This is a genomic window from Cognatishimia activa, assembly GCF_026016445.1.
In the GTDB taxonomy this organism is placed as follows: Bacteria; Pseudomonadota; Alphaproteobacteria; order Rhodobacterales; family Rhodobacteraceae; genus Cognatishimia; species Cognatishimia activa_B.
Genome location: NZ_CP096147.1, coordinates 3,083,767 through 3,140,052 on the forward strand (window position 1 = coordinate 3,083,767; position 56,286 = coordinate 3,140,052).

The following is a 56,286-nucleotide window of genomic DNA, read 5'->3' on the forward strand; positions in this document are numbered from 1 at the left end:
AAGTCCTTTGGTGAACCAGAGTATGTTGGTGGTGTGGTCGAAGGCCCGGCAGATGAGAAAGCTGGCAATATCGATGCTGTTTTGGGTCTTGGAGGCAATACCAATGGTGAAGACGCGCTCTATGATCAGGCGGTGGCCATTGTGATCAAAGATCGTAAGTGCTCGACTTCCTATATCCAACGCAAACTCTCTATAGGCTACAACAAAGCTGCGAAGCTGGTTGAACAGATGGAAGACGAAGGTGTCGTCTCTTCAGCAAACCATGTTGGCAAACGCGAGATTTTGGTGCCTGAACAATAACCGGCGAAATTCTACCGACACACAGATTTCTGATATAGGGCGGGCTGGTACCGCTCTTTTTTCATGCCTACATTAAAGATATGAAACACTTACGCTTTCTGATTGCCCCAAGCCTTGCGCTTGCGATGGCAGGCCCCGCGATGGCTGATAAGCTGTCGCTTGATGAAATTTCAGCCTATCTTCGGGGCATTGGCTCCGCGCAAACCAGTTTTACGCAGGTCAATGACGACAATTCGATTTCAACCGGGACGTTGATGATCAAACGCCCAGGGCGCGCGCGCTTTGAATATGATCCTCCCGCTGCGGCTTTGGTCATGGCTGGTGGAGGTCAGATCGCGATCTTTGATCTGAAGTCGAACGAACCACCCGAAAACTACCCTTTGCGTCGCACGCCGCTGTGGCTGATTCTTGAGCGAAATGTGAACTTAAAAGAACGCGATATGGTGGTCGGGCATTCCTATGATGGCAAAGTCACAATTGTGACGGCGCAGGATCCCAAAAATCCAGAGAGAGGAGCCATTCAGCTGCATTTCTCTGATAATCCCGTAAAGCTGAAACAGTGGGTCATTCAAGATGAATACGGTACCGAGACGACCGTGGCCTTGGGCGAGTTGAACCGGAATGTGAAACTTGAAAATAAGCTTTTTAATATCACACGTCTCACCAATCAATTGGTACCGGAGCGAGACGACGACTAAAGGAAAAGGGGGCCTCGGCCCCCTTTTTGACTATCTGAAACGGCGGCAGCTCGCGAGCTGCCCCTGATAGGTATCTGCCCGCGAGGCAACCTCTCCTGAAACACGCAGCAGCCAGCTTTTGCTTTTGTAGCTTCCACGCGCGTAGCCAGTGTGGCCTTCGTGATAGGCGAGATACTGATTCCGTGCATCACGCAAAGAAATACCGTTTCGTTCACGCGTTTCATTCATGTACCAACCCATGAAGTCTGTTGCGTCGAAGATATCATCCCGATCTGCACCCCAGCGGCCTGTCGCACGGCGATAGCCATCCCATGTCGCGTCCAGCGCCTGTGCGTAGCCATAGGCCGAGCTTTGGCGACCCATTGGAAGCACACCCAGCACATAGCGATATGGTGTGCGGGCATTGGCGATAAATTTGCTCTCTTGGTAAATGACAGCCATCTGCACGTGCGCGGGTACGCCCCAACGGCGTTCTGTCGCCTTAAAGGCACGGGCAAATTTTGGGCGTTGGTTCAGAATAGAACACGCGTCATTCAAATTTCTTGGCGCCGAATTGTTCCCGCCACTGCATGCAGCGACCAGCAATAGGACAATCAGGGCGCGAAAGTGTCTGCTCATGGGCCTCTCGCATTTGTTTATTTATTTTGGACAATCATACGGAATTTTGACGATTTTTGAAATCACATTCGCGCTGGTTGTATCTAAAATTGGCAAAGCTCTGCCATTGTTTGCAAAAGTGAGTGCAATATTCATGTTCACAGACTGTTTCCAATAAATTGAGCCTCTCAAAATAGACAAAATGGCCTTGAAAGCGGTAGGCTGGAACGGTAGGGGCTTTTAGTTATGAATATGAATACGGCGTACGCTAAATATCACCTTGGCCAAGTGGTCCGTCACCGCAAGCATCCGTTTCGCGGAGTGGTGTTTGATGTGGACCCAGAGTTCTCCAATACTGAGGAGTGGTACGACGCGATTCCTGAGGACAGCCGTCCGATTAAGGATCAGCCTTTTTACCACCTTCTGGCGGAAAACGACCAAAGCTACTATGTGGCCTATGTGTCCGAGCAGAACTTGATTGCGGACTATTCTGGTGAGCCCGTTGATCACCCAGATATCGGTGATCTCTTTGGCCCGTTCGAAGACGGTCAATACCCTCTTCATTTCAATATGAACTAAGTCATTAGGGTTAATACCCTAATGCGCAGCCGTCTTTTCGAGGGTCTGATCCACCTTCGAGGACCCCATTTTCATGCATAATAATTGCCTGAGCCCCACCGATTGCCGTTGGAGGCGCGGTGACTTTGTGACCCATATCAGCAAGCTCTTGCATAACTTCAGGTGCAAATGTGTTCTCAAGCTGCAATTCGCCTTCCGTTGCAAAGGCGCGCGGCGCGTCAATCGCGGTTTGAATATCCATATTGAAGTCAATCAAGTTGGTTAACAGGCGTGCGTGACCAGTAGACTGATATTGTCCGCCCATAACTCCGAATGGCATAATCGGTTGGCCATCTTTCGCAAGCATCCCAGGGATAATTGTGTGCATCGGCCTTTTGCCCGGACCAAGCTCGTTCGGATGCCCTTCTTTTAGGGAAAATCCCGCGCCTCGATTGTGCAAAAGAACACCAAATTTCTCACTCGCGATACCCGATCCAAAACTATGAAAGATCGAGTAAATCAGTGAAACTGACATGCGGTCCTTATCCACCACGGTGATATAAACCGTATCTTTGTGAACCTCCTCGCTGATGGAGGTCGCATTTGGCGTGGCACGGTTTGGATCGATCAGCTGTGCAAGTTTGGCTGCGGTCTCTGGTGATAACATGTGATCCAATCGCGCCATGTAGTTCGGGTCTGCCATGAAGCGATTGCGTGTGTCGTAGGCGAGTTTGGTGGCCTCGGCCTCGATATGTGTGCGTTTGGCTCCGAAAGGGTCCATCGTGCTGAGGTCAAAATGTGAAAGAATGTTCAGCAATAGGTTTGCAGTGGCGCCCTGTCCGTTTGGGGGATGCTCAAAAAGCGTACGCCCATTGTAGTCCCCCTGAATGGGTTTGGTTTCAAATGCTTTTGCTTCCGCGAAGTCATTCGCTGTGTGGGTGCCTCCGAATGCTTCCAATGCCGCAATCATGTCATCAGCCACTTCGCCTTGATAGAAAGCGTCACGACCATTTTTTGCGATCCGCCGCAAAACCTCTGCCTGACCGGGGGAGCGGAATACATCCCCGCTTTTGAGCGGATGCCCCTGCGATAGATAATGTGCTTTCCCATGCGCCTGCAGGTTATTTGCGCCAGAAATCCAGTCAGCTGCCACGCGGGGGGCAACGGGAACCCCTTCCTCAGCATAGTGGATGGCGGGTGCCAAAAGGGTTTCAATACCGAGCCTTCCCCATCTTTCGGACATCTGGCAAAAGCCGTCGATGGCGGTCGGTATAGTGACTGCGTCGCTGCTATAGGGCGCAATCACAGATTGACCCGCCCCCCGTAAGGCCTGGGCATTTACACCAGCTGGTGCGTGCCCGCTTCCGTTCATCGCCAGAATATCATTGCTGCCAGCAGGAGAGAGGAGCACGAAACAGTCCCCGCCAATCCCCGTCATCTGAGGTTCACAAATGCCTAAAACCAACGCTCCGGCTATTGCGGCGTCCATAGCGTTGCCACCGCGTTTTAGAATGTCCAACGACACTTGAGCAGCCAAAGGGTGTGATGTCGCGCACATTCCACTTTGGGCGAAAACGGCAGATCGGCCCGGCCTGTGAAAATCTCTCATGATGCTCCCCAACAATCTCAACAGATCGTAGTCAGCAGAAACCAAAAATCAACGGCTTAGCGCTTGGAGGAGCTCACTAAATTGAAGCTGACAAGATTAATGTTTTGAACGCGTACGTAACTCAGGTTCGTAGAGAGTGTGCGGACCAAAGACCAGCCCCAGCCACCCTCGGGCAAATCATCTTTTGGCTGATCTACATTGGGCAGCGGGCCGCCGGGTGGCGTCCCTCCGGGCATCGGAGCGCCATTGTCTCGACAAGTAAAATGCAGCCCACTGGCAACGAAGGAACATTGAATTTCAAACCAGCCCTCTTCCATATCGCGCTGCGCATGTTTCACGATGTTGTTCAGAATCTCGGCGACTACAATTTCGACGCAGGAGATATCGAGCTGGGCTATCTCTGCTTCAAGCAAAGCTGCTTTCAGAGTTTTCATAGCATCGCGCACATCAAAGAGCGTGGCACCGACATTGGATCGATAAGTAAACCTTTCCGCGGTCTGAATTGTCTTGGGTGCGATCGAGTTCAAGGATCACCCCCATTCATCGCCGTTTCTACATCAGGGTAGATGGAAAAAATCGTGTCCATGCGTGTCAGCTGAAACACCTTGGCCACGGTGGGTGTCAGACCCGAAAGATCTAGAGATTTATTCGAGGGCAGCTGCTTCATTGCACCGACAATGGCACCTAGGCCGCTGGAATCAACGAAATCCACGTTACGGAGATCCAGAACGATACGTTCCGCATTGTTGTTGGTTGCCTGCCGCATAGCTTCCTTGAACTGCAAAGCCACCGCAGCGTCTATTCGATTGTCTGGCACCGTGACGATCAGAATGTCTTTAGTAAAGTCGCTCTGCACATCCATTAACGCATCCCCGGATAGCTATAATGGTGCAAATTAGGGGTAAAACCTTACCAAATTCTAAGCGACGCCGCGTCGTTTCGCCGAAAGGTTCCCTCAGCCGATCTGATCGCCTAGGTGAATGGCGAAGACCATTAAACGTTGTTTGATGGTTGGTTGGAGTTGAAGGAGGATACTATGAAATCTGTTGTGATTGCTGGCGCATCGCGCACACCAATGGGCGGTTTTCAGGGCGACTTTGATGGTGTGCCTGCTGCTGAACTTGGAGGTGCTGCTATCAAAGGGGCACTTGCCGATGCTAAAGCGGAAACAGTCGATGAGGTGCTGATGGGGTGCGTGCTTCCTGCGGGTCAAGGTCAGGCTCCCGCGCGGCAAGCAGGTTTCGCTGGCGGTCTTGGGGAAGAGGTTCCAGCTACCACTCTGAACAAAATGTGCGGGTCTGGCATGAAAGCTGCCATGGTCAGCTTTGATCAGATCGCGCTGGGCCATGCAGATGTGATACTGGCAGGCGGTATGGAAAGCATGACCAATGCGCCTTATGTGCTGCCAAAGATGCGCGGCGGTGCGCGGATCGGCCATCAGCAGGTTGTCGACCACATGTTTCTTGATGGTCTGGAAGACGCCTATGACAAAGGCCGTCTAATGGGCACCTTCGCAGAGGACTGCGCGGAAAGCTTTCAGTTCACCCGTGAAGCTCAGGATGAATATGCTCTGAAGTCGCTCTCCAATGCGCTAGAAGCTCAAAAAAGCGGAGCATTTAATGGTGAGATCGCACCGGTCACCTTGAAGACCCGAAAGGGGGAGTTGGTGATTTCAGAAGACGAGCAACCTGGGAATGCGCGTCCTGACAAGATACCTCATTTGAAACCGGCCTTCCGAAAGGATGGTACGGTAACCCCTGCGAACTCGTCGTCTATCTCAGATGGCGCAGCGGCTTTGGTTCTGGCATCGGAAGACGCGGCCAAAGCGCGTGGATTGAATATCCGTGCACGGATTGTGGGCCATGCGTCCCATGCGCAGGCGCCAAATCTTTTCACCACTGCCCCGGTTCCTGCCGCTCAGAAACTGCTCGAAAACATAGGGTGGAGCAAAGAAGACGTCGATCTTTGGGAGGTCAATGAAGCCTTTGCGGTTGTGCCGATGGCGTTCATGCATGAATTGGGTCTCAGTCGAGATGTAGTCAATGTGAACGGTGGCGCCTGTGCGCTGGGTCACCCGATAGGCGCATCTGGTGCGCGCATTATGGTAACTTTGCTGAATGCGCTTGAAAAACGCGGTCTCAAACGTGGCGTAGCTGCGATCTGTATCGGCGGCGGTGAAGGCACTGCAATTGCGATTGAGCGCGCCTAACGACTGGCGATAAATTGACCCCGGAAGCAAAGGCGATATAAATCGACTTCTGGCTTCTGGGGGCATCCTAATGACTGTGAACTATTCAGACCTCGCGCAATCCGTTTCCGCTCTGACGGAGGGTGAAACTGATGTTGTCACTTTGATGGCGACTGTGGCCTGCGAAGTTCACCATTCAGACGATCGTTTTGACTGGACAGGGTTCTATCGTGTTGTAGGTCCTGAACTTTTGAAAGTTGGTCCATACCAAGGCGGTCATGGCTGCCTTGTGATCCCCTTTTCTCGCGGCGTCTGCGGGGCGGCGGCCTCAACACGAGAAATCCAATTGGTGGATGATGTTGATTCTTTCAGCGATCACATTGCCTGCTCGACATCAACAAAGTCAGAGCTGGTTTTGCCTGTCGAGAACGAGGCCGGTGAACTGCTTGGGGTATTCGATATCGACAGCGATCAACCCGGCGCTTTCACCGAAAATGATGCAAATCAGTTGAGTCTGATTCTCAAAAATACCTTCAAAAACGCCAATCGCTGAAATTGATCTGACTTCGGGTCAGCAATTTCCGTCACCAAAAATCGAGTTTACGCAAAGACTTGGCTCGGCGTGAAAAAGAGCTTTGATTTTTCACAAAACTGTCGCACGATGAAAATCTGATCGAATTTTTCATGGATACGACATGTTGCAAAGCCCGAACTCATTCGCGAAATCCCTTGGCGCTGATTTGAGAGCGCTGCGAAAGGCGCGCGGGCTCACCTTGATTGATATGGCTGAGCGACTTGGCCGATCTGTTGGCTGGCTGAGCCAAGTAGAGCGTGACAAATCCGACCCGTCCATCACGGACCTGCAAGCCATCGCGAAATGCCTCGATGTTCCGATGTCGATGTTGTTTGGCCAAAATGACATGCCCGCGGAAGAACATGGGTATGTGGTGCGCGCTGAATCCCGACGCCCAATAGGGTCAAAGGATGAGGGGCTTGTTGAAGAGCTGCTATCGCCAGATCTGACCGATGATTTTGAGATGGTGCACTCCACGTTTCAACCGCATTCGCGGCTGAAAGAACGTATTTCTCGTCCCACGCAAGAGGTGGGTTACCTGATTTCCGGTCAACTCGAAATCACCGTTGGGAAACGTACTTTCTTGATCAAGGCAGGCGACAGTTTCCGCATTCGGGGCGAAGCCTATCTTTGGGCGAACCCATTTGATGAACCCGCCGCCGCGATCTGGGTGATCGCGCCACCTGTCTACTAAATCGGGCATGCGGAGAGGGCTTCATATCGTTTCTGAACTTGTCGACGAACTAATCGCCGACAAGTTCCAAATGCAAAACTTTGTCATTGGCAAAGTCGAAACTTCGAAAACAGGGACCACGTCCCTCAGTCTAAATGAGAGAATATAATGGCTGATTTCCCAAAAACGGCACGTGTGGTCATCATCGGCGGCGGCGTCGTCGGTGTTTCCACACTTTATCACCTGGCAAAGGCTGGCTGGACTGACTGTGTGCTGATCGAAAAGAACGAGCTGACAGCTGGTTCTACATGGCACGCCGCGGGCAACACCCCGAACTTTGCGGGGTCTTGGGCGGTTATGAACATGCAGCGTTACTCGCTGGAAATGTACCGCACGCTGGCAGAGGATGTTGATTACCCTATCAACTACCACGTGACTGGCGCGATCCGTCTGGGCCACACCAAAGAGCGTATGCAGGAATTCGAGCGCGTTGCGTCCATGGGCCGTTACCAAGGTCTGCAGATGGACATGCTGGAGCCGCATCAGATCCAAGATTACTACCCGTTCATGGAAACCCATGATCTGGAAGGTGCTCTTTGGGATCCATTGGACGGTGACATCGACCCAGCTCAGCTGACGCAAGCGATGGCCAAGGGTGCACGTGATCTGGGTGCCAACATCCAGCGTTTCTGCCCGGCAACTGGCGTAAGCCAAGACGGTAACGGTTGGATTGTTCACACTGAAAAAGGTGACATCAGCTGTGATATCGTAATGAACGCAGCGGGTTACTACGCGGCACGCGTTGGCGAATGGTTCAAACCATACGGCGGTCGCGATGTGCCTTTGACAGTGATGTCTCACCAGTACTTTCTGACCGAAGAGATCCCAGAGATCAAAGAGTGGACCATCGCGAACGGTGGCGGCCACCTGCCAATGATCCGCGATGTGGACACCTCTTACTACCTGCGTCAGGACAACTACGGTCTGAACCTCGGCCCATACGAGCGTAACTGTAAAGCGCACTGGATCACCGAAGACGATCCAATGCCGCACGACTTCTCATTCCAGCTGTACCCAGACGATCTGGACCGACTGGAGTGGTATATCGAAGACGCGATGGCGCGTGTGCCTCTGCTGGGCACCCAGGGTGTTGGTCGCGTGATCAACGGCCCAATCCCTTACGCACCTGATGGTCTGCCTGTGATGGGTCCAATGCCAGGCGTTAAGAATGCCTTTGAAGCACACAGCTTCACCTTCGGTATCGCGCAAGGCGGTGGCGCAGGTAAAACCATGGCAGAGTGGATCATGCACGGCGAGACTGAGTGGGACATGTGGGCGGTTGATGGCCGTCGCTACACAGACCACGCTGACACTGACTTCAGCATTAAGAAAGCGCTGGAAACCTATGGCCACGAATATGCGATGCACTTCCCGCATCACGAATGGCCTGCGGCACGTGACAAGAAACTGTCTCCAAACCACGAGCGTCTGGTGGCTGATGGCGGCCAAATGGGTGCCTACAACGGTTGGGAACGTGCAAACTGGTTCGCAAAAGACGGCGACGATACTTCTGAAGAAGGTACAGAAACTTGGGCACGTGAAGGCTCTTGGACTGCACGTGTGAAAGAAGAAGTTGAAGCAGTGCGTGATGGCACAGGCGTCATCGATATGTGTGGCTTCTCTCGCTACACATTGAAGGGCGAAGGTGCTGCGGAATGGCTGCGTCGCACAGTTGCAGGCGCGCTGCCAAAAGTTGGCCGCATGAACCTGGTTTACTTCTCTGACACCCGTGGTCGTATCCTGACAGAGATGTCCTGTATCCGTCACGGCGATGATGACTTCACCCTGATGACAGCCGCTGTAGCGCAATGGCACGACCTTGATCTGCTGCGCAACAACCTGCCATCCGGTCTGGAGCTGACTGACGTGTCTAAAGAGTTCACCACAATGTTGGTCACTGGCCCAACATCGCGTGATGTTCTGTCCGGCCTGACCGACGCAGACCTGACCACCGGCTGGCTGAGCCTGAACTCCGGCAAAGTAGCCGGTCACGACGCTCTGCTGGCACGCGTCAGCTTTGTCGGTGAACTGGGCTGGGAAGTTCACGTTGCAACCAAGAATGCGGCAGAAGTCTACACCGCAATCCGCGATGCAGGCGCAACACCATTCGGTATGTTTGCCCTCGATTCCATGCGGATCGAAAAAGGCTACCGTACTTGGAAAGGCGATCTGTCCACCGACTACACCATGTTCGAAGGTGGTCTGGGCCGCTTTGTGCGCCTGAACAAAGAGCAGGACTTCCCCGGCAAGTCAGCACTCGCTGCTGAGGCAGAAACAGGCTCTAAGAAGGGCTTTGTTACTTTGGTTGTGGATGCACCATTTGCGGATGCACCTTACATGTCCACCGTTTGGAAAGATGGTGAAGTTGTGGGTGAAACAACATCCGGTAACTTCGGTTACCGTGTGAACAAGTCCATTGCTTTGGGTGTTGTGCGCTCTGAATTGACTGAAGCGGGTACCGAACTTGAGGTCGAAATCTATGGCGAACGCTGCAAGGCGGTTGTCCAACCAGATCAACCTCTGTGGGATCCAGAAAACGAACGTCTACGCGCATGAATGGGCAAGAGCATATCACGGTCGTGGACATCGTCGTCGCAGACGGCTTTGTCCTCACTGAACTCGCGGGCGTCGTGGACACACTACGCCTTGCGAACCGCGTGAGTGCTCTGCCTGTTTTTGAATGGAAATACCGGTCCGCCAATGGCGGTCCGGTGACCTCCAGCAGTGAGGCGATGGTTCAATCAGAACCCTTTGAAGATCGCCCTGATGCGGAGTATTTGTTTGTGATCGGTAATGCTGATCCTGATTGCCCGGCTCTGGCGCTGAAAAAGGTCGTCGACCGTTACACCAACCGCCAGGCTACTGTTTTCCTGCTTGCGGAAGCTGCCAGTCGCTACATCAAAGATGGTGGCGAGAAAATGGCTGCCCACACCACGCATTGGGAAAACACCGAACTTCTGAAAGAACGCGGAAGCCTGATCGATACCGGGCATGCGATTGCCGCACAGGATGGCGGCATCGTCACCTGCGCTGGCATGGGCACTACGTACGACGTGACGCTCGCAATGATCGGCCAGCATGTGTCCCCAGCTACGAAAATGGCCGTGGCCAATATTCTGCTGCACGACAAAATCCGTGATTTTTCAACCATGCAGCCGTTCTCTGGTGCCAAAGGCACGGTGACGGGTGACCGCGAACTCGATCAATGCATTGAAATTATGCAGGCCAATATCGAAGACCCGCTTCCGATTGGCGAACTGGTGAAAGTGCTGAACCTTTCCAACCGTTCGCTTGAACGGAAATTCCGCCTACACCTGAACACGACGCCGAACCGCTTCTATCGCGAACTCCGTTTGACCAAAGCCAACAACCTGCTTTTGAACACCACAATGTCGGTGCGTGACGTCGGTTTGGCCTGCGGATTCAGCAACGGATTTTCTGGCCTTTATAAGAGCTTTTACGGCATCACACCGGCGGTTCTCCGCAAACAAAGGCGGGGCTCGCACAATCTGTGATGAATTGGGGGAATTTCCGTCAATTCAGCCGGAAATGACACATTTTCAACACCGAACTCGTGGCAGCAACGTTTCAAGAATTCAAAGGATCACGAGTCATGAGCGATATACCAGCAAAAGCACGTGTTGTCATTGTCGGCGGCGGCGTAATTGGCTGTTCAGTAGCCTATCACTTGGCGAAAAAAGGGTGGAACGACATCGTTCTGCTAGAACGAAAACAGCTGACCTCCGGCACAACTTGGCACGCGGCTGGTCTGATTGCGCAGCTTCGCGCGACCAAAAATATGACGAAGCTCGCGAAATACTCGCAAGAGCTTTATGGCACGCTGGAAGAGGAAACCGGTGTTGCCACCGGTTTTAAGCGCAACGGATCGATCACTGTTGCTCTGACAGAAGAACGCAAAGAAGAGATCTACCGCCAGGCCGCCATGGCGCGCGCCTTTGGTGTTGAGGTCGAAGAAATCTCCAACGAGCGCGTGAAAGAGCTTTACCCTCACATCAACCTCGAAGGCATCAAAGGCGCGGTTTACCTGCCTTTGGACGGTCAAGGGGACCCAGCCAACATCGCGCTAGCATTGGCAAAGGGCGCCAAGCAAAACGGCGCGCTGGTGAAAGAGCGCACCAAAGTGACCGGCTTCATCAAAGATGGCCGCAAGGTCACTGGCGTTGAGTGGGAATCTGATGATGGGTCCGCGTCCGGTACCATCGAATGCGACATGGTCGTGAACTGTGGCGGTATGTGGGGCCGCGAAGTCGGCAAGATGGCTGGCGTGAACGTGCCCCTGCAGGCCTGTGAGCACTTCTACATCGTGACCGAAAACATCGAAGGTATGACACAGCTGCCAGTGCTGCGTGTACCGGATGAATACGCCTACTACAAAGAAGACGCAGGCAAGATGCTGCTGGGTGCCTTTGAACCAGAAGCCAAGCCTTGGGCCGTGGATGGCATCCCATCTGATTTTGAATTCGACCAGCTGCCAGAAGACTTCGATCACTTTGAGCCGATCCTTGAAATGGCTGTTGAGCGTCTACCTCTGCTGGGCGAAGCAGGTATCCATACCTTCTTCAATGGTCCAGAATCCTTCACACCGGATGATGCTTACCACCTCGGTCTCGCGCCAGAGATAGACAACTTCTGGGTTGCGGCGGGCTTTAACTCCATCGGTATCCAATCCGCAGGCGGTGCAGGCATGGCGCTGGCAGAGTGGATGGACGCAGGCGAGCGCCCGTTTGACCTCGGCGATGTAGACATCGCGCGGATGCAGCCGTTCCAGGGCAACACGAAGTATCTGGAAGAGCGCTCTCGCGAAACTCTGGGCCTCCTGTTTAAAGACCACTTCCCGTTCAAGCAGAAAGACACAGCGCGCGGTGTACGTCGTTCTCCTCTGCATCACGAATTGCTGCAAAACGGTGCGGTCATGGGTGAATTCGCGGGCTGGGAACGCGCCAACTGGATTGCAGATGCGGGCCAGAAAGCGGAATACGAATACAGCTGGAAGCGTCAGAACTTCTTTGACAACGTGGCGCGCGAGCACAAAGCAATCCGCGAAAACGTTGGCATGTATGACATGTCTTCCTTCGGTAAAATCCGTGTGGAAGGCCCTGATGCGACAGCCTTCATGAACTATGTGGGCGGCGGTCAGTACGACGTGCCGGTGGGCAAGATTGTCTACACCCAGTTCCTGAACCGCACAGGTGGTATCGAGGCTGACGTCACTGTGACCCGCATCTCTGAAACCGCTTATCTGGTGGTGACACCGGCGGCGACACGACTGGCGGACCAAACTTGGATGATGCGCAACAAGCGTGACTTCAACGTGGTGATCACCGACGTGACAGCTGGCGAAGCGGTTCTGGCGGTGATGGGTCCAAATTCTCGCAAATTGCTGGAGAAAGTGTCTCCGAACGATTTCACAAACGCCACAAACCCATTTGGTACAGCGCAAGAGATCGAACTGGGCATGGGTCTGGCACGTGTACACCGTGTGACCTATGTGGGTGAGCTGGGCTGGGAGGTCTATGTCTCCTCTGACATGGCTGGCCACGCCTTTGAAACCCTGTGGGAAGCCGGTCAGGATCTGGATCTGAAACTTTGCGGTATGCATATGATGGATACCTGCCGGATCGAAAAAGGCTATCGCCACTTCGGCCACGACATCACCTGTGAAGACCACGTGGTCGACGCTGGTCTGGGTTTTGCCGTGAAAACAGACAAGCCTGACTTCATCGGCCGCGAGGCAGTTCTGGAGCGTAAGGAAACTGGTCCTCAGAACCGTCTGCTACAGTTCAAACTGACCGATCCAGAGCCACTGCTCTACCACAACGAGCCGGTTCTGCGTGACGGCGAAGTGGTTGGTTACCTTTGCTCTGGCGCTTACGGCCACCACCTCGGTGGCGCGATCGGTCTGGGCTACGTGCCTTCTGCGGGCGAGAAAGCAGCCGACGTTCTGGCATCGACCTACGAGATCGACGTGATGGGCACACGCGTGAAGGCAGAAGCCTCACTGAAGCCAATGTACGATCCAAAATCCGAACGCGTGAAAGTGTAAGGATTAAGATCGCCGCATCGGCCCCTCGGGTCGGTAGCGGTCCATAACATCGTCTAGCAGGCGGTTGGAAATCTCTGGATTTGCCGCCTGCAGACACGGCAACAGTACAGCTTTGTTGGCTTTCTGTTTCGCCCCGCTCGGATTGTGATTGCGGTCGGGGCGTACATTGCTGAAGCATTCAATGAAAACTTCCTCAGAAATGTTCAGATCCGCGGCTATCTTATCCGTAGGGCGTTTCCCACGATCCAGTGTCTCAGAGGTTGCGACCGTGGCGAGGCTCAATCCGCCCATCAAGAATATTGCTGCAAAAGTCAAAACCCGCATGTTGCTCTCCGTTCCAATCCCTTGAGGTATTCAAAGAGTTGAACGGAGCCATCACAAATTTCCGTCGCGGGCATCACGAAATTTCATCGATTGGATAGATGACGCGTGCACAGATTGCGGATTAGGTAGAGGATGTATTTCAGTGGACATCGAAATGACCCAACAAGATCAAGACACGCCAAGCGGGCTGGTACTGGCAATTACGGCCTATGTCCTCTGGGGCTTCCTACCGCTTTACATGAAACTGCTCGCGCATGTGCCTGCAGTTGAAGTTGTGGCCCATCGAGTGATCTGGTCGATCCCTATTGCCGGAGCTGTTCTCCTGATCCTACGCCGGACCAGGGATTTGCGCGAAGCCATCCGGAACCCACGCATGCTTGCCATGGGCTGCGTGACTGCTGCGCTGATCTCGGTGAACTGGGGCATCTATGTCTATGCGATTTCCATCGATCGCGCAGCGGACGCCGCATTGGGCTACTACATCAACCCGCTCTTTTCGATGTTTTTGGCCATCGTGCTCTTGGGTGAACGACCCAGTAAAATGCAGCTCGTTTCAATCCTCATTGCGGCGGCAGCTGTGGTTGTCCTGTTTGTCGCTGCACCCGCGCCCCCTTGGATCCCGCTAGGATTGACCCTCAGTTGGGGGTTCTATGCATACTGCAAGAAGTCGCTCCCCATCGGCCCGAACCAAGGGTTTCTGCTAGAAGTTCTGATCCTGTCAGTGCCTGCTGTTGGTTATCTGATTTATCTCGGAGCATCCGGGAAAGGCGCTTTCCTCACGAATGCAAGCGACACTTGGATTTTGTTGGCCGCAGGCGTTGTCACCGCAGTGCCACTGATGATCTATGCCAATGGCGCCAAACTGATCCGCCTTTCGACAGCAGGTATCCTGCAATACATCGCACCCAGTATGATCTTCATCATCGCAGTCTTCCTGTTTGATGAAGAATTGGATCCAAGCCGCCTGATTGCATTCCCAATGATCTGGAGCGCCTTGGTGATCTATTCGATCAGCATGGTCCGTCAAATGCGCCGCGCGTGATCTTGTTCAATCGAGCAGGGGAGGCTATCCCCAGCGCATGACTGAGATCACGCCATATAATCCACCACAAGACCCGCTCGAAGTCCTTCACGAGGATGGCCACATCGTGGCTGTGAACAAACCCAGCGGCCTGTTGTCAGTGCCAGGTAAGGGGGACCATCTGGCGGATTGCCTGATGGTCCGCGTGCAGGCCGTGTTCCCAGATGCATTGCTGGTGCACCGTTTGGACCGGGATACATCAGGTGTGATTGTCTTTGCCCTGACAGCCCATGCGCAGCGCAGCCTGTCGATGCAGTTTGAAAAGCGTACAACCAAAAAGACCTATGTGGCGCGGGTTCAAGGCCAAGTCGCCGAGAAGACCGGGACGGTGGACCTTCCACTGATCGTGGATTGGCCAAACCGCCCGCTGCAGAAAGTCTGCCACGAAACCGGCAAGCCAGCCGTGACCGATTGGCGGGTGTTGAAGCAAACCGAAGACGAAACCCGCGTACGCCTGTTCCCCAGGACCGGGCGAAGCCATCAGCTGCGCGTGCATATGCTGGCTCTGGGGCATCCAATCCTTGGCGATCCGCTATATGCACCTGAAACCGTCGATGCTCATCCACGCCTGATGCTTCATTCCGAAGAATTACGCATCAATCATCCTGAGAGCGGCAAGGGTTTGAGTTTCCGCGCAAAGGCGCCGTTTTAGAAACTCCATGTGAAATCTCGATTTGACCCTTGCACCCGGCCTTCGGCAGGCACAGGTTATAGACGAAACCAACGTAGGGGAGGCCAACATGGCGCTTAGAATTAACGACGTCGTTCCAGATTTCACAGCAGAGACTGATCAGGGACAGATTTCCTTCCACGATTGGATCGGTGACGACTGGGCCATTCTGTTCTCACACCCTAAAGACTTCACACCTGTCTGCACCACGGAATTCTCGGCAGTTGCGCAGCTTTCTGATGAATGGGCTGCACGTGGTACCAAAGTCATTGGCGTGTCTGTGGATGGTGTCGAAGACCACAAGAAGTGGAAGGGCGATATTGAAACCTATGGCAACGCGGCCGCGGGATTCCCGATTATTGCTGATGAAGGCCTGAAAGTTTCGAAGCTGTTCGACATGTTGCCAGCTGAAGCCTACCTGCCTGACGGTCGTACGCCTGCTGACAGTGCGACAGTCCGTTCGGTCTTTATCATTGGGCCAGACAAGCAGCTGAAGCTCTCTATGACTTACCCAATGACCGTGGGGCGCAACTTCGCAGAAATCCTGCGCGCTCTGGACGGTCTGCAAATGTCATCCAAAGGCGTTGCGACGCCTGCGAACTGGGTGCCAGGAGAAGATGTGATCATCCCGCCAGCCGTGTCTAACGAGGACGCAAAGGCGAAGTTTGGTGAGTTTGAAACCATTTTCCCATACCTGCGCAAGACCAAAGCGCCAGAGTAACAAACCTCTCGCTGCCAACAAAAAAGCCCCGCATGTGCGGGGCTTTTCTATTTCTAGAAAGAAACGACTTAGTCTTCTTTCTTTTCTTTCTTCTCAGGAACGACTTCTTCGCCGGTTTCCTGATCAACCACTTTCATGGAGAGGCGAACTTTACCGCGATCATCAAAGCCCAGCAGTTTCACCTTCACTTCCTGACCTTCTTTCAGAACGTCAGATGGGTGGTTCAGGCGGCGGTTTTCGATCTGGGACACGTGCACCAGACCATCGCGTTTGCCAAAGAAGTTCACGAAAGCACCGAAGTCGACGATCTTCACAACTTTACCGGTGTAGATCGCGCCTTCTTCTGGCTCTGCCACGATCGCGTGGATCATGTCGTAAGCTTTCTGGATGGACTCACCGTTCGGGGAAGCGATCTTGATCACACCTTCGTCGTTGATATCGACCTTCGCGCCGGACACTTCCACGATCTCACGGATCACCTTACCGCCAGAGCCGATCACTTCACGGATCTTGTCGGTTGGGATGTTCATGGTTTCGATGCGTGGAGCGTGGACGGAGAACTCAGACGCGCCAGACAGCGCTTTGTTCATCTCACCCAGGATGTGCATCCGGCCGTCTTTCGCCTGCGCCAGTGCCTTTTCCATGATTTCAGGTGTGATGCCTGCAACCTTGATGTCCATCTGCAAAGAGGTGATGCCGTTTTCGGTACCTGCCACTTTGAAGTCCATGTCGCCAAGGTGGTCTTCGTCACCCAGGATGTCGGTCAAGATCGCGTAGGAGCCATCGTCTTCCAAGATCAGACCCATCGCAACGCCAGCCACCGCAGATTTCAGCGGTACGCCCGCGTCCATCATGGAGAGGGAGCCACCACAAACGGATGCCATAGAGGACGAACCGTTGGATTCGGTGATCTCAGACACAACGCGGATGGTGTATGGGAAGTCAGTTGCCGCTGGCAGAACCGCCTGCAGCGCGCGCCATGCCAGTTTACCGTGACCGATTTCACGACGACCTGGGGAACCAACGCGGCCAACTTCACCAACAGAGTATGGAGGGAAGTTATAGTGCAGCAGGAAGTTGCTGCGGAAGTTGCCGTGTAGCGCGTCGATGATTTGCTCATCGTCGCCAGTGCCCAGAGTGGTCACAACCAGACCTTGGGTTTCACCACGCGTAAACAGCGCAGAACCGTGGGTCCGTGGCAACAGGCCAACTTGGCTTTCGATTGCGCGAACGGTTGTTGTGTCACGACCGTCGATACGTTTGCCGCCTTTGACAACGTCACCACGCAGGATGCCCGCTTCGAGCTTCTTCATCGCGGAACCAAGGTTCGCGTCTTCCAGTTGCTCTTCGGTCAGAGCTGCTTTGATCGCTTCACGTGCTGCTGCAACGGCAGCTGTACGCTCTTGCTTGTCGGTGATCGCGAAGGCTGCGCGCATCTGCTCTTCACCGGCTGCGGAAACCGCTGCGGAGAGTTCAGAGAACTCTGGTGGTTGGAAGTCAAACGGCTCTTTGGCGCATTCTTCTGCCAGGTCGATGATCAGATCGATGACCGGCTGGATCGCTTCGTGTGCAAACTTCACCGCACCCAGCATCTCTGCTTCGGTCAGTTCGTATGCTTCGGATTCCACCATCATAACGGCATCTTTGGTACCCGCGACAACCAGATCCAGACGCTGGTCTGGGTTGTTACGCAGGTCCTGCATGTCGTCGACTTGTGGGTTCAGGATGTATTCGCCGTCTTCAAAGCCAACGCGTGCCGCACCAATTGGGCCCATGAATGGCGCGCCAGAGATTGTCAGCGCTGCGGAAGCCGCGATCATTGCCACCATGTCTGGGTCGTTGACCAGATCGTGTGACAGAACGGTACACATAACGAGAACTTCGTTTTTGAAGCCGTCAACGAACAGCGGGCGGATCGGACGGTCGATCAGACGGGCTGTCAGTGTTTCTTTTTCGGTTGGGCGCGCTTCGCGCTTGAAGAAGCCGCCTGGTACTTTACCGGCCGCGTAGTATTTTTCTTGGTAGTGCACGGTCAGTGGGAAAAAGTCCTGACCTGGTTTTGGTGCCTTTGCGAAGGTCACGTTGGCCATAACGCTTGTTTCGCCCAAAGTGGCGATCACTGTGCCATCTGCCTGACGGGCAACTTTACCCGTTTCCAGCGTGAGGGTTTCTTCCCCCCACTGCATCGATTTCTTTGTTTCTGTGAACATCATCGTATCCTAATTGGGAGCACTCCCGGCCCTCCGGGTCTCCCGTTTACATGGTGGCCCCATTGCCACCGACCTCATCTATCTTTCTTTCGCGTGCCGAGGCCTCTGCACTCGTCTCAGATAACAAGCGCCATACAGTAGAATTGGCTGAATGGGAAGGGATATAGGGGTCGCCCTATGGGGAGCGATATGAGGCCTCGGCGAAAACCTCGCCGATGGTGGAAAGGGCTGTTGCCCTGATTTTATAGAAGACCCAGTTTTTGATTTTCTTGGAACTGACCAGCCCCGCTGATTCCAAGGTACGCATGTGACTTGTCACCGTAGGCTGGCTAAGGCCCGTCTTGTCGGTGATAAAACCAACGCAGACTCCGTCATCAACCAGATCGCCGTCGCGTTGAGGGGGGAAATGCGCGGTTGGGTCCAGAAGCCATTCGATAATCTGGGCGCGATGTGGATTCGACACGGCGCGCAGCATCGGCAAGGCATCTGAGATTGTCTTTGTCATATAGGGAATTTCCTATATAGATTGTTTTCAATATAGATTCGCTATTGGGACAATGCCATGAATGAACTCGATTTGCTACAGGAAGCAGACCGTCTCGCGCGCGCCTACACAGCAAGTATTGAAGAAAGGGACGCCTTTCCAAACGAAGAAGCAATTGCGACATTATCAGACCTTGATGAGCCTCTAAGCGATTCTGGTCAGTCTGCCCTCAGCACGTTGAACGTGATGAATGCTGTTGCTGGGGAGGCCACTGCTGCTTCTAACGGGCCGCGCTACTTCGGCTTTGTGCTCGGAGCGAGCCTGCCGGTGGCCGCAGCCGCCGATCGCTTGGCATTGGCATGGGACCAATGCGCCTCAAGTTCAGACAGCGCGCCGGGCGTGCACGCACTGGAGCAACAGGCCGCTCGTTGGGTGTTGGATATACTTCAATTGCCCCAACAATCCGCAGTGGCTTTTGGAACATCCGCAACCGCTTGTGGCCTGAGCTGTATCGCAGCAGCACGGGCGGAGCTTTTGGCGCGCAAAGGGTGGAGTCTCGTTGAAAATGGCTTGAACGGCGCACCAAATATTCGTGTTGTGGTGTCCGAAGTTACCCATGTGACGGTTAAGAAATCGCTGCAAATACTGGGGTTTGGCTGGAGCAATGTTGAGAAAGCCGAAACCGATCCACAAGGGCGCATCATTCCCGAGAAACTGCCGAAGCTGGACGACCAGACGATCCTGATCCTGCAAGCGGGTGAAGTGAATACCGGTGAATTTGATCCCTTCGTTCCATTAGTCCAAATGGCGCGCGACGCTGGCGCGTGGGTGCATGTTGATGGGGCCTTTGGTCTTTGGGCGCGCAGTACACCCCAATTGGGGCATCTGACGGATGGTATTGACGGTGCTGACAGCTGGACAACAGATGGCCACAAGTGGCTAAACACGCCATATGACAGTGCCATGGCCATCTGCCGTGATCCGCAAGCTTTGGCGCGGGTAATGAATAGCGACGCAGTCTATTCCAACGCTTCGGCGGATTCGCAAAAGAACCTGACGCTTGAGTTTTCACGCAAAGCACGTGGCGTGTCTGTTTGGGCGGCTCTCAGAACTCTAGGACGCGATGGTGTTGCCAAGATGGTTGAAAAACATCACGAGCAGGCGAACCAAGTCGCAGAACGCCTTCGCGCTCTGGGCTTTGATGTCTTAAATCGGGTCGTTTTGAACCAAGTGCTTGTGCGTGGAAAGGATGATGAAGCGACAAAACGCGTTGTTCAGACTGCGCAGGCTTCAGGCCGGGTTTGGTTTGGCGCCACAGTCTGGGAGGGAAGACCGGCTTTTCGCATAAGCCTCTCGAGCTTCAGAACCGAAGAGCGCCATATTGAAGAGTTGATTGACGTGCTTGCCCAAATTGGACCGACGGGCTGATTTAGGCTTCACCCACTCCAAGCTCAGCGAGCCGGGCGCGGAGTTGTTCGTTTTCCTTTTGCAGATCGTCTAATCCGCGTGCCAGTAAGGTTTCAACAACCGGTTTGGTGAACATCTGTGGGATGTATTTTGGGCAATTCCAATCCATTGCGACGACATCAATGACCAAAAGGCGTTCCGCCGGTTTGCCCGTTGGATCGAGCTGTTTCACTAAGGCTGGATCAGCCTCTTCCAGTGACTTCAGCGTCGCGTGACCTTGCAGTTTCAATCTAGCCCTTTGCATATAGTCCATCAAAAACAGAGAGACGCGATCATCTGTCTTGAGGTGACCCATTGTGATGAACTGCCGATTTCCTTTGTAGTCGAGACAGGCAATTTGGCTGGGTCCTGTGACATTCAAAAACCCCTGTGGCCCACCGCGATGTTGCACATATGGCCAGCCGTCGGGGCTAGTGCTGGCAATGTAGAAACTCTCGCGTGACTGAATGAATGCCACATCTTGTGGCTCAAACCCGTCTTGGGTCCGATGCCGATAGCCGGCCTGATATTTGTCGTAGCTACCGTCTTTCTTTTGAAGGTCAGAAACGGCTTCTGAAAACATCATTTCAGCATAGTTTTTCATGATCGCACTCGCTTGCCTTGGGTTCCCTAATAAAATCATCGAAGGCGCCCAATGCAATGGTCTCACAGCAATGTGTAACTAAGCTCTGACCGCTCGGCCATCTGTGAGGAAAAGTAGCGCGCCGGAGAGCACTGCAATGACCGCCCCGATCCAAGCCGTCCCCTGGTAGTCGGTGATTACCCCTGCGGCAGCAAAGGTTGCCGACGCGATTAAAATGCCGCCGAAATGCGTGACTGCGACAAGCGATGATCCCGCTCCGGGGCGATCTGTGACCAAATCTTGCACATATCCAACTGTCACTGAAAGCAAGATGCCCGCGCCGAACCCGGCAGGAAGAATAAGCCACCAAGCCGCGGACATTCCGGTCTGCAGTGGCAACATGAACAGAAAACTTGCGTAGATCACACAGCCGAAGAGCAAAACCGCGCTGCGTGTGAAGTGTTTCAAGATCAAAGCAATTCCAATCATCACAGGGGCCTCGACCAAAGCAACACCTCCGGCAAACCAGCCAACATCGGCTTCAGTTCCATTGATATTATTGAGGATCAAAAGCCCAAGCAGAATGTTGTTTAAACCGTTTACGCCGATGATGAATGCGGTCAGCGTCACTCGGATCAAAATCGATTGCCGCGTCAACTCACGCAGGGCTTCAAAGAAGCTGATGCCAGACTTTTCTTCCAAGGATGACTGATCCCTGGGCCAAAGGCGAACCACCAATAGAAGGACAATTGAATTGATCACCATTGCGACACCATACACGGCGATAAGCTCCATCCCTGCAGACACAGCCACGGCGAGCAGGGGCGGTGTCAGCCCAAAGGCACCCGCAAACGAAGCGCGCACCATGGAGAGGCTGACATCTTTGTTTAGCCTTTCATTATTTTTAGCCGCGAGACTGGCCATCGCGAAATATTGCGTGAACGTGGTCGAGGAAATTGGAAAGAGCACCATATGGGCCAGCATGAACGTGGCCTTTGCGGGCAAGAAAAAGACACTGGCGGCGGCGAAGACGCCAACGACATTGCAAATGGCAAGGATGTCTCTGTAGCGCCCGGTTTGGTCGGTGTATATCCCTACAGCGACCGAGGCTGAAACGCTGATCAATGCCCCGATGCTGGTAATCAGCGCATAGGTGCCTTTGGAATATCCAAGGTATTCAATCCCAATCACGGATTGAAACGGGACGATCGAAGCAACCGCGATCCCCATGAGGGTGATACACATGAAAGACAGCCGCAGAAGCGGGTCGCGCAGAGATTCTGTAATCGTTTTCATCGCGTTCCAACCCTAGGGCGCGCGGCGCTTTTTGACCACCGAGGAATGACCGGTCGACGCATCTGTTTATTGAAAAGGCAGATACACAACAAAAAACACCCGCTCGATTGAGCGGGTGTTTCTTTGTGTCGGAATGTGAATTCCTTAGCGACGCAGGCCCAGACGCTTGATCAGGTCAGCGTAACGCGCTTCGTCTTTGCCCTTCAGGTAGTCCAGCAGCTTACGGCGCTGAGCAACCATTTTCAGAAGACCACGGCGGCCGTGGTTGTCTTTTTTGTGGGTTTTGAAGTGCTCTGTCAGGGTCGCAATGCGGGAAGACAGGATCGCAACTTGAACCTCAGGGGAACCAGTGTCGCCCTCCTTGGTTGCGAATTCTTTCATCACGCGGTTTTTTTCTTCAACAGTAATCGACATCGGGGTCTCCTAGTCTAAAGGGTTACGGGCACAAGCCGGGATGTCGTCCAGCAGGGTCCATGGAGTACCCGTGATTCCACTCGGTTCCACAGGCAGATGCGGGCGTATAAGCATAAATTTATTGGATTGAAAGCAAATTTTCGATTTCGCTGTTGTCTGCTTCCAAGATTGTCAGCGCATCGATACCTAATGACCCCGCATTATGAACAGAAGCCAGTGTGATGCCGTCCACCTGCACCAATCCAACCGAAGGATCCTCTTCATCGGTCACGAGATCAACCACACCTTCGTGTGTGTCAGGCAGGATAACAACGATATCATCGGAAGCAGGATCAAAGTCGAGCCATTCTGGTGGGTGATCCCCAATGGACCATAGGCCAAAGACACCGATGTCAGCGCCTTCTCCACCTGTCAGAATATCACCATTTCCAGCGATCATGACGTCATCTCCGGTACCCCCATTGAGGAAGTCCGCACTGTCTTGATCGGCCCCGCTATCATCCAAAACAGTACCATCGAGGATATCATCGCCTTCGAAGCCAGAAAGCGTATCTGCGCCCAAGCCGCCTTTTAGGCTATCGGCCCCATGCCTTCCGGCGAGCCAGTCTGCACCTGTACCCCCATCGAGAGTATCGTCTCCGGTGCCACCAATAAGACTGTCTTTCCCATCGCCTCCGCTAAGATAATCATCTCCCAATCCTCCTGCCAGCATATCGCTACCTTCCTGGCCTAAAAGGATATCTTGTCCATCGCCACCTTCTAGTGTGTCTGCGCCCTGTCCACCTGCCAAGGTGTCTTCACCATCTTCCCCCAATATCCAGTCATTCCCATCGCCACCATCAATGCTATCATCGCCGCCATAGCCATTGATCTGGTCGTCGTCACTTCCTCCCAAAAGCAAGTCATCATCAGGTGATCCTGACGTGATCTGCCCCGTGGGTTCTACGTCGTCATCGTCCTCTTCGTCAGATCCAAGCCCGACGAATGCAGCCCCCAAAGCCATCACGCTCAGTATACTTGCGATTACCCACATACCACTCTCCCAAAGCCGAAAGATCGCAGTAGGCTAGGGGGAATGCGTAAAAGAACTCTCGTAGAAGAAGTTAATGCGGTCGTATTTATTGCGACAATTCGATTTGTTTTGCGATCTGTGCTGCCCAATCACCGACGATGGGTAAGAATTCGAATTGGCTGACCCACCAGGCCAACAGCGACACTAGGAGAGTCGCGCCGAACACCGATCCAAGACCAAAAGCCAAGCCGCGCAGAAATTGAAATGTGATCAGCCGCCAAAAGGAGTTCTGAACGCGGATAAACCGGTGCTGGTTCAATCGCTCAACTTCGGTGGTTAGCTTTTGCAATGCCAGTTCGGTTTCCGTATTCATTTCAATCTCCTTACCTTTGCCAAAGCTCCGGTTTTTGCGCGTACGCCACATAAAGGGGATGCCGAGGGTGGCCGTCTTTTGTCAATCCAAATTGGTATAGCGTATGGCCGGATTGCCAGAGTCTATCTCGGATCATCGGTCCTTGATTGCGATGTGCACCATGCACGCCCCACGCAGCGAGAATTTGATCCGCCCAGTTGCAGGCGGCTAGCAAAACGGATGCGTTGCATGATCCCTCTGGCTCTGGATGCTTGCGCATTGCGTGAGGGTCGGTTTCGCGTAGTGCAAAGATATTTGTGGCCCGAAAGGCGCCAAACCCCAAAGCGCGAGCGCGCCTTTCGCAGCGTTCGATTGTTGGGTCGTTCTGTTCTTCCGTAGCCTTTGATGGGTTCAACATGATGAACAAAAGCTTAGGTCTTTGCTCGTCCCAAACGCGGGTCAAGGCGTAGCGGTAGGTTTCGCACTCCGAGTAAACGGCTTCAGAGGCTGCATCGCCCTTTTGAAACCTGCGCGTAATCATTGCGTGGCCGGAAGCACAAACACGCGGCTAGGGTGTAGTTCGCCCGCCTTGAAGGTTCCGATAGCCACTGGCCGCCCCTCAAAGCTTGCCCAGCATGTGTCGCCGTAGTCTAGGTCTGTCGCGATCACCATTCCTGGATTGCCGTTTCGCAATTTTGTGGCTGTTTCGGCAGAACAGGTCACCTCTGGGATATCATTCAGTCCAACAGTCAACGGGCGCAGAAGCACATCGATCTCAGGCGTCTTCGCCAGATCATCGATTTGGTCAAGTGTAATCGCATCAGCAATATCAAACGGCCCAGACCAGATCCGGCGTAGCTCGCGCACATGACCAAAGCAGCCGAGACTTTCCCCAAGATCGCGTGCAATTGAGCGCACGTAGCCACCCTTGCCACAGGTGAGCTCTAGGAAAACGTGATCTTCGTCTTCGCGGTTCAGCATGATCAGGCTTTCCACCCACAAAGGACGTGCGGCAATTTCGATGTCTTCTCCGTCACGTGCCAACTTATATGCGCGCTGACCGTCAATTTTCACAGCTGAAAACTTGGGTGGAACTTGCTGTATGTCACCCACAAACTGTCCCAGCGCGGCTTTGATCTCATCATCTGAAGGACGCTGATCTGATTGGGCGATCACTTCACCTTCAGCGTCATCCGTGTTGGTTGCCTGCCCCAGGCGCGCGGTGAATTCATAACACTTCAAAGCGTCCGTGATGAATGGGATGGTCTTTGTCGCTTCGCCCAACGCCACCGCGAGAACGCCCGTCGCTTCAGGGTCCAGCGTACCCGCGTGTCCTGCTTTTTTGGCGCCAAAGGCCCAACGGACTTTGTTGACCACCGCAGTTGAGGTGATCCCAGCTGGTTTATCAATAATCAGCCAGCCCGAAATGTCGCGACCTTTACGTGAGCGCCCCATGCAGTCCTCTTGAGTTCTCAAAGCTTCGAGTTGCGCGGCCTATACAATGCCAAGGCTCAGGTCAATTGGCCAAAGAAAACCTACGAGGCGATTCCGTCCGATCCTTGGATCAGACCGTGCCGGCGCATCCGCAAATGGTGCATGGGCGCGTGCATGCGCTACTCTACAACGCCAATGATGGGACCCAACCAGAACCCAGGATCGGATCTGTTGAATTTAGGGGCGTGAAGCCGGCTGACTTTGCCATCTAGAAACAAAGCCTGATCGAGCTTGAGAACATCGCGAAAGTAGCGCGCGAACTCATGAAAGTTCACGCTGTTTTCGGATTTCACAAACACAGCACGTGCGCCGTCCGTGGATGTGCCCACACCATTGCGGATGAATTTGGATGTGCTGGTTTCTAAGAACCGCGGATGCAACGCGCCGTCAATCACCAACATTGGGCCAGATTGGGTTGCGAAGATGCAAGACGTGTTGTCCGCTTGGAACTGCTTTGACTCAATGACATTTGCTCGGCCAGCGCGGATGCAGAAGACGCCATTTGGAACCAGCCCGAAATTGCCGGGTCCGGCATTGGGATAGAGGTGTTGGCTCTGAACGCCATTTTCGACGTAATATCCCACCGGACGTCGATCCGGATGATACATGCCGCCGTTTATCGCGAAGGATAGGGTCTTATCTTCGGGTAGGTCGGCTTCGATTGCATCGAATTGACCGTAAATCTTGCCGCTGGAATCGCGCAAAAAGAGTCGCAACTCTTCCTGCTGCGCATTCACTTCACAGACGGTGTAGCGATTACCCTCAAAGGTTTCATCACTGCAGGTGACAGCGCTGGCAGCGATTGGCCAGGCAACGAATGCTGCAATCAGGCCAAGGAATGCTTTCACGCGTCACCCTCGTTGGGAGTATCGACATCGCGACGTACGCGTTCATCGCCAAGAATGCGACGTGTTTCATCCATCTGATCAAAAGTCTGATCCAGCTGGAACCGCAGTTCAGGCGTATGTTTCAGGCCGAGCTTTTTACCAATCATTCGGCGTAGCTCGTGCTTGTTATTGGAAAGCAACTTCAGAACCTGATCTTTGCCTTTGCCGCCAAGGGGTAAAACATAGGCGGTTGCAATCCGAAGGTCTGGAGATGTGCGGACCTCGCCAACGGTGATCGACATGCGGTTCAGATCAGGGTCGTGGATGTCGCCCCGCATCAGAATCTCAGACAGACCACGGCGAATGGTTTCGCCGACGCGTAATTGACGCTGAGAAGGTCCCGCGTCGCCATGAAAGTTATTCTTAGCCATAGCCATCCCTTATGCGCTTTCGGCCCCTTTGCCAAGCGCGCCAGATTGCAGTAAAGGCAGGGTCATACCGAATAGGAGAGTAAGATGGAAGACCTGCCGGGTATCGTAATCACAGGCGCCTCAGGCCGCATGGGACAGATGCTGATTAAGACCGTTGTCGAAAGCGACAAGGCCAAACTGGTCGGGGCGGTTGAGCGGACCGGTAACGACTGGGTGGGGCAGGATGTTGGCGTCGCCATGGGCGGTTCTGCTATTGGCGTGACAGTTACCGATAAACCACTGGAAGCCTTTGCGAAAGCGCAGGCGGTCATCGATTTCACCGCTCCTGCTGCGACATTAGAATTCTCCAAACTGGCAGCCCAGGCGCGCGCTGTGCATGTGATCGGTACAACTGGTATGAGCGATGACGAAATCGCTCAGCTTAAGCCAGCGTCTTACCATTCAGTCATTGTGCGTGCAGGCAATATGAGCCTTGGCGTGAATTTGCTCACGCAGCTGACAAAGAAAGTGGCGGCTGCACTGGATGAAGACTTTGATATCGAAGTCATCGAAGCGCATCACCACCACAAGGTTGATGCACCATCAGGCACGGCATTGATGCTTGGTGAAGCGGCCGCCGAAGGTCGTGGCGTCGAACTGAATGATGTCGCGGATCGTGGCCGTGATGGCATCACCGGTGCCCGCAAAAAGGGGAACATCGGATTCACGGCAATTCGTGGCGGAGATATCGTCGGCGAGCATGATGTGCTCTTTGCAGCAGCCGGCGAACGCATTGTTCTACGCCATGTCGCTACAGATCGCGCTATCTTTGCGCGCGGCGCTCTGAAAGCTGCACTCTGGGGGCAGGACAAAATGCCCGGTCACTATGATATGGTGGATGTGCTGGGGCTTTGACCCCAGCCAGTCACTTAGCGCTTGTCAAATCCATGCATGCGCTTGGCCCATTGGTAAGCCACAATCATACCCTTAAAGCGCGGTAGCGCGAGCAAAGAAATGACAAGGGCGATCGCACTGATCACCAAAGCCATGGTCAGTGGATCAGGGCGCCAGAATTCCCACATCATTGTCAGCGCGAGAATCATAACTTTGCCGACGAGAAGGATGGTTAGGTATGCTGGTCCGTCATCCGCACGGTGGTGATGCAATTCCTCGTGGCACACTGGGCATTCGTCATGCACCTTCAGATAGCTGTGCAGGACATCGCCTTCACCACATTTTGGGCATTTTAATGCCAATCCATTGCGGATAGCTGGCATCAATGGGCGATCCATTGTTAATTCGGTCATAGCGCGTTCCATCTGTTCACACAGGATACGTAAGTTCCCATATCAACAAGTTCAAATTTGAGACCTGCGACTTAGGCGCACGGTTGCTCTGAGAGCATAACGCAGATGCAAATGCCGCGTCAGAAATCGACCGCGATACCTTTCTTTTCCCAGTCCCCGAAACGTACGGGTTCAGGGCCATCGCGACCACCGAGCTCAGGTGCCAGTTCCAGTTCCTTGGCTTTCTTGCGACGCTCTTCAGCTTCGGCAAGGGCGCGCTGGGCCGCCGGAGGCAGGTTCGCAATATCTCTGTCAGATTCGCTCATTGTGCGCCTTTCTTTCCAAACTGCCCCTTGATATACGCCCCCATCCCGTCTGGACAAGAGTGGGATGGGATACTGATTAGAGGGTTGTGACAATGGCGCAAACAGGCGTTCAAGCGCGGCGAACTGCCGTTTACCTGTTGGATCAGGTGATTGGTGAAGGGCGCTTGCTGTCTGAGTGTATTGCTGCCGGGGTGTTGGATCGCCTACAGCCAGCCGAACGGGCGACTGCTCAACGTTTGGCGCTCGATACTCTACGCGGCATGGAACGGGCCGACCGCATGCTGCAAAAACATCTGCAAAAGTACCCGCCATTGACTGTGCGCAATGCGCTACGTGTTGCGACGGTTGAGCTTTGCCAAGGTGGTGCCGCACATGGGATTGTGAATAGCGCCGTTACCATTGTCGGAGCGAACAAACGCACTGCTTCCATGAAGGGACTCGTGAATGCGGTGCTGCGCAAAGTTGCGGCGGCAGGACCAGATGCTTGGAACGCTCTGCGTATACCGCGTTTGCCCAAATGGCTGCGTGATCCGATGGTTATGGCTTATGGCGGCGATACCGTGCAGGCGATGGAAAAAGCGCATTTCGATGGTGCCCCGCTTGATCTGACTGCGAAAGGCGACAAAGGCGCGTTGCAACGCTCTCTAGGTGGTGAATTGCTTGAGACGGGTTCTGTACGTCTGGAAGACGCGGGGCAGGTCTCCACGATGCCGGGATTTAAGAAAGGCAGTTGGTGGGTTCAGGACGCTGCAGCAGCGCTTCCGGTGCAAGTGTTGGCTCCGAAGGAAGGCGAAGTCGTTTTAGAGCTCTGCGCTGCCCCCGGAGGTAAGACCATGCAAATTGCTGCTACCGGAGCCAGGGTCCGGGCGGTTGATAACAGCAAAAACCGCATGGAACGCGTGCGTGAGAACTTGAAGCGCACCAAACTGGATGCGGAACTGGTTGTTGGCGACGCGCTGGAAGAAACCGGTAAATATGATGCGATCCTATTGGATGCGCCCTGTTCCGCGACAGGGACCATCCGCCGTCATCCAGATTTGCCCTTCGCCAAGGACGGCAGCGATTTTGGCGAATTGATTGCTTTGCAAGCCACCATGTTGGATCACGCGATTGATATGCTGAACCCCGGTGGTCGTTTGGTGTATTGCACCTGCTCGTTGCTGCCAGATGAAGGTGAGTGCCAGGTGGAGGACGCTTTGGCGCGTCATCCCGGAATAGCTACTAATCGCGACGCATTGAGAATCGCCGGTGTGGAAGAAAGCTGGTTCACGGAAGAGGGCGGGTTGCGTCTGCGTCCAGACTATTGGGCTGAAAAAGGTGGGATGGATGGGTTCTATATCGCCTGCCTTGTTAAAAAATAGGCATAATTGACGCTTCTGTCGCGGCGATTTCATGCGCAATTTTATGCCTGTGATTGAATCGGTGACTTTGAAAAAAATGCCAAGTAGACTGCGTTCAAACGCCACAAGAGCGTAAGAGGCAGAAGCATATGCTCAATCCGAATGGCCTGGGTTCGCGATATACGCGCGCCATGCACCGCGTGCATGCACGGCTGAGTACATTGGCGCGGCCTGCGACGTTGTTTACGTCCATGCCAGAGCCCCGCACAATTGGCGTTTTCGCCAAAGGTCGCCAGCTTTTGGCGGGCAATTTCCTATTTGCTGGTCACTTGATCGTCTCACCTGATACGTCGATCTGGGATATCGAAGCCCCGGATGTTGAGTTTGATCAGGATTTGCACGGATTCGCCTGGCTGGATGACTTGGCGGCAGTTGGTGATCAGGCCACGCGCGTTAAAGCCCAAGCTTGGGTTTGGCGCTGGATCGATCGGTATGGACGGGGCCGCGGCTCTGGCTGGACACCGGAACTCACCGGGCGACGTCTGATCCGCTGGATCAACCACGCTATCTTCCTTTTGCAGGGTCAGGACCGAGAACTCACGGACGCATTTTATCGATCCCTTGGACAGCAGGTGATTTTCCTAAGTCGACGGTGGCATGCGACGGCACCGGGATTGCCAAGGTTCGAGGCTCTGACCGGTTTGATTTACGCTGGCCTTGCACTGGAAGGTATGGCTGAGCATGTCGATCCTGCTCTGAAAGCACTTTCAAAGGAATGCAAGCGTCAGGTCGATGATCAGGGTGGTCTCGCGACGCGCAATCCTGAAGAGCTACTGGAAGTTTTGACGCTTTTGACCTGGGCGCGAGTCGCTCTCGAAAACGCCGAACGCCAGCCAAGCGACCCCCTCATGCACGCCATTCAGAGAATTGCACCAACGCTGCGCACGCTTCGCCATTCCGATGGTGGTCTTGCACGGTTTCACGGAGGCGGGCGTGGCATGGAAGGTCGGTTGGATGCAGCCTTAGCCGCTTGCGAGGTGAAGGAGCGTCAGGCTGACGGATTGGCCATGGGCTTTGCGCGTCTTTCATCAGGGCGCACCAGTATTGTGCTTGATGGCAGCGCGCCACCTTCCGGGGAAAACTCTTTGAATGCGCATGCCTCAACGCTTGCTTTCGAAATGACCAGCGGTCGGCGGCCTGTGGTTGTGAACTGCGGTGCGGGTGCTTCTTTCGGAGAGGACTGGCGTCGAGCAGGACGGGCCACACCTTCCCACAGCACGTTGTCGCTGGATGGGTTCTCGTCAGCACGATTGGGTGAAACAGCCAAAGGCTGGCGACAAGAGCAATTGATTGATGCGCCCAGTGACGTGCCAATTCAATTGAGCCAGGCCCCCGATGGCATTCGCCTGGAGGGTGGTCACAATGGCTATGTTTCGACCCATGGGCTGACCCATGCACGCACGTTGGAACTGACATTTGATGGGCGCGGGCTTGCCGGTGAGGACTTATTGCTGGCCCTTGATGATACTGCCAAACGCCAATTTGACCGGGTTATGGATGCCAAAAGCCTGCAAGGCGTGCCATTTCAGATCCGATTCCATTTGCATCCTGACGTGGATGCGGCAGTCGATTTGGGCGGCGCTGCGGTGTCGATTGCGCTTAAAAGCGGAGAGATTTGGGTCTTCAGGCACAATTCCGGCGCGAATCTGGCCCTAACATCGTCTGTTTATCTAGAAAAAGGGCGATTAAAGCCCCGTGCGGCCAAACAGGTCGTTTTATCCGGGGTCGCAATGGAGTATGCGACGCGCATCCGGTGGTCATTGGCAAAGGCGCAAGATACGTCGATTGCCATTCGTGACTTGAACCGGGATGAGCTGGACCTGACACACTGATTGGACTTCGACCTGATGACCGACCTGACTCCTATTCGCCGCGCATTGCTTTCTGTTTCTGACAAAACCGGCTTGATCGAGCTGGGCCAAGCGCTAGCTGCGCGTGGCGTGGAATTGCTCTCAACCGGTGGCTCCGCCAAGGCGCTGCGTGATGCGGGGCTGACCGTGGTGGATGTGGCAGATGTCACTGGCTTCCCAGAGATGATGGACGGCCGTGTTAAGACCCTGCACCCAAAAGTGCACGGCGGCCTGCTTGCGCTGCGCTCTAACCCAGAGCATGTCGCGGCCATGGATGAGCACGGTATCGGTGGTATAGATCTGCTGGTTGTGAACCTTTATCCGTTTGAGGCCACTGTGGCTGCGGGTGGCGACTACGCGACCTGTATCGAAAACATCGATATTGGTGGCCCGGCAATGATCCGTGCGGCGTCCAAGAACCATGATGATGTCGCGGTGATCGTGGATGTGCAGGATTATGATGGCTTGCTGGCTGAAATCGAAGCCAACGACGGTCAGACAAGCTACGCTTTCCGCCGCAAACAAGCGCAGATCGCCTATGCGCGCACAGCAGCTTATGACGCAGCGGTCTCCAACTGGATGGCATCTGCGATTGGTGAGGAATCACCTCGTCGCCGTGCGGTTGCGGGCGAGTTGGTACAGACCCTGCGTTATGGTGAAAACAGCCACCAACAGGCAGCTTTCTATACCGATGGTTCCGGTCGCCAGGGTGTGGCAACAGCCACTCAGCTTCAGGGCAAAGAATTGTCCTACAACAATATCAACGACACAGATGCCGCGTTTGAACTGGTTGCAGAATTCGATCCTTCCACCTGCCCGGCGGTTGCGATCATCAAACACGCGAACCCATGTGGTGTCGCCATGGGTGACACTCTCGTAGAAGCTTACCAGAAAGCTTTTGACTGCGACCGCACCTCGGCATTTGGTGGCATCGTGGCGCTGAACCAGCCTTTGGACGCAGAGACAGCAACTAAGATCACTGAAATCTTCACCGAAGTTGTGATTGCGCCGGGTGCATCTGATGAGGCGAAAGAAATCTTCGCCGCCAAGAAAAACCTACGCCTTTTGCTGACCGACGGTCTGCCAGATCCACGCAAGCCGATCATGGCCTGTAAGCAAGTTGCTGGCGGTATGCTGGTGCAAGACAAGGACGTTGGCTCGGTTGCTGCCGAAGAGCTGAAAGTTGTGACCAAGAAAGCGCCAACTGACGCACAGATGGCCGACCTGCAGTTTGCATGGAAAGTTGCCAAACATGTGAAATCCAACGCGATCGTTTACGTTAAGAATGGTGCGACTGTTGGTGTTGGTGCAGGTCAGATGTCGCGTCTGGACAGCGCCAATGTAGCTGCGGCGAAAGCACAGCGCATGGCAACTGAACTGGGGCTGGATGAAAGCCTTGCGAAAGGTTCCGCAGTAGCGTCTGACGCCTTTTTCCCATTCGCCGACGGTCTACTGGAAGCAGCGGCGGCGGGCGGCACATGCGTGATCCAGCCAGGCGGTTCCATGCGCGATGACGAAGTGATCAAAGCGGCAGATGAGGCCGGATTGGCAATGGTCTTTACAGGCATGCGCCATTTCCGCCATTAAGATATATTAACAGCGGCCCGTCCGGAGACGGTCGGGCCATATGGCTCCCAGCAGAGGTGAAAAGCCCAGCCAGGGGTAGCGGAAAGACCGCGTTCCACGTCGGGGTGGAGTTTGGAAAGGACACGAGTGATGAAACTCGTATTTTGGGCAGGATTTTGGGCGTTCCTCGTAGATCAGGCGAGTAAGTACCTTGTGGTGCATATGCTTGAGCTGCGTGAGGTGGGTAAGATCGAAGTCCTGCCGCCGCTGCTGAATTTCCACATGGCATGGAATCAGGGCATCAACTTTGGCTTATTGGCCGACAGTTCCAATCTGGCGAAATGGATTTTGATTGTTGTTGCTCTGCTGATCAGCGGATTTGTCTACTATTGGGTGGCCAAGGACCGTCCGGGTAAGGTCGGTCTGATCGCAGCAGGTCTTTTGATTGGTGGCGCGTTAGGGAATGTCGTAGATCGCCTACTTTACGGCGCGGTCGCTGATTTCTTGAACATGTCATGCTGTGGGTTTGTGAACCCATACGCCTTCAATGTCGCGGATATTTCGATATTCGCAGGTGCGCTGGGCCTTGCCTTTTGGGGCGGTGCAAAAAAGCAGGCGTGACGTCGGGCCAGTGATGCGCTAAAGCTGTGCGAAACGGCAGGAGTTTTTCAATGCGCGTGTCGCGAGTGGTCATTTTCGGTTTAGCCCTTTTGGTCTCTGCCTGCGCCAACGAGCGCGGCATTCGCGTGTTGTCCTCAGACGACTCTGGTCCCGATGAATTTGCGATCATCCCCTCCAAGCCTTTGAGCCAGCCTGAAAACTACTCGTCATTACCGACGCCTACGCCAGGTGGCAGCAATCTGACGGATCAGGATCCTCTAAATGATGTGAATGTCGCCCTCGGTGGTCGCGCGCAGCCAGCGCCGGAAGCTGGAACATTCGCCTCTGCTGACAATGCACTTGTATCCTACGCTGCCCGCAATGGCAGCGGCGCAGGCATTCGGGATCAACTTGCGACAGATGATGATGCGGTGCGCGGACGATTCTCTCGCTTTACAGGTTGGCGATTGGCCAACCCGGATCGCTACAATGAAGTCTATCGCTTCTATCACCTGAACGCCTACGCCGAATTGGCGCGCTGGCGCCGTGCGGGTGTAGAAACGCCGACGGCACCACCTCCAAATTGATTTCGGCGATATGCCTGACGCTGCCCTCACAAAGATGTTTGTGGGGTTGAAGCGTGCTGCGCGGGGCGTAACTATCTAGACAAGCGGACCAAGGAGACACTGATGCAGCGATTGCTGATGCTGGCGAGTGCCTTTGCACTCACCACTCTGCCCCTAAAGGCGCAGGAAATGGTGACGGATTTCATGCTGGACAACGGCATGCAGGTTGTCGTTGTCGAGGACCACAGAGCGCCCGTTGCAATGCATATGGTCTGGTATAAGGCCGGGTCTGCGGATGAGGATCCGGGCGTCTCCGGGATTGCGCATTTCCTTGAGCACCTGATGTTCAAAGGCACAGACACATTGGGTGTCGGCGAATTTTCCAAGATCGTGGCTGAGAATGGCGGGCGCGATAACGCCTTCACAAGCTACGACTACACGGCCTATCACCAGCGCGTTGCTGCAGACCGCTTAGAATTGATGATGCAGATGGAGAGCGACCGGATGGTCAATCTTCGTCTGACGGAAGAAGACATTCTCACCGAGCGCGATGTTATCATCGAAGAACGCAACCAGCGCACCGAGAATAGCGCAGGGGCGCTCTTCCGCGAGCAACGTCAGGCGGCGCAATATATCAACCATCGTTACGGTATCCCGATTATTGGTTGGCGCCATGAGATGGAAAAGCTCGACATGCAGGACGCGCTTGATTTCTATAAAAATTTCTATGCGCCTAATAATGCCATTTTGGTTGTGGCAGGTGACGTTGACCCGGATGAGGTAAAGAAACTCGCAGAGACCTATTACGGGGTCATTCCCGCAAATCCTGATCTGGTTGAGCGCGATAGACCGCAAGAACCGCCCCAGACCTCCGCTCGCCGCTTGACCTTTTTTGACGAGCGCGTTGCTCAGGAATATGTGACCCGCTCCTATCTCGCGCCAGAACGGGATGCTGGCGATCAGCAAGAAGCAGCCGCTCTGACCTTGCTTGCTCAGGTACTTGGAACGGGTCCGAACTCTGTTTTGGCCCAGAAGTTGCAATTCGGCACGCAGCAGGCCGTCTATGTGACATCCTTCTATGGCGGCATGTCGCTGGACGATACCACCTTCAACTTGGTGATCGTGCCGTCGCAGGGTGTGTCGCTTGAAGATGCCGAGGCGGCGCTGGATGCCACGGTTAAAGAGTTCATTGAAACTGGCGTTGATGCGGATCACTTGGCGCGCATTAAAATGCAGCTCCGTGCGGAGCAGATTTATGCCCGCGATTCCGCTGATAGCGTTGGCAACCGCTACGGTCGCGCTTTGACCACTGGATTGACTGTGGAAGATGTGCGTGCATGGCCTGAGATTTTGCAGGCGGTTACAGAAGAGGACATCATCGCGGCTGCGAAACGCGTTTTTGACATCGATAAATCAGTCACCGGTTGGCTGATGCGCCCTGTAGACGAGACTGAATCCAATGAGGTGAGCCAATGATCCGTACTATTCTGGCCGCCGTTATCGCAGTTGCTGCAATTCCCGCAAATGCAGAGGTTGATATTCAAGAAGTTATCAGCCCGAACGGAACCAAGGCTTGGCTTGTCGAGGAAAGCTCAATTCCTTTCGTGGCATTGAACGTCTGGTTCCAGGGTGGTGGCACATTGGATTTACCCGGCAAACGTGGTGCCACGAATCTGATGGTTGGCCTGCTTGAGGAAGGCACGGGCGACATGGACGCGCAAGACTTTGCGAGGGAAGCCGAGGAGTTGGCAGCTGAATTTGACTATGAAGCCTATGACGATGTTGTTGCCATCTCGGCCCGCTTTCTGACCGAGAATCGTGATGAGGCCGTGGCTCTGCTACGCAAATCCGTTGTGGAACCACGTTTTGATCAGGTGTCTGTGGATCGCGTCCGGGAACAAGTCTTGTCGATCATTCGGTCCGACGCAAAGGACCCGGATCGTATTGCCAGCCAAACGTTCGATGCCCTGGCCTTTGAAGGCCATCCCTATGCGACATCCTTGAATGGTACTGAAGACAGTGTTTCTGCCCTGACACGAGATGACATTGTAACAGCACATCAAAACGCGATGGCACTCGACAATGTGTACGTTTCTGCGGTCGGCGATATCACAGCTGAAGAACTCGGTCTGTTGTTGGACGACCTACTGGACGGATTGCCTGAAACATCCGCCGCGCTGCCAGGAGAGGCTGAATATCAGCTCGCTGGAGGCGAAACCGTTGTTAATTTTGCAACGCCACAATCGGTTGCGATCTTTGGGCACGAAGGCATTGAACGCGATGATCCTGATTTTTTTGCTGCCTATGTCCTGAACCAAATCCTTGGTGGCTCAGGCTTTGAAAGTCGATTGATGGAGGAAGTGCGCGAGAAGCGAGGTCTGACCTATGGTGTCAGTTCCTTCCTTATCTCTAAGGACCACGGCGAACTCTACCTTGGGCAGGTCGCTTCTGCGAATGACCGGATTGGTCAGGCAATCGAAGTGATCCGCAGTGAATGGCAGCGCATGGCAGAGCAGGGGCCATCCGCGGACGAACTTATGCGTGCGAAGACCTATCTGACGGGAGCTTACCCGCTGCGGTTTGACGGCAACGGTCCGATTGCTAACATCCTTGTTGGCATGCAGCTGGATAATCTACCTATCGACTACATTGCGACGCGGAATGACCGTGTGAATGCTGTTTCGATGGAAGATATCAAACGCGTGGCAAAACGGATTTTGCGCCCTGAGGATCTGCATTTTGTGATCGTTGGTCAGCCTGAAGGGTAATGCCAGAGAGCCGCTACGCTCGTTCAGACACCGCCTTTTCCGGTCAGGACAGCAGTATGTGCTAAACTTATGCCTACGATGAGTCTCGGTGCAAAATAGGGAGCCATCATGATTGCCGATTTTGAAACGGATCGCTTGCGGGTCCGAAACTGGCAAGACGTGTTGTCTTCCGGTGAAGCACCGCCTTGGCTTGAAAAAGGCTTGGGCAAGCTGCTTACGCCGAAAGTCTTGAAGCATTTGCCCCCGTCACTGCAGTTGTCAGGGGCGGATTCAGAACTCGCGGATTGGGTGTCGTTGCAGGCCGGTGCAGGCGATACATTTCTGGTGCAGGACCGCCATTCTGGCAGTCTGTTAGGACTGCTGATTTTAGCGGCCTTTGGAGAAAGCCCGTCTCCGGTTCAGCTACACATCGGCTACTTGCTGGCAGAAGAAGCTTGGGGCGCGGGTATCGCAACCGAGCTGGTAGTGGGCTTGGTCAAGCGGGTACCTTCCGGGCGCAACATCACCGTCATGGGTGGCGTAGGGCACGATAACCCGGGATCGGCTAAAGTTCTGCAGAAAGCAGGTTTTACAGTGAGTGACGAGTTGTCGACAGACGATACGCAGATGTTTGTTTTAACACTGCCATAATGCGAATTCAGCCGTCGGTTAAGTCCTGAAAGTCATCCCATTCCAGCACTTCTTCCGATGCGCCCGCGACTAAGCAATTTCGTGCAAAGGACTGCCCCAGGGTTTTGACGCGGATACCCCGATACCTACGCAACGGTCCGCTAAGCAATGGATTGAGGTGTGGCCAGACCTTCAGAACTATAGCTTGCCCGATACCATAACGGTTCGCAGGTGTGAGGATATTGGACGGGTGGAAGAGGCTGAGGCGTTTGAACCCCATTGATCGCAAAGCATTCTCTAGCTCGCCTTTGCTTCGCAAATAGAAAATACGCGACTTCGCGCTCACTCCGACAGAGGACAACAATTGAAAGTGCTGAGCGCCGGCGTCTTTGACGGCTTGACCGAATGCAATCACGGCATCCCGATCAATGCGCAGGAATTCGTCTTTGCTGACCGAGGAAACTCCACCCACGCCAAGCGTGCAGATTGCAACGTCATGGTTGGGAAGAAGGTGTCTGTACGAATCAGGATCAAGTGGATCAACGACGTGCTCGTCGAATTTTTCTGATTTAACCGCGGTGAAAGGACGGCGCGTGAGCACCGTCACTTTCTCAATCTCATCCATCACGGCCAACTCGCGCATGACTTCGGTACCAACCGCTCCGGTAGCACCAAGGATCACGACGTGTTTGCCGGATGCGTTTGTCATTCGCCGTAAGGGATCCAGATGTTTTTCACTTCTGTCGCGGCCTCAAGGAACTCCTTGCCTTCACCCGCGGCACCCATCCAGTCGCGCGATTGACCGTTGTTGACCCATGTGCGTTTCAGGTTGCCTGCGCTTGCACCCTCGATGGAGCCAGAAATGTCGCTGCTAGAGAAGCTCCAGACTGCGTCGACATTCAAGTGATCGGCGAGGGTTTTCGCGAGTTCTTCATGGCTACCAGAGAGAATGTTCACGACGCCCGCAGGGACGTCGGAAGTCTCCAGAACCTGATAGAAGTCGAGTGCCGCCAACGGGTATGCCTCGGACGCAGTCAGGACCACACGGTTGCCCATAGCAATCGCTGGGGCCATTGCGGAAACCAGACCCAAAAGAGGTGCGTCATCCGAGCATATTGCGCCAATGACACCGACTGGTTCTTTCATCGCCAAAGCAACACCTCGGATTGGCACACCATGCGCCTGCCCGTCGTATTTGTCCGCCCATGCCGCGTAGGTAAAGAGACGAGAAATCGCCGCTTGTACTTCTTTGTCGCCACCCTTTTTACCGGTCAGAGCATCAATGCGCGCTGCGAACTCATCGGCGCGGGCAGAGAGGTTTTCGGCAATGTAGTAAATGATCTGCGCTCGCAGATGTCCTGTGGTTTTGGACCATGCTTTCGCGCCGGCCGCTGCTTCGACCGCGTTACGGATGTCTTTGCGATTAGCAATCGGCGCTTGGCCCAGCAGCTTTCCATTCTTGGCATAGATATTCTGTGAATACCCACCATCAGGACGCGCCTGTTTGCCACCAATATAAAGCTTGGCAGTGCGATCCAGAGGATCGACTGGGCCGTCTTCACCCGTGAAAGCTTCGACTTTTGACAGTGCCTTGTTGTTCGCTTTCGGCTTGGTGTAAGCCGCCAAACCTTCCCAGCCACCTTCGCGTCCAAAGCCGCTTTCACGCACGCCGCCGAAACCGGCTGCCGCATCAAAGAGGTTGGTTGCATTGACCCAGACCACACCAGCGGTGAGTTTCGGTGCAATGTCGAGCGCGAGGTTCACGTTTTCCGTCCATAGCGTTGCCGCCAGACCGTATCGCGTGTTGTTCGCGATTTCGACGGCTTCACCCGGTGTACGGAAGGTCATGGCGCAGAGGACTGGGCCAAAGATTTCTTCCTGCATCAGCTTGGATGCTGTGGATAGACCGGTGATCAGCGTTGGTGGGTAGAAACAACCTTCGGCTGGCACCGCACTATTCGCGCGATAGATTTCGCCATCGTCATTGCTGTCGACCAGATCAGTGATGGTTTTCAACTGAACCGGATCGACCACCGCGCCGACGTCGATGCATTTGTCGAGTGGATTGCCGATACGCAGGCCATCCATACGAGCTTTCAGCTTGGTATAGAAACGATCCGCGATGCCTTCCTGAACCAAGAGGCGAGAGCCCGCGCAGCAGACTTGGCCTTGGTTAAACCAAATCGCATCGACGAGACCTTCGATTGCGCTGTCGATGTCGGCATCTTCAAAGACGATGTAAGGCGACTTACCACCCAATTCCAAAGTCAGCGCCTTGCCAGAACCGGCAGTTGCTTCGCGGATTCTACGGCCCACGGAAGTGGAACCAGTGAAGGCGATCTTATCGATGCCTTCGTGGTTCACGATCATCTCGCCCACTGCACCGTCGCCAGTCACGATGTTCACCACGCCTTTCGGCAGGCCCGCCTGACGGCAGATGTCGGCAAACAGAAGGGCAGTGAGGGAAGTGTACTCGGCTGGTTTCAATACAACGGTGTTGCCCATAGCAATCGCAGGCGCGATTTTCCAGGCCAGCATCAGAAGCGGGAAGTTCCAAGGGATGATCTGCCCGCAAACCCCCAGCGCTTCGCGATCAGGTAGCTCGCTGTCCATCAGCTGGGCCATGCCGGCGTGATAGTAGAAGTGACGGTGCACCAGCGGGATATCGATATCGCGGCTTTCGCGAATTGGCTTGCCGTTGTCTAGCGTCTCTAGCACCGCAAAAAGACGGCTGTGTTTTTGCACCAATCGCGCAATGGCATAGAGGTAACGCGCACGGTTATGGCCGGGTAGCGCCGCCCATTTCTTTTGCGCTGTGCGCGCCGCTTTCACTGCAGTGTCGACATCACCCTGAGATGCTTGCGAAAGCTGCGCCAGAACTTCGCCATTGGCTGGGTTCTTGCTGTCAAAGCCTTCCGCAGGTGCGGTGAACTTGCCGTTGATGAAGTGACCGAATGCCGAGCCTTGATCGACCAGCCACGCCAATGCGTCGGCGGCAGATTCAGGGGCAGGGCCATAGTCCATGGTTTCGAAGATTTCTTTGACGGTCATGATCTCTTATCCCATCGCGTGGCGGTAGCCCGCCGAGTATTTGCCGGTCACGTGGTGTTCTAACTGGCGTTCAATGTCGCCCAGAAGCGAAGAAGCGCCAAAGCGGAACAGATCTGGCTGCAGCCAACGATCACCGAGTTCGTCTTTAATCAGCGAAAGATACACGAGGGCATCTTTTGCTTTGGAAATACCACCCGCTGGTTTGTAGCCGACGCGGAAACCTGTGCGTTCGTAATATTCGCGGATCGCGCGGATCATCACTAACGACACGGGCAGAGTCGCGTTCACGCTTTCCTTGCCGGTGGAGGTTTTGATGAAGTCGGAGCCTGCCATCATACAAACAAGCGAGGCTTTATAGACATTACGCAGGGTGCCAAGCTCACCCGTTGCCAGGATCGCCTTCACGTGTGCATCTCCGCAGGCCTCGCGGAAGGCTTTCATTTCGTCATAGAGCGCCTGCCAATTGCCCTGCAGTACGTGGCGACGAGAGATTACAATGTCGATCTCAGCCGCGCCTGCCGCAACAGATTGACGGATTTCTTCTACGCGCAGGTGGAAGGGAGAGAGACCAGCCGGAAAACCCGTGGACACCGCGGCTACAGGAATGCCTGTACCTTCAGCGGCCGCCACTGCTGTTTCGATCATGTCGTGATAGACGCAGATGGCACCGGTGGTCAGGCCAGACATGCCCAGGGCTTGCAGCAACTCTTCACGCACGGGCTGTTTGGCTTTTGCACAAAGACGTTTCACGCGACCTTCGGTGTCATCCCCAGCAAGAGTTGTGAGGTCCATCAAAGAAATCGCCTTCAAAAGCCACGCGGCCTGGTGCTCTTTCTTCACAGAACGCCGTCCTGGAAGGGTCTTCGCGCGGCGCTCGATGGCCGAAGTATTGGCTTGCACGGCGCGAACCCAATCGAGGTCGAGCTCCATGCCGGGATTGCGCGGCTCAACAGCTTGCGGCAGCTGATGGGTCGCGTCTTGCTGAATGGTTGTTTGCATGACGGTCTCTAAGCTTAGATTGCGGCCAATTATTCATGCATGTTGCACCTTTTCAAGACGCATGAGCGGCGATTCAGGCAATTTTTTGTCCGATCGGTCAAATATTGTTGCGAATAATTCTCAATTGCGTTGACAAAGTTGCGAATAATTCTCATATTCAGTTGCAAGAAGAAGGAAGCCCGAAATGCGATTCTCTCGCCGAGTGTTTATGACTGTTGCCGCTGCCATACTTGCAGCACCTGTTTGTGCAGCTGAAAAGCTGAACGTCGTGGCCACTACCGGAATGATCGCGGATGCCGCGCGTCAGGTGGGGGGCGACCTTGTGGATGTACGCGGCCTGATGGGGCCGGGTGTTGATCCGCATGCTTACCGTCAAACCCGTACAGACATTGTTGCGATGACCCGTGCGGACTTGGTGCTGTGGCACGGTCTTTACCTGGAAGCGCAGATGGAAGATTTCTTCCATGACCTCGAAGGCAAGCGCCGCGTTGTAGCAGTGGCCGAAGGCCTGCCAAAAGATGCGTTGAAGGGGCACGACGATTACGCTGACAAATTTGATCCGCATGTGTGGATGGACCCGGCGCTGTGGTCTCAGGTTGTCACCGAAGTGCGCGACTCTCTGATTGAACTGCAGCCGGAGTCAAAAGCGGCCTTTGAGGCAAATGCAGCTGTGCACCTGGAAGAAATTGCAAAGCTGGCGACCTATTCTGACGAGGCGATGTCTACAGTGCCGAATGAAGCCCGTGTGCTGCTGACTGCGCATGATGCGTTTGGGTACTTTGGCACGGCTTATGGCTTTGAAGTTCTGGGTATCCAGGGCATCTCAACACAGTCCGAAGCAGGCCTGAACCGCATCAGCGAACTGGTGGACATGCTGGTAGAACGCAAGGTGTCAGCGATCTTCGTGGAAAGCTCTGTGTCTGACCGCAATATTCGCGCGCTGATCGAAGGTGCGGCCGCGAAGGGCCATGAGGTTAAAATCGGCGGCGAATTGTTCAGTGATGCCATGGGCGTCGATGGCACTTACGAAGGCACCTATGTCGGCATGATTGACCACAACATCACCGTGATTGCAGACGCGCTGGGCGGCGAAGTGCCGACCCGTGGAATGCAAGGTAAGCTGAGCGCCGGATCTTAAGGGCGGCCTGGGAGGAACGATCATGACATTGGCATTGGCGACAGAACAGGGTGTTTTGGCCACTGATCCAATTGCGGAAAGCCCCCTGGCGATCCGAGGCATGACTGTGTCCTACGGTGAAAAGCCTGCTGTATTCTCCGTCGATATGACCGTTGCCGAAGGCGCGATGACAGCCATCATCGGTCCCAACGGTGCGGGTAAGTCCACTCTGCTGAAGGCAGCGTTGGGTGTGATCAAGCCGCTTGCTGGTAAAGCCACGGTCTATGGTGCCTCTCTGAAGTCACAGCGCGCCTGGATTGCGTATGTGCCGCAACGGGCCAGCGTGGATTGGGATTTCCCAACCCGCGTTTTGGATGTTGTTATGATGGGTCTCTATCGAGAGCTTGGCCTGCTGCGTCGTATGAAAGCGCGCCATATCGCAAAGGCGACAGAATGCCTTGAACGCGTTGGTATGGCGGATTTCGCAGACCGTCAGATTGGCCAGCTCTCGGGTGGCCAACAGCAACGTGTATTTTTGGCCCGTGCCCTGGCGCAGGGAGCAGATCTCTATTTGCTTGATGAACCCTTTGCTGGTGTTGATGCTGCCACGGAAAAAGCGATTATCTCTGTTCTGAAGTCGCTCAAGAATGAAGGTAAAACCGTTGTGTCGGTGCACCATGATCTTGCGACAGTGACTGAGTATTTCGACAACGTCTTTTTGATCAACACACGCAAGGTCGCGGAAGGTCCGGTTGCTACGACCTTCACATCAGAAAATCTGAGCGCTGCTTATGGCGGGCGCCTCGCGATGGCGCAAATCGACCAGCTGGATCTCGCGGCGGGCTGACATGTGGCTTGAGGCCCTTACCTTACAGCTTGGATACAATGCTACTTTGGTGACACTGGGCGCGATGGCGCTTGGGATCGCTGCGGGTGTTACTGGGACTTTCCTGTTTCTCCGAAAACGCGCGCTTGTGAGTGACGCTATCAGTCATGCGACACTACCGGGCGTAGGCTTGGCCTTCATAATTATGGTCGCATTCGGCGGAGATGGGCGAAGCTTGCTAGGCCTATTGCTTGGATCAGCTGCTTCGGCTGGGTTGGGCCTTCTTTGTATCGGTTGGCTGACAAAATATACGCGACTGGCCGAGGACGCAGCGATTGGTGCGGTGTTGTCCGTCTTCTTTGGATTTGGCGTCGTGCTGCTGACCGTCATCCAGAACTTAAGTGCGGGGCGTCAGGCCGGGCTAGAGGGTTTTCTCCTTGGATCAACTGCGGGCATGTTGTGGAATGACGCCATCGTGATTGCCGTCGGTGGCCTGGTTACGCTTGGTCTTGTCGTGGCTTTGAGGCGTCCGATGACACTCGTAGCGTTTGATCCGGAATACGCTTCTGCCCGCGGTCTGAATGTCGATCGCATCGACCTCGCGATTATGGCCCTTGTGATGGCGGTGACAGTGGTCGGACTGAAGATCGTTGGCCTGATTTTAATCGTCGCAATGTTGATTATCCCACCCGTAACGGCGCGGTTCTGGAGCGATCGCACGGATCAAGTGGTGCTTCTGTCAGGGCTCTTAGGAGGGGCTGCAGCCTATATCGGGGCCGCTCTGTCAGCAGCGGCACCCGCTTTGCCAACGGGCCCCATTATCGTGCTGGTCAGCTTTGCATTCTTTGCTGCTTCGATGCTCTTTGCGCCGGGCCGCGGGGTGATGGCCGCTATATTGCGGCATCACCGGTTTCAAAGGCGCGTACATATGCGTCAGGGGTTGCTTGCACTGGCGCAGGGTCAGCCAATCTATGAAGGCTACACCCTGCGCCTTTTAAGGTCTTCGGGACTTGTGCAAGCCGATGGTGTGGCCACCGAGAACGGCAAAGCGCGTGCAGCGAAAGCCTTGCTTGATGAAAAGCGCTGGGAACTTGTGAGGGCAGACCAAGCCATGGAGGGGGCGGCAGCGCTTTACGACGGATTGCGCGAATTAGAGACTGTTTTGACCGCTGATCAGATTGATGAGATCGATAAAAAGCTCGGTGGCCCGGCGGAGGTTTCAGTATGAGCGGCGCTGAATTCGTCCCACTGAGTCTTACACCTCTTCTGATAGGTATATTCTCAGCCATAGCCTGTGCCTTGCCCGGTAACTTTCTGGTTCTACGTCGGCAGGCTCTGATCGGAGATGCCATTAGTCATGTGGTTCTACCGGGAATTGTGGTCGCTTTTTTGATGACAGGAGTAGTGAGCGCCTGGCCCATGATGATAGGTGCAGCTGTCGCCTCATTGGTCGCTGTTGCCCTGATCGAAGCCATCAGGCGGCTTGGAAAGATTGAGGCTGGTGCCGCCATGGGGGTAACCTTTACGGCCATGTTCGCGGGTGGGGTGCTTCTCCTAGAGCAGACCGACACATCCAGCGTTCATCTTGATGTCGAGCATGCTCTATTTGGGAATTTGGAAAGCCTGATCTGGTTGGATGCGACCGGCTGGTCTAGTGTTTTTGATCCGTCAGCTCTCGCCGCTCTTCCCGATGAATTGGGACGCATCTTCGTCACCCTGATCGGCGTTACGCTGTTTGTTTGGCTGTTCTGGAGACCACTGAAAATCTCTACGTTTGATCCGGGCTTTGCTGAGGCACTCGGCATGCCAACTGGGAAGATCGGCCTAGCGTTGGTTGTTGTGGCAGCAATTGCCGCGGTTGCCGCTTTTGATGCCGTTGGTTCGATTATCGTCATCGCCATGTTCATTTGCCCGCCAGCGGCGGCACGGATGATGACCAATCAACTTGAGCTGCAAATTATGTGGTCTGTCATCTTCGCAGCACTGAGTGCGGTCGTGGGATATGTTGCTGCTGGCTACGGGCCACTTTGGCTAGGAGCAACCCATGCGGTCAGCGCTGCCGGTATGATCGCCACCGTATCAGGAGTGATCTTGGCTATTGCCGCTATGTTTGGACCTTGCCGGAAGCGCAGCGGAGCGCCGATGGCCTAGCCGTCTAGGCCTTCCATATTGTATCCCCTGAATTCTTTGGCAGTGCGTATGCTAAGCATGGTCTTGGTGTGCAAAACGGATGGAATGGTCGCAAGGCGATCCATCAATACACTCTCATATCCGCTGGAGTTTGGTGCCGCGACGCGAATCAGATAATCGAACTCGCCTGTGATCACATGGCACTCAAGCACATCGTCGATCCGAGCGATGGCTTCTTCAAAAGCATCGAAATCTTCACGCCTATGGGACTTGAGTTTGACCTCGATAAACACTTGAATATGCAGGCCAACTGCCGCTCTGTTGACGTGTGCTGCATAGTGGGAAATTTTCCCATCTGTCTCGAGCAACTTAACCCGACGATGGCATGCAGAAAGCGACAAACCGACTTGATCCGACAGCTTTGCCATCGATATTTGACTGTCTTTTTGAAGGATGGATAAGATCTGGAGATCAATGCGGTCCATTGGAAATTTTCCCGTTTCCTCATCTAAAATCCACTCAATTTTCTAATTTTTTCGAAAATTATGCAAACTTAAAGATTTATTGCAGTTTCTTGACAGGTACACTGCCCCCGCGTCTACTTGACGCATAATAACGATAAAGAGGTGACACAATGTCAGACAAATTTGCCGTCGGGATCGATGGTAGCGATGCGTCCAAGCGTGCGCTTGATTTCGCAGTCGCACGCGCGAAAGCGCAAGGGGGAACAGTTTTGCTCGTTCATGTCCTGGAATGGTCTCCTTACTCATTCTTGACTCCATCAGAGCTGGAAGAGCGTCACAAGCGCCGTCAGGAAGAGCTGGATCGTGCTTCTGCATGGGTAGTGACACCACTTGTGGACGCGCTTAAGAAAGACGGCGTAGCCGTTGAAACCGTGATCAAGTACGGTCACATCGCCGACACGCTTGCGGAAGTTGCAGAAGCGAATGGTGCAACTCAGATAGTTATCGGACGCAACGGTCACAGCAGCATCGGCAGCCGTGTATTTGGTTCCGTTGCTGGCTCCTTGGTACAGACTTCTCCTGTACCGTGCACAATCGTGCCGTAAACAAACGAACAGGGACAAAAATCATGACATCCATGATGACGCGCGCAGCCATGGCTGTGACAGCGTTGATGTTGGCAGCTTTGCCAGCTTCTGCGCAATCCATTGACGAAAAAATCAACGAAGTCTTCGCGAACTCCACTGGCTGGTTCGTTGGCTTCATCTTCTCCCCATTCCCAGGCACATCCTTCCCGTGGATCGTGGCGTGGCTGGTGATCGCGGCAACAGTTTTTACACTATACTTTGCTTTCATTCAGCTAAAGGGTTTCGGCCACGCGATCTCGCTGGTCAAAGGTGACTATTCTGACCCGGACGATGCGGGTGAGGTTAGCCACTTCCAAGCGCTGGCGACGGCGCTGTCCGGGACCGTTGGTCTTGGTAACATCGCAGGTGTGGCCGTTGCCGTTGGCATCGGTGGTCCAGGCGCAACCTTCTGGATGATCCTTGCAGGTCTGATGGGCATGGCATCCAAGTTCACCGAATGTACACTTGGTGTGAAATATCGGAACGAGTACCCAGACGGCACTGTTTCTGGTGGTCCAATGTATTACATCACCAAAGGATTCGCAGAGCGCGGCATCCCAGGTGGCAAGATCCTTGCGGTTCTGTTCTCCATCTTCTGTATCCTTGGCGCATTTGGTGGTGGCAACATGTTCCAAGCCAACCAAGCGCACGCACAGATCACCAACGTTGTTGGCGATTACCCAGGTGTGATCACAGGTATCGTGTTCGCGGCAGTTGTGTTTGCTGTGATTGTTGGTGGCCTGAAATCCATCGCACGTGTGACTGAAAAAGTCGTTCCGTTCATGGGTGTGATGTATGTTCTGACAGCTTTGGTCATTCTTGCGATCAACTTTGACAAAATTGGTTGGGCGTTCGGTCAGATCTTTGAAGGTGCCTTCACTGGTCTTGGTGTTGCAGGTGGTATGGTTGGCGCGCTTATTCAGGGCTTCAAACGTGCGGCGTTCTCAAACGAAGCGGGCGTTGGTTCTGCGGCGATCGCACACTCTGCGGTACGGACCAAAGAGCCAATCACCGAGGGCTACGTTTCCCTTCTGGAACCGTTCATCGATACCGTTGTGATCTGTACAATGACTGCTCTGGTGATCATCATCACCGGCCAGCTGCTGATCGATCCAGCAACGGGCAATTACATGCTGAACGAAGCAGGTTCTGCGATCGCAACAGTTGACGGCAACGGTGGTGTTGCTCTGACATCTGCAGCCTTCTCTTCTGCGGTACCGTTCTTCAAGTACATCCTGGCTCTGGCCGTGATCCTGTTTGCTTTCTCCACAATGATTTCCTGGTCCTACTACGGCCTGAAAGCATGGACATTCCTGTTTGGCGAAAGCAACGGTTCCCAGCTGTTCTTCAAAGTGCTGTTCTGCATCTTTGTAGTCATCGGCGCATCCGCATCTCTGGGTCCGGTAATCGACTTCTCCGACGCAGCGATCTTTGCAATGGCGGTTGTGAACGTGATTGGTCTCTACTTCCTGATGCCAATCGTGAAACGCGAACTCGAAGGCTACCTTGGTCGCCTGAAGTCTGGCGAGATCAAGAAATTCAGCACACCTGCTGAATAAGCTGCTTGCACTTGATCAGAGGAGGGTCGGGGATTTCCCCGGCCCTTTTTTCTTGTTTTGTTCTTTCTGCTTTGCGGTGGCAGAATCGGCGTCAGATATGCTAGATTTGGCGGTATGTTAGTGGAAGACCGCAAAATAAGCGAAAATCAACCCGTTATTCGTCAATTGGACGAAGGTGCGATCAACCGGATCGCAGCGGGCGAAGTTGTGGAGCGCCCAGCCAGCGCTGTGAAGGAGCTTGTTGAAAACGCGATTGACGCGGGTGCGACCCGAATTGAAGTTGCCGTTGCGGCTGGTGGGAAGACTTTGATCCGCGTCACGGACAATGGATGTGGGATTTCTGCAGTACAACTGCCTTTGGCTTTAAGCCGCCATGCGACATCAAAAATCGATGGTAGTGATCTCTTGGATATCCATACTTTTGGTTTTCGTGGCGAGGCTTTGCCCTCGCTCGGCGCTGTCGGCCGATTGAGCATCACCTCTCGTGTAAAAGGCATGGATGCGGCGAGTATCTCGGTCGCTGGAGGCGAGATTGGACCTGTGAAACCCGCAGCTTTGGGACAGGGCACAATCGTTGAATTGCGAGATCTGTTTTACGCCACACCCGCGCGATTGAAGTTCATGCGAAGCGATCGGGCAGAAAGCCAAGCGATCAATGATGTTGTGAAACGCCTTGCGATGGCAGAGCCCTTTGTCGGATTCACACTACGTGATGTGAGTGGTGGCGGTGAGGGACGTGTCACCTTCCGTGCGGATGGGGAAAGTGGCGATCTGTTTGATGCGCTGCATGGTCGACTGGCACGCATTCTTGGCGCAGAATTTGCCGAAAACAGCTTGCGGATCGATGCTGACCGAGAGGGCGTCAAATTGATCGGCTATGCTGCCTTGCCGACTTACTCTCGCGGATCCAGCACCGCGCAGTATCTGTTCGTGAATGGACGTCCTGTGAAGGACAAATTGTTGGTCGGTGCTTTGCGTGCCGCCTATTTTGATTTTCTATCGCGTGACCGCCATCCGGCGGCTGTTTTGTTCATTGATTGCGATCCGCAGCTTGTGGACGTGAACGTTCACCCAGCAAAGTCCGAAGTGCGGTTCCGTGATCCGGGCTTGGCGCGTGGGTTGATTGTTTCTGCTCTGCGCCACGCCTTGGCTGAAGCGGGGCATCGCGCCTCAACAACTGTGGCCAATGCCACGTTGGGTGCGATGCGTCCTGAACCCTCAGGCCCCGCGCGGGTCTATCAGATGGATCGACCGTCTTTCGGTGCGCGCGCAACGTCGTACCAAGCCCAGGCACCTGAACCCAGAGCGCCGGGGCTCGCTGAGTCACCTGCTGCTTGGGACAGTACCCCCGGGGCGCCACTGGTCGAGACGCCTGTGTCGGGTCGGGTTGAGGAAATCGAAGCACCAGCTGAGTTAGAACAGAACCCGCTGGGTGCCGCGCGTGGTCAGGTGCACGAGAATTACATCATTGCCCAAACGGCAGATGGCATGGTGATCGTTGATCAGCATGCCGCGCATGAGCGTTTGGTTTATGAAAAGCTGAAACGACAGATGGCTGAAAACGGCGTCGCGGCTCAGGCACTTTTGATCCCGGACATAGTGGAGCTTTCGTCTGGCGATTGTGCGCGTGTGTTGGCCCATTCCGAAGAGCTGTCAAAGATGGGTCTCACAATCGAACCCTTTGGAGGGGATGCGATTGCGGTACGAGAAACCCCAGCGATTTTGGGCGAGGTTAATGCCCGCTCGATGATATTGGATATTCTGGACGAGCTCGACGATCAGGGGGAAAGCATGTTGGTGCAGACCAAGATCGAGGCGATCCTAAGTCGTGTGGCCTGCCATGGATCGATCCGATCTGGTCGTCGGATGCGCGCTGAGGAAATGAATGCGCTGCTGCGCGAGATGGAAGCCACCCCGCATTCAGGGCAATGTAATCATGGTCGCCCAACCTATGTAGAACTCAAACTGGCCGATATTGAGCGGCTGTTCGGACGGACGTGATGGATTTTTCTGATCCTCAAATTCAGCTGTATCTTTTGATTGCTGGCGGGGTCTTGGCGACCCTGATTCTAATGATGCTGCGCGCCGTTCTACGACAGTCCTTCGGCGCATCCCAACAGATGGTTGCGCTTGCACAGCGCGTAGATCAATTGTCCTCAGGTCAGGACCAATTGGGCGGAAGCCTGACAACAGTGGTGCAGAACCAAGCTAACGGTCAAACTCAGATCACCAATCTGATGGAGCAGCGCTTGGGTGAAGTGCAGCTGAATCTGCATGAGAACCTATCCAAAGTGCAGCGCAGGACCGGGGAAAACCTTGCAACGATGCAGCAGCAGATGGCGGATAATCTGGCTACCCAGCAGCTGAAGATGCAAGAGAACATGGCGAATATGCAGATGCGGACGAACCAGTCGCTCGCTGAATTGCAAGAGAAGATGAACCAGAGCCTAATGGGCAACGCCAAGCAGACGGCGACATCATTGACGCAGCTGCAAGAGCGTCTGGCAACCATCGACAAGGCTCAGGAGAATATCACCAAACTTTCCGGTGATGTGCTGAGTCTTCAAGATATTCTCAGCAACAAACAAACCCGTGGCGCCTTTGGTGAAATTCAGCTCAACGACATTGTGGGCAAGGCCTTGCCGCGAGACAGCTATGCATTGCAGCATACATTGCCAAACGGCAAACGCGCGGATTGTCTGATCCATCTGCCTAACCCTCCAGGGCCAATTGTCATCGATAGTAAGTTCCCACTGGAGGCTTATGAAGCAATGTTGGCTTCCGAGACCGAGGCAGAGTTGAAGGCCGGTATACAGGCCTTCAAAACCTCCGTGCGCAAACACATCAACGACATCTCTGACAAGTATATCATTGAAGGCGAGACTGCCGACGGCGCCCTGATGTTTCTGCCTTCTGAAGCAATTTATGCCGAACTGCATTCAAAGTTCTCAGACCTCGTGCAGGAAGGTTTCACAAAGCGGGTGTGGATTGTGTCTCCAACCACTTGCATGGCTACGCTGAATACTATGCGGGCCATTCTTAAAGACGCACGGATGCGCGAACAGGCTGGAGAGATTCGCAAAGCGCTGCGCAATTTGCACCGCGATGTGGAAATTGTTGGGGAGCGTGCTGGAAAGCTTGAAACCCATCTCCGACAGGCAAATGAAGATGTCAGCGGCATTCTGACTGCAGCGTCCAGAGCGGGTAAGCGTGCGCATAAGTTGGATAATTTTGACTTTGAAGAATTGGCACCAGAGCAACCAAATGTGGTTCCTTTAACCAAGCAACCGGGCGAATAACACCGCTCGCGGTGAGTTGAGCGAGATCAAAGCAGCAATATGCTAGAGTAGGGCAGGGTGGCACTGTGAAAGGAGCCGCGACATGCTTGAAATAACACCATGGAAAGTAGCCCAGGTTGTCCTGATGGGACGAGAATTGGACCGCGCTGAAGGTGAATTGCGTGGGTTTTTCGAACGTCTGACCGATGACGAAATGATCGATCTTGTTGCGATCATGTGGATTGGTCGTGAGAGTTTCGAGCCCGGTGATTTAGTGGAAGCCTTGCGTACAGCGCGGGATGAACGAACAACACCATCTGCAGACTATCTGCTCGGAACTCCGCATCTGTCTGACCATCTTGAAAATGGAATGGATTCACTGGGAATATCCCTAGTCGACGCTGAAGACAGCTTGATGTCCGGTCGATAGGGGTGAAATTGGGATTATTCTTATCGATTTCCCAGTAATGTGACGATTGTACATTTGAATATCCGCGCCCGATGCGAGAAGCTGCATCGAAGAATTCTGCATGCGAGGATATGATGCTGAACCTGAAAGATGCTTCTCTATTTCGTCAGGGCGTTCCGGTTGGAACCCGTTGGGTGGACGCTGATCCTGAAACGGGCACTGCGATTTACAATCCTTCTACAGGCGCGCTGATCGGCCATGTGCCCAATCTCGGCGTGGCTGAAACCGAAGAAGCCATCGCCGTGGCAGAAGATTCCCGACACGCGTGGGCGGCGCAGACCGCAAAACAACGCAGCGCTGTGATACGTCGTTGGTTCGAACTTCTTCAGGAAAATGCAGATGATCTCGCGACTATTCTGACAGCTGAGCAGGGTAAACCTTTCAACGAAGCAAAGGGCGAAATCGCCTATGGTGCGGGGTTCCTTGAGTGGTTCGCTGAAGAGGCGCGTCGGGCTTATGGGGAAACCATTCCTGCTCCAATCGCAGATCGTCGATTGGTTGTCATCAAGCAACCCATCGGTGTTGTCGCAGCGATCACCCCTTGGAATTTCCCGAATGCGATGATCACCCGCAAGGCGGGCCCTGCGTTGGCGGCGGGTTGTTCTATGGTTTTGAAACCAGCTCCACAGACACCTTTCTCTGCCATCGCCTTGGCAATTCTAGCGGAACGCGCTGGTTTGCCTGCAGGTTTGTTCTCTCTAATAACGGGTGATGCTGCAGCCATCGGTGGTGTGATGACGGCAAGCCCCATCGTTAAAAAGCTGACTTTCACAGGCTCCACAGGGGTCGGTTCCCTGCTTTATAGCCAGTGTGCGCCGACTGTGAAAAAGCTTGGACTAGAGCTCGGTGGGAATGCTCCGTTTATCGTTTTTGATGATGCAGATCTCGATTCTGCAGCGGAAGGTGCGCTTTGGTCTAAGTTCCGTAACAATGGCCAAACATGTGTTTGTGCGAACCGGATTTATGTTCAAGCCGGTGTCTACGATGCCTTTGCTGAGAAATTCGCGAAGAAAGTCGCGGGTCTAAAGATTGCAGATGGTTTTGAAGAGGGCGCGCAGATTGGCCCATTGATCGATGAGAACGCCGTCGCAAAAGTCGAGCGCCACATTAGCGATGCTGTCGCTAAGGGGGCGTCCGTTGCGGCCGGTGGTCAACGCCACGAACTCGGTGGACTGTTTTTTGAGCCAACCATCCTACGTGATGCGACTGATGACATGGTCTTTGCCTCTGAAGAGATCTTTGGTCCTGTCGCCCCTCTATTCAAGTTCGAGACCGAAGAAGAGGTTGTCGCGGCGGCGAATGATACCGAATACGGGTTGGCAGCCTATTTCTATTCTCGAGATATGGCGCGCAGCTGGCGTGTCAGCGAAGCACTTGATTACGGTATGGTTGGTGTGAATGCAGGGGTTATTGCGACCCATGAGGCGCCATTCGGTGGCGTGAAAATGTCAGGCCTTGGCCGTGAGGGCGCGCGCCAAGGTCTCGATGAATTCATGGAAGAAAAATACATCTGCATGGCTGATGTAAAACCGGCCTAACCCAATATAAACCTTATATAAAGCCCGCCAATTTGGTGGGCTTTTTCCATTCAGATGAGTTCACATCCTACGCCCCAAAGCAGAAACTGGATTGACAGGTTTCCGGTTGGGTTGTTAGCACGACGGTAGATGGTTTTCGGGATCTATGATTCCGATAAAAGGGAATACGGTGCGGCTTTCTTGCAAAGCCAATTCCGTGACTGCCCCCGCAACTGTAAGCGGCGAGCCAAACCGAATTATCCACTGGGCATACTGCCTGGGAAGGATCGGAGCGGCAAAGACCCGTAAGTCAGGAGACCTGCCATCATCCTAGTAACCAACCCGGGCGGGGTTCCCCGGAGGGAGACCGATGATGATTTTTCAGGCCCGTGCCTTTGACATAACTGGTTCCTTCTTCTCCCCGTGTTCGTGCGGAGGACAATATGAGCCAATTATCCACTCACCAGATCACTGTTTGCGCGTCGTGTCGCCATAAGGGCGATAGCTGTCGTCCAGGTTATGAATTGATCGAGCGTCTGCGTGCAGCAATTGCCGCCGCTGGGGATGCCATTCCAGAAGAGTTCGAGATTTCAGGAACAGCTTGCATGGCAGGCTGCGATAGACCCTGTACCGTTGCTTACTTCGGTTCGCGCAAGGCAACCTATTTGTTTGGGGATATCGATCCTGATGAAGACATTTCTGATCTGGTAGAATTTGCACGCCAATACGCATTTCTTAACGATGGCTGGTGCTCGTCTGTAGATCGCCCTGGCAAGCTTAGAAAGAACACCTTGGCACGCGTTCCAGCAAGCATGATTGCTATCGAGCCGGTCGCAGAGGCGGTGCAATGAGCTACCAACCTGCTTCCGCAGATGTTCGTGCAATGAATATTTCCTGGGGGCCTTCCAAAGATGAGTCTCTCATTCTTAAGCCGATCAGCTTTCATCTAACCGCTGGACGTGTGCTTGGGATCGTGGGGCCAAACGGAGCAGGCAAGTCGACACTTTTACGATTGCTCTATCGTTTCAATTTGCCTGCAACCGGCAACGTGGAAGTGGATGGGCAGGATATTTGGAACCTAAGCCCGCGGGCCACCGCACGCATGATTGCAGCGGTTTTGCAGGAACAACCGTCCGATTTTGCACTGACCGTTCGCGATGTTGTCTCACTTGGGCGATTGCCACATCGTTTAGGACTTTCGGTGCATGGTGAAGACGATGGTGTGATCGTGGATCAGGTGCTTGCTCGAATGCACCTGACAGCGTTGCAGGACCGTGATTTCGGCACGCTTTCTGGTGGCGAGCGCCAACGTTGCATGGTTGCGCGCGCGTTAGCTCAGCAACCGCGTGTTTTGGTGCTCGACGAGCCGACCAACCACCTCGACATCCGTCATCAATTGGAAATCCTGCGCCTGATTTCTGACCTGGACTTAACCATCATCGTCACGCTGCATGACCTGAACATGGCCATGCAGGTCTGCGATGATGTCCTTGTTTTGAAGGACGGCAACAGCATGGGCTTTGGCCCGCCTGCCCGTGTTCTTACTGAACAATTGGTCTCTGAGACTTTTGAGGTCACAACCCGGTTGGAGCAGCTGAGCCTCAGTCAAACTGACCATTTTTCATATCAACTTAATCATTGAAAGGACCAGAGATGAAATCTCTTACACTTGCCTTTGGCTTTATTGGCCTGGCTTCCACAGCTGTTGCGGACGTGACCGTTCAAAGCTGTAACCGCGATGTGACCTTTGATAAGGTTCCAACCGCCGCGATCTCAAATGACGTGAACCTGACCGAGATGATGTTGGTCCTAGGCTTGGCTGATAAAATGGTCGGCTATACAGGCATTTCTGGCTGGAAAACTCTGAATGAGGAAATGCGTTCTGGTGTTGAAGAACTGCCTGAACTCTCTGCCAAATACCCAACCAAAGAAGTGCTGATCGGTGCGGATGCTGACTTTTTCTTTGCGGGGTGGAACTACGGGATGAAAGTTGGCGGTGAAGTCACGCCAGAGACGCTCGCACCATTTGGCATCGACGTATACGAGCTGACAGAAAGCTGCATCCACATCGGCAGCAAGCCAAAAGCCAGCTTGGACGACATGTACAATGACATTCTGAACCTTGGCGCGATCTTCCAAGTGGACGAGAAAGCAAAATCTTTGGTTGAAGGCTACAAAGCGGAACTCGCGGATTTCCAAGAAAACCTTGAAACTGGTGATCCGCTGCGTGTGTTTGTTTACGACAGCGGTGAAGACAAGCCATTCACTGCAGGTCTCTACGCCATGCCAACTGCTCTGATCGAAGCGGCGGGTGGCACAAATGTGATGGACGACTTCGAAAAAAGCTGGGGCACTGTGAATTGGGAAGCCGTGGTTGAAAAGAACCCAGAAGTCGTTGTGATTGTAAACTATGGCAAAGTGACTGCTGAACAAAAGCGCGAGTTCATGATGTCTAACCCAGCGTTTGCTGATATCGACGCGGTGAAAAATGATCGTTTCGTGGCGCTGGAGTATGTTGACGCGACCCCTGGCCCACGCAACATCGAGGCTGTTAAAACTCTTTCTCAAGCTTTCTGGGGTAACTGAAGATGACGACCGAGGCCATCAATGCGCCCTCCGTCGCAAAACGACAGA

Annotated in this window: 58 protein-coding genes and 1 riboswitch (2 of these 59 cut by a window edge); of the genes, 36 read left to right on the forward strand and 22 right to left on the reverse strand. The window is 54.1% G+C overall.

Translation table 11 applies throughout. The features are described from left to right. Positions 1–300, forward strand: the 3' portion of a protein-coding gene (locus M0D42_RS15410; protein ID WP_265019483.1) for a DNA translocase FtsK. Its footprint begins 2,547 nt before the window's first position; the window shows 300 of its 2,847 coding nt (coding positions 2,548–2,847); the start codon falls outside the window, past its left edge; it ends in the stop codon at positions 298–300. Positions 301–380: 80 nt separating this feature from the next. Continuing rightward, on the forward strand, positions 381–998 hold the full coding sequence (locus tag M0D42_RS15415; RefSeq protein WP_265019484.1) for a LolA family protein: 618 nt from the start codon (positions 381–383) through the stop codon (positions 996–998). 30 nt (positions 999–1,028) lie between these two features. Here M0D42_RS15415 and M0D42_RS15420 read toward each other — a convergent pair whose 3' ends face one another. Next, a complete protein-coding gene (locus tag M0D42_RS15420; RefSeq protein ID WP_265019485.1) occupies positions 1,029–1,616 on the reverse strand; it encodes a transglycosylase SLT domain-containing protein in 588 nt (195 codons plus the stop codon). A 231-nt stretch (positions 1,617–1,847) separates the two neighbouring features. Here M0D42_RS15420 and hspQ point away from each other — a divergent pair, with 231 nt between their 5' ends. Then, on the forward strand, positions 1,848–2,174 hold the full coding sequence (gene hspQ / locus M0D42_RS15425; RefSeq protein ID WP_265021185.1) for a heat shock protein HspQ: 327 nt from the start codon (positions 1,848–1,850) through the stop codon (positions 2,172–2,174). A 10-nt stretch (positions 2,175–2,184) separates the two neighbouring features. Here the strand turns inward: hspQ and ggt are convergent, their stop codons facing one another. From ggt to M0D42_RS15440, 3 genes are read right to left on the reverse strand one after another with little or no spacing between them, the layout of a single operon-like run. Continuing rightward, positions 2,185–3,762, reverse strand: a complete 1,578-nt coding sequence (gene ggt / locus M0D42_RS15430; RefSeq protein WP_265019486.1) for a gamma-glutamyltransferase — start codon at positions 3,760–3,762, stop codon at positions 2,185–2,187. A 56-nt stretch (positions 3,763–3,818) separates the two neighbouring features. Beyond that, a complete protein-coding gene (locus M0D42_RS15435; protein WP_265019487.1) occupies positions 3,819–4,289 on the reverse strand; it encodes an ATP-binding protein in 471 nt (156 codons plus the stop codon). Further along, positions 4,286–4,624, reverse strand: a complete 339-nt coding sequence (locus M0D42_RS15440) for an STAS domain-containing protein (protein ID WP_265019488.1) — start codon at positions 4,622–4,624, stop codon at positions 4,286–4,288. Before M0D42_RS15440 ends, M0D42_RS15435 begins: the two co-directional genes overlap by 4 nt. A gap of 174 nt (positions 4,625–4,798) precedes the next feature. Here M0D42_RS15440 and M0D42_RS15445 point away from each other — a divergent pair, with 174 nt between their 5' ends. The 6 genes from M0D42_RS15445 (at position 4,799) to M0D42_RS15470 (ending at position 13,321) form a co-directional block, all read left to right on the forward strand. Continuing rightward, positions 4,799–5,971, forward strand: coding sequence for a thiolase family protein (locus M0D42_RS15445; RefSeq protein ID WP_265019489.1), 1,173 nt, complete (start codon positions 4,799–4,801; stop codon positions 5,969–5,971). A 70-nt stretch (positions 5,972–6,041) separates the two neighbouring features. Continuing rightward, positions 6,042–6,503, forward strand: a complete 462-nt coding sequence (locus tag M0D42_RS15450) for a GAF domain-containing protein (protein ID WP_265019490.1) — start codon at positions 6,042–6,044, stop codon at positions 6,501–6,503. 142 nt (positions 6,504–6,645) lie between these two features. Beyond that, positions 6,646–7,218, forward strand: coding sequence for a helix-turn-helix domain-containing protein (locus tag M0D42_RS15455; protein WP_265019491.1), 573 nt, complete (start codon positions 6,646–6,648; stop codon positions 7,216–7,218). Positions 7,219–7,365: 147 nt separating this feature from the next. Continuing rightward, on the forward strand, positions 7,366–9,813 hold the full coding sequence (locus M0D42_RS15460) for a GcvT family protein (RefSeq protein WP_265019492.1): 2,448 nt from the start codon (positions 7,366–7,368) through the stop codon (positions 9,811–9,813). Next, a complete protein-coding gene (locus M0D42_RS15465; protein WP_265019493.1) occupies positions 9,810–10,772 on the forward strand; it encodes a GlxA family transcriptional regulator in 963 nt (320 codons plus the stop codon). The genes M0D42_RS15460 and M0D42_RS15465 overlap by 4 nt, the downstream gene beginning before the upstream one ends. A 98-nt stretch (positions 10,773–10,870) precedes the next feature. Next, positions 10,871–13,321: a GcvT family protein gene (locus M0D42_RS15470; protein ID WP_265019494.1), complete on the forward strand. Its 2,451-nt coding sequence runs from the start codon at positions 10,871–10,873 to the stop codon at positions 13,319–13,321. Positions 13,322–13,324: 3 nt separating this feature from the next. Here M0D42_RS15470 and M0D42_RS15475 read toward each other — a convergent pair whose 3' ends face one another. Then, the gene (locus M0D42_RS15475; protein ID WP_265019495.1) at positions 13,325–13,645 is read right to left on the reverse strand and encodes a hypothetical protein; all 321 of its coding nucleotides are present in this window, start codon (positions 13,643–13,645) and stop codon (positions 13,325–13,327) included. Positions 13,646–13,799: 154 nt separating this feature from the next. Between M0D42_RS15475 and rarD the strand changes: the two genes are divergently transcribed. The 3 genes from rarD to M0D42_RS15490 all read left to right on the forward strand — a co-directional run bounded on the left by rarD (position 13,800) and on the right by M0D42_RS15490 (position 16,117). Continuing rightward, positions 13,800–14,687, forward strand: a complete 888-nt coding sequence (gene rarD, locus M0D42_RS15480) for an EamA family transporter RarD (RefSeq protein WP_265019496.1) — start codon at positions 13,800–13,802, stop codon at positions 14,685–14,687. 37 nt (positions 14,688–14,724) lie between these two features. Next, positions 14,725–15,378: an RluA family pseudouridine synthase gene (locus M0D42_RS15485; RefSeq protein WP_265019497.1), complete on the forward strand. Its 654-nt coding sequence runs from the start codon at positions 14,725–14,727 to the stop codon at positions 15,376–15,378. Positions 15,379–15,466: 88 nt separating this feature from the next. Next, positions 15,467–16,117, forward strand: a complete 651-nt coding sequence (locus M0D42_RS15490) for a peroxiredoxin (protein ID WP_265019498.1) — start codon at positions 15,467–15,469, stop codon at positions 16,115–16,117. 68 nt (positions 16,118–16,185) lie between these two features. Here M0D42_RS15490 and pnp read toward each other — a convergent pair whose 3' ends face one another. Next, the gene (gene pnp / locus M0D42_RS15495; protein ID WP_265019499.1) at positions 16,186–18,327 is read right to left on the reverse strand and encodes a polyribonucleotide nucleotidyltransferase; all 2,142 of its coding nucleotides are present in this window, start codon (positions 18,325–18,327) and stop codon (positions 16,186–16,188) included. 175 nt (positions 18,328–18,502) lie between these two features. Further along, positions 18,503–18,832, reverse strand: coding sequence for an ArsR/SmtB family transcription factor (locus tag M0D42_RS15500; RefSeq protein ID WP_265019500.1), 330 nt, complete (start codon positions 18,830–18,832; stop codon positions 18,503–18,505). 57 nt (positions 18,833–18,889) lie between these two features. Here M0D42_RS15500 and M0D42_RS15505 point away from each other — a divergent pair, with 57 nt between their 5' ends. Beyond that, a complete protein-coding gene (locus M0D42_RS15505) occupies positions 18,890–20,239 on the forward strand; it encodes a pyridoxal phosphate-dependent decarboxylase family protein (RefSeq protein WP_265019501.1) in 1,350 nt (449 codons plus the stop codon). Position 20,240: 1 nt separating this feature from the next. Here M0D42_RS15505 and M0D42_RS15510 read toward each other — a convergent pair whose 3' ends face one another. The 9 genes from M0D42_RS15510 to rbfA form a co-directional block, all read right to left on the reverse strand. Then, the gene (locus tag M0D42_RS15510; protein WP_265019502.1) at positions 20,241–20,861 is read right to left on the reverse strand and encodes a pyridoxamine 5'-phosphate oxidase family protein; all 621 of its coding nucleotides are present in this window, start codon (positions 20,859–20,861) and stop codon (positions 20,241–20,243) included. 78 nt (positions 20,862–20,939) lie between these two features. Further along, the gene (locus M0D42_RS15515) at positions 20,940–22,136 is read right to left on the reverse strand and encodes a hypothetical protein (protein ID WP_265019503.1); all 1,197 of its coding nucleotides are present in this window, start codon (positions 22,134–22,136) and stop codon (positions 20,940–20,942) included. A 144-nt stretch (positions 22,137–22,280) separates the two neighbouring features. Then, on the reverse strand, positions 22,281–22,550 hold the full coding sequence (gene rpsO, locus M0D42_RS15520) for a 30S ribosomal protein S15 (protein ID WP_058313389.1): 270 nt from the start codon (positions 22,548–22,550) through the stop codon (positions 22,281–22,283). A gap of 118 nt (positions 22,551–22,668) precedes the next feature. Continuing rightward, positions 22,669–23,583, reverse strand: coding sequence for a calcium-binding protein (locus M0D42_RS15525; RefSeq protein ID WP_265019504.1), 915 nt, complete (start codon positions 23,581–23,583; stop codon positions 22,669–22,671). Positions 23,584–23,668: 85 nt separating this feature from the next. Beyond that, entirely contained in the window at positions 23,669–23,935 is a 267-nt protein-coding gene (locus M0D42_RS15530) for a DUF5665 domain-containing protein (RefSeq protein ID WP_265019505.1), read from the reverse strand. Between the two features lie 10 nt (positions 23,936–23,945). Further along, entirely contained in the window at positions 23,946–24,455 is a 510-nt protein-coding gene (locus M0D42_RS15535) for a DUF1643 domain-containing protein (protein WP_265019506.1), read from the reverse strand. Beyond that, positions 24,452–25,369, reverse strand: coding sequence for a tRNA pseudouridine(55) synthase TruB (gene truB, locus M0D42_RS15540; RefSeq protein ID WP_265019507.1), 918 nt, complete (start codon positions 25,367–25,369; stop codon positions 24,452–24,454). The genes M0D42_RS15535 and truB overlap by 4 nt, the downstream gene beginning before the upstream one ends. Before the next feature lie 158 nt (positions 25,370–25,527). Continuing rightward, a complete protein-coding gene (locus tag M0D42_RS15545) occupies positions 25,528–26,256 on the reverse strand; it encodes a phosphodiester glycosidase family protein (RefSeq protein WP_265019508.1) in 729 nt (242 codons plus the stop codon). Then, entirely contained in the window at positions 26,253–26,666 is a 414-nt protein-coding gene (rbfA, locus tag M0D42_RS15550; RefSeq protein WP_265019509.1) for a 30S ribosome-binding factor RbfA, read from the reverse strand. The genes M0D42_RS15545 and rbfA overlap by 4 nt, the downstream gene beginning before the upstream one ends. An 84-nt stretch (positions 26,667–26,750) precedes the next feature. Here rbfA and dapB point away from each other — a divergent pair, with 84 nt between their 5' ends. Next, positions 26,751–27,560, forward strand: coding sequence for a 4-hydroxy-tetrahydrodipicolinate reductase (gene dapB / locus M0D42_RS15555; RefSeq protein ID WP_265019510.1), 810 nt, complete (start codon positions 26,751–26,753; stop codon positions 27,558–27,560). 14 nt (positions 27,561–27,574) lie between these two features. On the opposite strand, the gene M0D42_RS15560 is transcribed toward dapB, so the two are convergent. Together M0D42_RS15560 and M0D42_RS15565 are read right to left on the reverse strand one after the other, a co-directional pair. After that, positions 27,575–27,952, reverse strand: coding sequence for a DUF983 domain-containing protein (locus tag M0D42_RS15560; RefSeq protein ID WP_265019511.1), 378 nt, complete (start codon positions 27,950–27,952; stop codon positions 27,575–27,577). A 119-nt stretch (positions 27,953–28,071) separates the two neighbouring features. Further along, complete coding sequence (locus M0D42_RS15565; protein WP_265019512.1) at positions 28,072–28,257, reverse strand: DUF1674 domain-containing protein; 186 nt, start codon at positions 28,255–28,257, stop codon at positions 28,072–28,074. A gap of 92 nt (positions 28,258–28,349) precedes the next feature. Between M0D42_RS15565 and M0D42_RS15570 the strand changes: the two genes are divergently transcribed. The 8 genes from M0D42_RS15570 to M0D42_RS15605 all read left to right on the forward strand — a co-directional run bounded on the left by M0D42_RS15570 (position 28,350) and on the right by M0D42_RS15605 (position 37,637). Then, positions 28,350–29,618 (forward strand): RsmB/NOP family class I SAM-dependent RNA methyltransferase, encoded by a 1,269-nt coding sequence (locus M0D42_RS15570; protein WP_265019513.1) that lies wholly within the window; start codon positions 28,350–28,352, stop codon positions 29,616–29,618. Positions 29,619–29,746: 128 nt separating this feature from the next. Beyond that, the gene (locus tag M0D42_RS15575; protein ID WP_419195949.1) at positions 29,747–31,489 is read left to right on the forward strand and encodes a heparinase II/III family protein; all 1,743 of its coding nucleotides are present in this window, start codon (positions 29,747–29,749) and stop codon (positions 31,487–31,489) included. A gap of 15 nt (positions 31,490–31,504) precedes the next feature. Continuing rightward, on the forward strand, positions 31,505–33,094 hold the full coding sequence (purH, locus tag M0D42_RS15580; protein ID WP_265019514.1) for a bifunctional phosphoribosylaminoimidazolecarboxamide formyltransferase/IMP cyclohydrolase: 1,590 nt from the start codon (positions 31,505–31,507) through the stop codon (positions 33,092–33,094). Between the two features lie 129 nt (positions 33,095–33,223). Further along, positions 33,224–33,694, forward strand: coding sequence for a signal peptidase II (gene lspA, locus M0D42_RS15585; protein WP_265019515.1), 471 nt, complete (start codon positions 33,224–33,226; stop codon positions 33,692–33,694). Positions 33,695–33,744: 50 nt separating this feature from the next. Continuing rightward, the gene (locus M0D42_RS15590; protein WP_265019516.1) at positions 33,745–34,260 is read left to right on the forward strand and encodes a DUF3035 domain-containing protein; all 516 of its coding nucleotides are present in this window, start codon (positions 33,745–33,747) and stop codon (positions 34,258–34,260) included. 102 nt (positions 34,261–34,362) lie between these two features. Further along, positions 34,363–35,715 carry a M16 family metallopeptidase gene (locus M0D42_RS15595; protein ID WP_265019517.1) on the forward strand — a complete coding sequence of 451 codons (1,353 nt, stop codon included), beginning with the start codon at positions 34,363–34,365 and terminating at the stop codon, positions 35,713–35,715. Then, the gene (locus M0D42_RS15600) at positions 35,712–37,007 is read left to right on the forward strand and encodes a M16 family metallopeptidase (protein ID WP_265019518.1); all 1,296 of its coding nucleotides are present in this window, start codon (positions 35,712–35,714) and stop codon (positions 37,005–37,007) included. The genes M0D42_RS15595 and M0D42_RS15600 overlap by 4 nt, the downstream gene beginning before the upstream one ends. Before the next feature lie 108 nt (positions 37,008–37,115). Continuing rightward, a complete protein-coding gene (locus tag M0D42_RS15605) occupies positions 37,116–37,637 on the forward strand; it encodes a GNAT family N-acetyltransferase (protein WP_265019519.1) in 522 nt (173 codons plus the stop codon). 7 nt (positions 37,638–37,644) lie between these two features. On the opposite strand, the gene M0D42_RS15610 is transcribed toward M0D42_RS15605, so the two are convergent. The 3 genes from M0D42_RS15610 to deoC are packed head-to-tail and all read right to left on the reverse strand — an operon-like array spanning position 37,645 to position 41,666. Further along, positions 37,645–38,325: an NAD(P)H-binding protein gene (locus M0D42_RS15610; protein WP_265019520.1), complete on the reverse strand. Its 681-nt coding sequence runs from the start codon at positions 38,323–38,325 to the stop codon at positions 37,645–37,647. Then, positions 38,322–40,667 carry an aldehyde dehydrogenase family protein gene (locus tag M0D42_RS15615; RefSeq protein ID WP_265019521.1) on the reverse strand — a complete coding sequence of 782 codons (2,346 nt, stop codon included), beginning with the start codon at positions 40,665–40,667 and terminating at the stop codon, positions 38,322–38,324. The genes M0D42_RS15610 and M0D42_RS15615 overlap by 4 nt, the downstream gene beginning before the upstream one ends. Positions 40,668–40,673: 6 nt before the next feature. Next, positions 40,674–41,666 (reverse strand): deoxyribose-phosphate aldolase, encoded by a 993-nt coding sequence (gene deoC / locus M0D42_RS15620; protein ID WP_265019522.1) that lies wholly within the window; start codon positions 41,664–41,666, stop codon positions 40,674–40,676. 184 nt (positions 41,667–41,850) lie between these two features. Here deoC and M0D42_RS15625 point away from each other — a divergent pair, with 184 nt between their 5' ends. Genes M0D42_RS15625 through M0D42_RS15640 form a run of 4 tightly spaced genes read left to right on the forward strand, consistent with a single transcriptional unit; the run spans position 41,851 to position 45,760 of the window. Continuing rightward, entirely contained in the window at positions 41,851–42,804 is a 954-nt protein-coding gene (locus M0D42_RS15625) for a metal ABC transporter solute-binding protein, Zn/Mn family (RefSeq protein WP_419195950.1), read from the forward strand. Positions 42,805–42,826: 22 nt separating this feature from the next. After that, positions 42,827–43,630: a metal ABC transporter ATP-binding protein gene (locus M0D42_RS15630; RefSeq protein WP_265019523.1), complete on the forward strand. Its 804-nt coding sequence runs from the start codon at positions 42,827–42,829 to the stop codon at positions 43,628–43,630. A gap of 1 nt (position 43,631) precedes the next feature. Then, positions 43,632–44,837 (forward strand): metal ABC transporter permease, encoded by a 1,206-nt coding sequence (locus M0D42_RS15635; RefSeq protein ID WP_265019524.1) that lies wholly within the window; start codon positions 43,632–43,634, stop codon positions 44,835–44,837. Beyond that, positions 44,834–45,760 (forward strand): metal ABC transporter permease, encoded by a 927-nt coding sequence (locus tag M0D42_RS15640; protein ID WP_265019525.1) that lies wholly within the window; start codon positions 44,834–44,836, stop codon positions 45,758–45,760. The genes M0D42_RS15635 and M0D42_RS15640 overlap by 4 nt, the downstream gene beginning before the upstream one ends. Here the strand turns inward: M0D42_RS15640 and M0D42_RS15645 are convergent. Next, positions 45,757–46,224 carry an Lrp/AsnC family transcriptional regulator gene (locus tag M0D42_RS15645; protein WP_265019526.1) on the reverse strand — a complete coding sequence of 156 codons (468 nt, stop codon included), beginning with the start codon at positions 46,222–46,224 and terminating at the stop codon, positions 45,757–45,759. The two genes, M0D42_RS15640 and M0D42_RS15645, sit on opposite strands and share 4 nt — an antisense overlap. Positions 46,225–46,373: 149 nt before the next feature. Between M0D42_RS15645 and M0D42_RS15650 the strand changes: the two genes are divergently transcribed. The 10 genes from M0D42_RS15650 to M0D42_RS15695 all read left to right on the forward strand — a co-directional run. After that, positions 46,374–46,808: a universal stress protein gene (locus tag M0D42_RS15650; RefSeq protein WP_265019527.1), complete on the forward strand. Its 435-nt coding sequence runs from the start codon at positions 46,374–46,376 to the stop codon at positions 46,806–46,808. 23 nt (positions 46,809–46,831) lie between these two features. Further along, a complete protein-coding gene (locus M0D42_RS15655; RefSeq protein WP_265019528.1) occupies positions 46,832–48,388 on the forward strand; it encodes an alanine/glycine:cation symporter family protein in 1,557 nt (518 codons plus the stop codon). A 114-nt stretch (positions 48,389–48,502) separates the two neighbouring features. Continuing rightward, entirely contained in the window at positions 48,503–50,389 is a 1,887-nt protein-coding gene (gene mutL, locus M0D42_RS15660) for a DNA mismatch repair endonuclease MutL (RefSeq protein ID WP_419195951.1), read from the forward strand. Beyond that, entirely contained in the window at positions 50,389–51,687 is a 1,299-nt protein-coding gene (locus tag M0D42_RS15665) for a DNA recombination protein RmuC (RefSeq protein ID WP_265019530.1), read from the forward strand. Before mutL ends, M0D42_RS15665 begins: the two co-directional genes overlap by 1 nt. Before the next feature lie 82 nt (positions 51,688–51,769). Further along, complete coding sequence (locus tag M0D42_RS15670; protein ID WP_265019531.1) at positions 51,770–52,096, forward strand: DUF3775 domain-containing protein; 327 nt, start codon at positions 51,770–51,772, stop codon at positions 52,094–52,096. 110 nt (positions 52,097–52,206) lie between these two features. Further along, positions 52,207–53,673 (forward strand): NAD-dependent succinate-semialdehyde dehydrogenase, encoded by a 1,467-nt coding sequence (locus M0D42_RS15675; RefSeq protein ID WP_265019532.1) that lies wholly within the window; start codon positions 52,207–52,209, stop codon positions 53,671–53,673. Between the two features lie 113 nt (positions 53,674–53,786). Further along, positions 53,787–53,994, forward strand: a riboswitch (cobalamin riboswitch). Positions 53,995–54,095: 101 nt separating this feature from the next. Next, positions 54,096–54,503: a DUF1636 domain-containing protein gene (locus M0D42_RS15680; RefSeq protein ID WP_265019533.1), complete on the forward strand. Its 408-nt coding sequence runs from the start codon at positions 54,096–54,098 to the stop codon at positions 54,501–54,503. Beyond that, positions 54,500–55,294, forward strand: a complete 795-nt coding sequence (locus M0D42_RS15685) for an ABC transporter ATP-binding protein (protein WP_265019534.1) — start codon at positions 54,500–54,502, stop codon at positions 55,292–55,294. Before M0D42_RS15680 ends, M0D42_RS15685 begins: the two co-directional genes overlap by 4 nt. 11 nt (positions 55,295–55,305) lie before the next feature. Continuing rightward, positions 55,306–56,238, forward strand: coding sequence for an ABC transporter substrate-binding protein (locus M0D42_RS15690; RefSeq protein WP_265019535.1), 933 nt, complete (start codon positions 55,306–55,308; stop codon positions 56,236–56,238). Between the two features lie 2 nt (positions 56,239–56,240). Beyond that, positions 56,241–56,286, forward strand: partial view of a FecCD family ABC transporter permease gene (locus tag M0D42_RS15695; protein WP_265019536.1) — the beginning only. Its footprint extends 1,010 nt past the window's final position; the window shows 46 of its 1,056 coding nt (coding positions 1–46); the start codon lies at positions 56,241–56,243; the stop codon falls past the right edge of the window.

Coding starts and splice junctions, on each gene's coding strand:
- M0D42_RS15415 (WP_265019484.1), top strand. CDS start 381: ATGAAACACTTACGCTTTCTGATTGCCCCAAGCCTTGCGCTTGCGATG.
- M0D42_RS15420 (WP_265019485.1), bottom strand. CDS start 1,616: ATGAGCAGACACTTTCGCGCCCTGATTGTCCTATTGCTGGTCGCTGCA.
- hspQ (WP_265021185.1), top strand. CDS start 1,848: ATGAATACGGCGTACGCTAAATATCACCTTGGCCAAGTGGTCCGTCAC.
- ggt (WP_265019486.1), bottom strand. CDS start 3,762: ATGAGAGATTTTCACAGGCCGGGCCGATCTGCCGTTTTCGCCCAAAGT.
- M0D42_RS15440 (WP_265019488.1), bottom strand. CDS start 4,624: ATGGATGTGCAGAGCGACTTTACTAAAGACATTCTGATCGTCACGGTG.
- M0D42_RS15445 (WP_265019489.1), top strand. CDS start 4,799: ATGAAATCTGTTGTGATTGCTGGCGCATCGCGCACACCAATGGGCGGT.
- M0D42_RS15450 (WP_265019490.1), top strand. CDS start 6,042: ATGACTGTGAACTATTCAGACCTCGCGCAATCCGTTTCCGCTCTGACG.
- M0D42_RS15455 (WP_265019491.1), top strand. CDS start 6,646: ATGTTGCAAAGCCCGAACTCATTCGCGAAATCCCTTGGCGCTGATTTG.
- M0D42_RS15460 (WP_265019492.1), top strand. CDS start 7,366: ATGGCTGATTTCCCAAAAACGGCACGTGTGGTCATCATCGGCGGCGGC.
- M0D42_RS15465 (WP_265019493.1), top strand. CDS start 9,810: ATGAATGGGCAAGAGCATATCACGGTCGTGGACATCGTCGTCGCAGAC.
- M0D42_RS15470 (WP_265019494.1), top strand. CDS start 10,871: ATGAGCGATATACCAGCAAAAGCACGTGTTGTCATTGTCGGCGGCGGC.
- M0D42_RS15475 (WP_265019495.1), bottom strand. CDS start 13,645: ATGCGGGTTTTGACTTTTGCAGCAATATTCTTGATGGGCGGATTGAGC.
- rarD (WP_265019496.1), top strand. CDS start 13,800: ATGACCCAACAAGATCAAGACACGCCAAGCGGGCTGGTACTGGCAATT.
- M0D42_RS15485 (WP_265019497.1), top strand. CDS start 14,725: ATGACTGAGATCACGCCATATAATCCACCACAAGACCCGCTCGAAGTC.
- M0D42_RS15490 (WP_265019498.1), top strand. CDS start 15,467: ATGGCGCTTAGAATTAACGACGTCGTTCCAGATTTCACAGCAGAGACT.
- pnp (WP_265019499.1), bottom strand. CDS start 18,327: ATGTTCACAGAAACAAAGAAATCGATGCAGTGGGGGGAAGAAACCCTC.
- M0D42_RS15500 (WP_265019500.1), bottom strand. CDS start 18,832: ATGACAAAGACAATCTCAGATGCCTTGCCGATGCTGCGCGCCGTGTCG.
- M0D42_RS15505 (WP_265019501.1), top strand. CDS start 18,890: ATGAATGAACTCGATTTGCTACAGGAAGCAGACCGTCTCGCGCGCGCC.
- M0D42_RS15510 (WP_265019502.1), bottom strand. CDS start 20,861: ATGAAAAACTATGCTGAAATGATGTTTTCAGAAGCCGTTTCTGACCTT.
- M0D42_RS15515 (WP_265019503.1), bottom strand. CDS start 22,136: ATGAAAACGATTACAGAATCTCTGCGCGACCCGCTTCTGCGGCTGTCT.
- rpsO (WP_058313389.1), bottom strand. CDS start 22,550: ATGTCGATTACTGTTGAAGAAAAAAACCGCGTGATGAAAGAATTCGCA.
- M0D42_RS15525 (WP_265019504.1), bottom strand. CDS start 23,583: ATGTGGGTAATCGCAAGTATACTGAGCGTGATGGCTTTGGGGGCTGCA.
- M0D42_RS15530 (WP_265019505.1), bottom strand. CDS start 23,935: ATGAATACGGAAACCGAACTGGCATTGCAAAAGCTAACCACCGAAGTT.
- M0D42_RS15535 (WP_265019506.1), bottom strand. CDS start 24,455: ATGATTACGCGCAGGTTTCAAAAGGGCGATGCAGCCTCTGAAGCCGTT.
- truB (WP_265019507.1), bottom strand. CDS start 25,369: ATGGGGCGCTCACGTAAAGGTCGCGACATTTCGGGCTGGCTGATTATT.
- rbfA (WP_265019509.1), bottom strand. CDS start 26,666: ATGGCTAAGAATAACTTTCATGGCGACGCGGGACCTTCTCAGCGTCAA.
- dapB (WP_265019510.1), top strand. CDS start 26,751: ATGGAAGACCTGCCGGGTATCGTAATCACAGGCGCCTCAGGCCGCATG.
- M0D42_RS15560 (WP_265019511.1), bottom strand. CDS start 27,952: ATGACCGAATTAACAATGGATCGCCCATTGATGCCAGCTATCCGCAAT.
- M0D42_RS15565 (WP_265019512.1), bottom strand. CDS start 28,257: ATGAGCGAATCTGACAGAGATATTGCGAACCTGCCTCCGGCGGCCCAG.
- M0D42_RS15570 (WP_265019513.1), top strand. CDS start 28,350: ATGGCGCAAACAGGCGTTCAAGCGCGGCGAACTGCCGTTTACCTGTTG.
- M0D42_RS15575 (WP_419195949.1), top strand. CDS start 29,747: ATGCTCAATCCGAATGGCCTGGGTTCGCGATATACGCGCGCCATGCAC.
- purH (WP_265019514.1), top strand. CDS start 31,505: ATGACCGACCTGACTCCTATTCGCCGCGCATTGCTTTCTGTTTCTGAC.
- lspA (WP_265019515.1), top strand. CDS start 33,224: ATGAAACTCGTATTTTGGGCAGGATTTTGGGCGTTCCTCGTAGATCAG.
- M0D42_RS15590 (WP_265019516.1), top strand. CDS start 33,745: ATGCGCGTGTCGCGAGTGGTCATTTTCGGTTTAGCCCTTTTGGTCTCT.
- M0D42_RS15595 (WP_265019517.1), top strand. CDS start 34,363: ATGCAGCGATTGCTGATGCTGGCGAGTGCCTTTGCACTCACCACTCTG.
- M0D42_RS15600 (WP_265019518.1), top strand. CDS start 35,712: ATGATCCGTACTATTCTGGCCGCCGTTATCGCAGTTGCTGCAATTCCC.
- M0D42_RS15605 (WP_265019519.1), top strand. CDS start 37,116: ATGATTGCCGATTTTGAAACGGATCGCTTGCGGGTCCGAAACTGGCAA.
- M0D42_RS15610 (WP_265019520.1), bottom strand. CDS start 38,325: ATGACAAACGCATCCGGCAAACACGTCGTGATCCTTGGTGCTACCGGA.
- M0D42_RS15615 (WP_265019521.1), bottom strand. CDS start 40,667: ATGACCGTCAAAGAAATCTTCGAAACCATGGACTATGGCCCTGCCCCT.
- deoC (WP_265019522.1), bottom strand. CDS start 41,666: ATGCAAACAACCATTCAGCAAGACGCGACCCATCAGCTGCCGCAAGCT.
- M0D42_RS15625 (WP_419195950.1), top strand. CDS start 41,851: ATGCGATTCTCTCGCCGAGTGTTTATGACTGTTGCCGCTGCCATACTT.
- M0D42_RS15630 (WP_265019523.1), top strand. CDS start 42,827: ATGACATTGGCATTGGCGACAGAACAGGGTGTTTTGGCCACTGATCCA.
- M0D42_RS15635 (WP_265019524.1), top strand. CDS start 43,632: ATGTGGCTTGAGGCCCTTACCTTACAGCTTGGATACAATGCTACTTTG.
- M0D42_RS15640 (WP_265019525.1), top strand. CDS start 44,834: ATGAGCGGCGCTGAATTCGTCCCACTGAGTCTTACACCTCTTCTGATA.
- M0D42_RS15645 (WP_265019526.1), bottom strand. CDS start 46,224: ATGGACCGCATTGATCTCCAGATCTTATCCATCCTTCAAAAAGACAGT.
- M0D42_RS15650 (WP_265019527.1), top strand. CDS start 46,374: ATGTCAGACAAATTTGCCGTCGGGATCGATGGTAGCGATGCGTCCAAG.
- M0D42_RS15655 (WP_265019528.1), top strand. CDS start 46,832: ATGACATCCATGATGACGCGCGCAGCCATGGCTGTGACAGCGTTGATG.
- mutL (WP_419195951.1), top strand. CDS start 48,503: ATGTTAGTGGAAGACCGCAAAATAAGCGAAAATCAACCCGTTATTCGT.
- M0D42_RS15665 (WP_265019530.1), top strand. CDS start 50,389: ATGGATTTTTCTGATCCTCAAATTCAGCTGTATCTTTTGATTGCTGGC.
- M0D42_RS15670 (WP_265019531.1), top strand. CDS start 51,770: ATGCTTGAAATAACACCATGGAAAGTAGCCCAGGTTGTCCTGATGGGA.
- M0D42_RS15675 (WP_265019532.1), top strand. CDS start 52,207: ATGATGCTGAACCTGAAAGATGCTTCTCTATTTCGTCAGGGCGTTCCG.
- M0D42_RS15680 (WP_265019533.1), top strand. CDS start 54,096: ATGAGCCAATTATCCACTCACCAGATCACTGTTTGCGCGTCGTGTCGC.
- M0D42_RS15685 (WP_265019534.1), top strand. CDS start 54,500: ATGAGCTACCAACCTGCTTCCGCAGATGTTCGTGCAATGAATATTTCC.
- M0D42_RS15690 (WP_265019535.1), top strand. CDS start 55,306: ATGAAATCTCTTACACTTGCCTTTGGCTTTATTGGCCTGGCTTCCACA.